Origin of the sequence: Streptomyces sp. NBC_01465 (genome assembly GCF_036227325.1) — a bacterium.
GTDB lineage: Bacteria > Actinomycetota > Actinomycetes > Streptomycetales > Streptomycetaceae > Streptomyces.
This window is the reverse complement of record NZ_CP109467.1, coordinates 5,033,592-5,087,975: the sequence shown is the minus strand read 5'-3', so window position 1 is coordinate 5,087,975 and position 54,384 is coordinate 5,033,592. Positions and strand designations below refer to the sequence as shown.

The 54,384-nt window shown below is 68.7% G+C and carries 55 protein-coding genes, 1 tRNA gene and 2 pseudogenes (2 of these 58 running past the window's edge); 28 read left to right on the top strand and 30 right to left on the bottom strand.

Going from position 1 to position 54,384, the window contains the following annotated elements; translation table 11 throughout:
• The first annotated feature begins 63 nt into the window (after positions 1-63).
• From OG707_RS24140 to OG707_RS24130, 3 genes and pseudogenes are all read left to right on the top strand, one after another.
• Complete coding sequence (locus tag OG707_RS24140; RefSeq protein ID WP_329121656.1) at positions 64-570, top strand: hypothetical protein; 507 nt, start codon at positions 64-66, stop codon at positions 568-570.
• Positions 567-865: pseudogene (locus OG707_RS24135) on the top strand (GNAT family N-acetyltransferase); the annotation flags it as partial. The gene OG707_RS24140 and the pseudogene OG707_RS24135, both read left to right, overlap by 4 nt.
• Before the next feature lie 29 nt (positions 866-894).
• Entirely contained in the window at positions 895-1,053 is a 159-nt protein-coding gene (locus OG707_RS24130) for a hypothetical protein (protein WP_329121654.1), read from the top strand.
• 218 nt (positions 1,054-1,271) lie between these two features.
• On the opposite strand, the gene OG707_RS24125 is transcribed toward OG707_RS24130, so the two are convergent.
• The 3 genes from OG707_RS24125 to OG707_RS24115 are packed head-to-tail and all read right to left on the bottom strand — an operon-like array spanning position 1,272 to position 5,036.
• The gene (locus tag OG707_RS24125; protein WP_329121653.1) at positions 1,272-2,339 is read right to left on the bottom strand and encodes a hypothetical protein; all 1,068 of its coding nucleotides are present in this window, start codon (positions 2,337-2,339) and stop codon (positions 1,272-1,274) included.
• Between the two features lie 34 nt (positions 2,340-2,373).
• Positions 2,374-4,626 carry a DUF6571 family protein gene (locus OG707_RS24120; protein WP_329121652.1) on the bottom strand — a complete coding sequence of 751 codons (2,253 nt, stop codon included), beginning with the start codon at positions 4,624-4,626 and terminating at the stop codon, positions 2,374-2,376.
• Between the two features lie 44 nt (positions 4,627-4,670).
• Entirely contained in the window at positions 4,671-5,036 is a 366-nt protein-coding gene (locus OG707_RS24115) for a hypothetical protein (RefSeq protein ID WP_329121651.1), read from the bottom strand.
• A 311-nt stretch (positions 5,037-5,347) separates the two neighbouring features.
• Between OG707_RS24115 and OG707_RS24110 the strand changes: the two genes are divergently transcribed.
• Positions 5,348-5,887, top strand: coding sequence for a GNAT family N-acetyltransferase (locus OG707_RS24110; RefSeq protein WP_329121649.1), 540 nt, complete (start codon positions 5,348-5,350; stop codon positions 5,885-5,887).
• 33 nt (positions 5,888-5,920) lie between these two features.
• Here the strand turns inward: OG707_RS24110 and OG707_RS24105 are convergent, their stop codons facing one another.
• The 9 genes from OG707_RS24105 to OG707_RS24065 form a co-directional block, all read right to left on the bottom strand.
• The gene (locus tag OG707_RS24105) at positions 5,921-6,586 is read right to left on the bottom strand and encodes a hypothetical protein (protein WP_329121647.1); all 666 of its coding nucleotides are present in this window, start codon (positions 6,584-6,586) and stop codon (positions 5,921-5,923) included.
• Positions 6,587-7,215: 629 nt separating this feature from the next.
• Positions 7,216-8,655, bottom strand: coding sequence for a putative T7SS-secreted protein (locus tag OG707_RS24100; RefSeq protein ID WP_329121645.1), 1,440 nt, complete (start codon positions 8,653-8,655; stop codon positions 7,216-7,218).
• Positions 8,656-8,683: 28 nt separating this feature from the next.
• Complete coding sequence (locus OG707_RS24095) at positions 8,684-9,415, bottom strand: hypothetical protein (protein ID WP_329121643.1); 732 nt, start codon at positions 9,413-9,415, stop codon at positions 8,684-8,686.
• A complete protein-coding gene (locus OG707_RS24090) occupies positions 9,412-9,708 on the bottom strand; it encodes a hypothetical protein (RefSeq protein WP_329121641.1) in 297 nt (98 codons plus the stop codon). Before OG707_RS24090 ends, OG707_RS24095 begins: the two co-directional genes overlap by 4 nt.
• 775 nt (positions 9,709-10,483) lie before the next feature.
• Positions 10,484-10,963, bottom strand: coding sequence for a hypothetical protein (locus OG707_RS24085; RefSeq protein WP_329121639.1), 480 nt, complete (start codon positions 10,961-10,963; stop codon positions 10,484-10,486).
• 196 nt (positions 10,964-11,159) lie between these two features.
• Positions 11,160-12,518 carry a type VII secretion-associated serine protease mycosin gene (mycP, locus tag OG707_RS24080; RefSeq protein ID WP_329121637.1) on the bottom strand — a complete coding sequence of 453 codons (1,359 nt, stop codon included), beginning with the start codon at positions 12,516-12,518 and terminating at the stop codon, positions 11,160-11,162.
• An 89-nt stretch (positions 12,519-12,607) separates the two neighbouring features.
• Positions 12,608-14,035: a WXG100 family type VII secretion target gene (locus OG707_RS24075; RefSeq protein WP_329121635.1), complete on the bottom strand. Its 1,428-nt coding sequence runs from the start codon at positions 14,033-14,035 to the stop codon at positions 12,608-12,610.
• Between the two features lie 7 nt (positions 14,036-14,042).
• A complete protein-coding gene (locus OG707_RS24070; RefSeq protein WP_329121633.1) occupies positions 14,043-14,378 on the bottom strand; it encodes a hypothetical protein in 336 nt (111 codons plus the stop codon).
• A 580-nt stretch (positions 14,379-14,958) separates the two neighbouring features.
• A complete protein-coding gene (locus tag OG707_RS24065) occupies positions 14,959-16,263 on the bottom strand; it encodes an HNH endonuclease signature motif containing protein (protein WP_329121630.1) in 1,305 nt (434 codons plus the stop codon).
• Between the two features lie 569 nt (positions 16,264-16,832).
• Between OG707_RS24065 and dmpI (OG707_RS24060) the strand changes: the two genes are divergently transcribed.
• A complete protein-coding gene (gene dmpI / locus OG707_RS24060) occupies positions 16,833-17,027 on the top strand; it encodes a 4-oxalocrotonate tautomerase DmpI (RefSeq protein ID WP_329121604.1) in 195 nt (64 codons plus the stop codon).
• 83 nt (positions 17,028-17,110) lie between these two features.
• On the opposite strand, the gene OG707_RS24055 is transcribed toward dmpI (OG707_RS24060), so the two are convergent.
• Together OG707_RS24055 and OG707_RS24050 are read right to left on the bottom strand one after the other, a co-directional pair.
• Positions 17,111-17,764 carry a Uma2 family endonuclease gene (locus tag OG707_RS24055; protein ID WP_329121629.1) on the bottom strand — a complete coding sequence of 218 codons (654 nt, stop codon included), beginning with the start codon at positions 17,762-17,764 and terminating at the stop codon, positions 17,111-17,113.
• 124 nt (positions 17,765-17,888) lie between these two features.
• The gene (locus OG707_RS24050; protein ID WP_329121626.1) at positions 17,889-18,332 is read right to left on the bottom strand and encodes an ATP-binding protein; all 444 of its coding nucleotides are present in this window, start codon (positions 18,330-18,332) and stop codon (positions 17,889-17,891) included.
• Between the two features lie 261 nt (positions 18,333-18,593).
• On the opposite strand from OG707_RS24050, the gene OG707_RS24045 reads away from it, so the two are divergent.
• Both OG707_RS24045 and OG707_RS24040 read left to right on the top strand, forming a co-directional pair.
• Entirely contained in the window at positions 18,594-19,448 is an 855-nt protein-coding gene (locus tag OG707_RS24045; protein ID WP_329121625.1) for a helix-turn-helix domain-containing protein, read from the top strand.
• A gap of 3 nt (positions 19,449-19,451) precedes the next feature.
• A complete protein-coding gene (locus OG707_RS24040) occupies positions 19,452-19,661 on the top strand; it encodes a DUF397 domain-containing protein (RefSeq protein ID WP_443071379.1) in 210 nt (69 codons plus the stop codon).
• A 178-nt stretch (positions 19,662-19,839) separates the two neighbouring features.
• On the opposite strand, the pseudogene OG707_RS24035 reads toward OG707_RS24040, so the two are convergent.
• Both OG707_RS24035 and OG707_RS24030 read right to left on the bottom strand, forming a co-directional pair.
• Positions 19,840-20,744: pseudogene (locus tag OG707_RS24035) on the bottom strand (aminoglycoside phosphotransferase family protein).
• Between the two features lie 25 nt (positions 20,745-20,769).
• On the bottom strand, positions 20,770-21,663 hold the full coding sequence (locus OG707_RS24030) for an expansin EXLX1 family cellulose-binding protein (RefSeq protein WP_443071378.1): 894 nt from the start codon (positions 21,661-21,663) through the stop codon (positions 20,770-20,772).
• A gap of 295 nt (positions 21,664-21,958) precedes the next feature.
• On the opposite strand from OG707_RS24030, the gene OG707_RS24025 reads away from it, so the two are divergent.
• From OG707_RS24025 to OG707_RS24010, 4 genes are read left to right on the top strand one after another with little or no spacing between them, the layout of a single operon-like run.
• Positions 21,959-22,333, top strand: a complete 375-nt coding sequence (locus OG707_RS24025; RefSeq protein ID WP_329121621.1) for a WXG100 family type VII secretion target — start codon at positions 21,959-21,961, stop codon at positions 22,331-22,333.
• A gap of 55 nt (positions 22,334-22,388) precedes the next feature.
• The gene (locus tag OG707_RS24020) at positions 22,389-23,612 is read left to right on the top strand and encodes a putative T7SS-secreted protein (RefSeq protein WP_329121619.1); all 1,224 of its coding nucleotides are present in this window, start codon (positions 22,389-22,391) and stop codon (positions 23,610-23,612) included.
• Between the two features lie 22 nt (positions 23,613-23,634).
• Positions 23,635-24,255: a hypothetical protein gene (locus OG707_RS24015; RefSeq protein WP_329121616.1), complete on the top strand. Its 621-nt coding sequence runs from the start codon at positions 23,635-23,637 to the stop codon at positions 24,253-24,255.
• Positions 24,252-24,878 carry a hypothetical protein gene (locus OG707_RS24010; RefSeq protein ID WP_329121614.1) on the top strand — a complete coding sequence of 209 codons (627 nt, stop codon included), beginning with the start codon at positions 24,252-24,254 and terminating at the stop codon, positions 24,876-24,878. The genes OG707_RS24015 and OG707_RS24010 overlap by 4 nt, the downstream gene beginning before the upstream one ends.
• Before the next feature lie 19 nt (positions 24,879-24,897).
• Here the strand turns inward: OG707_RS24010 and OG707_RS24005 are convergent, their stop codons facing one another.
• Entirely contained in the window at positions 24,898-25,446 is a 549-nt protein-coding gene (locus OG707_RS24005; protein WP_329121612.1) for an ArsR/SmtB family transcription factor, read from the bottom strand.
• A gap of 57 nt (positions 25,447-25,503) precedes the next feature.
• On the opposite strand from OG707_RS24005, the gene OG707_RS24000 reads away from it, so the two are divergent.
• Positions 25,504-26,409, top strand: coding sequence for a S41 family peptidase (locus OG707_RS24000; RefSeq protein ID WP_329121610.1), 906 nt, complete (start codon positions 25,504-25,506; stop codon positions 26,407-26,409).
• A gap of 24 nt (positions 26,410-26,433) precedes the next feature.
• On the opposite strand, the gene OG707_RS23995 is transcribed toward OG707_RS24000, so the two are convergent.
• Positions 26,434-27,984 (bottom strand): HAL/PAL/TAL family ammonia-lyase, encoded by a 1,551-nt coding sequence (locus OG707_RS23995; protein WP_329121608.1) that lies wholly within the window; start codon positions 27,982-27,984, stop codon positions 26,434-26,436.
• Positions 27,985-28,120: 136 nt separating this feature from the next.
• Between OG707_RS23995 and OG707_RS23990 the strand changes: the two genes are divergently transcribed.
• The 3 genes from OG707_RS23990 to OG707_RS23980 all read left to right on the top strand — a co-directional run bounded on the left by OG707_RS23990 (position 28,121) and on the right by OG707_RS23980 (position 29,984).
• On the top strand, positions 28,121-29,011 hold the full coding sequence (locus OG707_RS23990; RefSeq protein WP_329121606.1) for a LysR family transcriptional regulator: 891 nt from the start codon (positions 28,121-28,123) through the stop codon (positions 29,009-29,011).
• 115 nt (positions 29,012-29,126) lie between these two features.
• Positions 29,127-29,321 carry a 4-oxalocrotonate tautomerase DmpI gene (dmpI, locus tag OG707_RS23985; protein ID WP_329121604.1) on the top strand — a complete coding sequence of 65 codons (195 nt, stop codon included), beginning with the start codon at positions 29,127-29,129 and terminating at the stop codon, positions 29,319-29,321.
• 24 nt (positions 29,322-29,345) lie between these two features.
• Complete coding sequence (locus OG707_RS23980) at positions 29,346-29,984, top strand: hypothetical protein (RefSeq protein WP_329121603.1); 639 nt, start codon at positions 29,346-29,348, stop codon at positions 29,982-29,984.
• Here OG707_RS23980 and OG707_RS23975 read toward each other — a convergent pair.
• On the bottom strand, positions 29,978-30,817 hold the full coding sequence (locus OG707_RS23975; protein WP_329121602.1) for a hypothetical protein: 840 nt from the start codon (positions 30,815-30,817) through the stop codon (positions 29,978-29,980). The genes OG707_RS23980 and OG707_RS23975 overlap by 7 nt on opposite strands.
• A 44-nt stretch (positions 30,818-30,861) precedes the next feature.
• Positions 30,862-31,746 carry an NAD(P)-dependent oxidoreductase gene (locus OG707_RS23970; RefSeq protein WP_329121601.1) on the bottom strand — a complete coding sequence of 295 codons (885 nt, stop codon included), beginning with the start codon at positions 31,744-31,746 and terminating at the stop codon, positions 30,862-30,864.
• Positions 31,747-31,843: 97 nt separating this feature from the next.
• On the opposite strand from OG707_RS23970, the gene OG707_RS23965 reads away from it, so the two are divergent.
• Positions 31,844-32,194 carry a winged helix-turn-helix transcriptional regulator gene (locus OG707_RS23965; RefSeq protein WP_329121599.1) on the top strand — a complete coding sequence of 117 codons (351 nt, stop codon included), beginning with the start codon at positions 31,844-31,846 and terminating at the stop codon, positions 32,192-32,194.
• Here OG707_RS23965 and OG707_RS23960 read toward each other — a convergent pair.
• From OG707_RS23960 to OG707_RS23945, 4 genes are all read right to left on the bottom strand, one after another.
• Complete coding sequence (locus OG707_RS23960) at positions 32,166-33,056, bottom strand: cellulose-binding protein (RefSeq protein ID WP_329121597.1); 891 nt, start codon at positions 33,054-33,056, stop codon at positions 32,166-32,168. The genes OG707_RS23965 and OG707_RS23960 overlap by 29 nt on opposite strands.
• Before the next feature lie 103 nt (positions 33,057-33,159).
• Positions 33,160-34,227: an LCP family protein gene (locus OG707_RS23955; protein ID WP_329121595.1), complete on the bottom strand. Its 1,068-nt coding sequence runs from the start codon at positions 34,225-34,227 to the stop codon at positions 33,160-33,162.
• A gap of 87 nt (positions 34,228-34,314) precedes the next feature.
• Positions 34,315-36,777: an SUKH-4 family immunity protein gene (locus OG707_RS23950; RefSeq protein WP_329121594.1), complete on the bottom strand. Its 2,463-nt coding sequence runs from the start codon at positions 36,775-36,777 to the stop codon at positions 34,315-34,317.
• A 7-nt stretch (positions 36,778-36,784) separates the two neighbouring features.
• Entirely contained in the window at positions 36,785-37,765 is a 981-nt protein-coding gene (locus OG707_RS23945) for an SMI1/KNR4 family protein (protein ID WP_329121592.1), read from the bottom strand.
• A gap of 237 nt (positions 37,766-38,002) precedes the next feature.
• On the opposite strand from OG707_RS23945, the gene OG707_RS23940 reads away from it, so the two are divergent.
• Together OG707_RS23940 and OG707_RS23935 are read left to right on the top strand one after the other, a co-directional pair.
• Positions 38,003-38,524, top strand: coding sequence for a YwqJ-related putative deaminase (locus OG707_RS23940; RefSeq protein WP_329121591.1), 522 nt, complete (start codon positions 38,003-38,005; stop codon positions 38,522-38,524).
• Between the two features lie 10 nt (positions 38,525-38,534).
• The gene (locus OG707_RS23935) at positions 38,535-39,038 is read left to right on the top strand and encodes an SUKH-3 domain-containing protein (protein ID WP_329121589.1); all 504 of its coding nucleotides are present in this window, start codon (positions 38,535-38,537) and stop codon (positions 39,036-39,038) included.
• Here the strand turns inward: OG707_RS23935 and OG707_RS23930 are convergent, their stop codons facing one another.
• A complete protein-coding gene (locus OG707_RS23930; RefSeq protein WP_329121587.1) occupies positions 39,039-40,346 on the bottom strand; it encodes a sensor histidine kinase in 1,308 nt (435 codons plus the stop codon).
• A 148-nt stretch (positions 40,347-40,494) separates the two neighbouring features.
• Here OG707_RS23930 and OG707_RS23925 point away from each other — a divergent pair.
• From OG707_RS23925 to OG707_RS23900, 6 genes are all read left to right on the top strand, one after another.
• Positions 40,495-40,566 (top strand) — tRNA-Gln (locus tag OG707_RS23925).
• Between the two features lie 147 nt (positions 40,567-40,713).
• Positions 40,714-42,162: a bifunctional UDP-N-acetylglucosamine diphosphorylase/glucosamine-1-phosphate N-acetyltransferase GlmU gene (glmU, locus tag OG707_RS23920; RefSeq protein ID WP_329121585.1), complete on the top strand. Its 1,449-nt coding sequence runs from the start codon at positions 40,714-40,716 to the stop codon at positions 42,160-42,162.
• A 93-nt stretch (positions 42,163-42,255) separates the two neighbouring features.
• Positions 42,256-43,233, top strand: a complete 978-nt coding sequence (locus OG707_RS23915; protein WP_329121583.1) for a ribose-phosphate diphosphokinase — start codon at positions 42,256-42,258, stop codon at positions 43,231-43,233.
• A gap of 194 nt (positions 43,234-43,427) precedes the next feature.
• Positions 43,428-44,012, top strand: coding sequence for a 50S ribosomal protein L25/general stress protein Ctc (locus tag OG707_RS23910; protein ID WP_329121580.1), 585 nt, complete (start codon positions 43,428-43,430; stop codon positions 44,010-44,012).
• A 93-nt stretch (positions 44,013-44,105) separates the two neighbouring features.
• Complete coding sequence (gene pth, locus OG707_RS23905; protein WP_329121578.1) at positions 44,106-44,696, top strand: aminoacyl-tRNA hydrolase; 591 nt, start codon at positions 44,106-44,108, stop codon at positions 44,694-44,696.
• A 60-nt stretch (positions 44,697-44,756) separates the two neighbouring features.
• Entirely contained in the window at positions 44,757-45,203 is a 447-nt protein-coding gene (locus tag OG707_RS23900) for a hypothetical protein (RefSeq protein WP_329127941.1), read from the top strand.
• Between the two features lie 43 nt (positions 45,204-45,246).
• Here OG707_RS23900 and ppc read toward each other — a convergent pair whose 3' ends face one another.
• On the bottom strand, positions 45,247-47,976 hold the full coding sequence (gene ppc, locus OG707_RS23895; RefSeq protein ID WP_329121576.1) for a phosphoenolpyruvate carboxylase: 2,730 nt from the start codon (positions 47,974-47,976) through the stop codon (positions 45,247-45,249).
• A 204-nt stretch (positions 47,977-48,180) separates the two neighbouring features.
• On the opposite strand from ppc, the gene OG707_RS23890 reads away from it, so the two are divergent.
• Positions 48,181-49,155, top strand: a complete 975-nt coding sequence (locus OG707_RS23890) for an acyl-CoA desaturase (protein WP_329121574.1) — start codon at positions 48,181-48,183, stop codon at positions 49,153-49,155.
• A complete protein-coding gene (locus tag OG707_RS23885) occupies positions 49,152-49,841 on the top strand; it encodes a TetR/AcrR family transcriptional regulator (RefSeq protein ID WP_329121572.1) in 690 nt (229 codons plus the stop codon). The genes OG707_RS23890 and OG707_RS23885 overlap by 4 nt, the downstream gene beginning before the upstream one ends.
• Here the strand turns inward: OG707_RS23885 and OG707_RS23880 are convergent.
• A complete protein-coding gene (locus OG707_RS23880) occupies positions 49,838-50,137 on the bottom strand; it encodes a putative quinol monooxygenase (RefSeq protein ID WP_329121570.1) in 300 nt (99 codons plus the stop codon). The two genes, OG707_RS23885 and OG707_RS23880, sit on opposite strands and share 4 nt — an antisense overlap.
• Before the next feature lie 29 nt (positions 50,138-50,166).
• Positions 50,167-51,216 carry an aldo/keto reductase gene (locus tag OG707_RS23875; protein WP_329121568.1) on the bottom strand — a complete coding sequence of 350 codons (1,050 nt, stop codon included), beginning with the start codon at positions 51,214-51,216 and terminating at the stop codon, positions 50,167-50,169.
• 170 nt (positions 51,217-51,386) lie between these two features.
• Here OG707_RS23875 and OG707_RS23870 point away from each other — a divergent pair, with 170 nt between their 5' ends.
• Complete coding sequence (locus tag OG707_RS23870; protein WP_329121566.1) at positions 51,387-52,244, top strand: helix-turn-helix transcriptional regulator; 858 nt, start codon at positions 51,387-51,389, stop codon at positions 52,242-52,244.
• Here OG707_RS23870 and OG707_RS23865 read toward each other — a convergent pair whose 3' ends face one another.
• Positions 52,245-53,537: an MFS transporter gene (locus OG707_RS23865; RefSeq protein WP_329121564.1), complete on the bottom strand. Its 1,293-nt coding sequence runs from the start codon at positions 53,535-53,537 to the stop codon at positions 52,245-52,247.
• A 54-nt stretch (positions 53,538-53,591) separates the two neighbouring features.
• Between OG707_RS23865 and OG707_RS23860 the strand changes: the two genes are divergently transcribed.
• Positions 53,592-54,384 carry the 5' portion of an AraC family transcriptional regulator gene (locus OG707_RS23860; RefSeq protein ID WP_329121562.1) on the top strand. The gene runs 5 nt beyond the window's last position, so 793 of the gene's 798 nt are visible here — the first part of the coding sequence; the start codon lies at positions 53,592-53,594; its stop codon lies off the right edge, out of view.
• A protein-coding gene (locus tag OG707_RS23855; RefSeq protein WP_329121559.1) for a VOC family protein crosses the window boundary here: on the bottom strand, positions 54,323-54,384 show its 3' end. 313 nt of this gene lie beyond the right edge of the window; the window shows 62 of its 375 coding nt (coding positions 314-375); its start codon lies off the right edge, out of view; the stop codon is at positions 54,323-54,325. The genes OG707_RS23860 and OG707_RS23855 overlap by 67 nt on opposite strands.

Genomic DNA, 54,384 nt, shown 5'->3' with positions numbered 1-54,384 from the left:
CCCGTTCCGCCCAGTCATCGGATGATCGCGGCCGCACGCACCCGCTCCTCCTAGGCTGACCTCATGGGACTCCTCGACAAGCTGACCGGAACGAAGCGCCCCGCGGCCGGCGTCGCCCCGCGCTCCGCGACGGAGGTCCGCACGGCACTCCTCGGCCTGAACCGCCCCGACGTCCCGTACGTCATCCGGGACGGCCGCCCGGAGGGCGCGGACCTGGTGGCCGAATGGCGCATGCGGGAGCCGGCCTGGCAGATGTTCTTCTCCCGAACCCAGGTGAGCCGGGTGTTCCAGGTCCGTATGCGCCTGGCCCCGGAGAAGAACGAAGTCCGCTCCATCGACCAGGAGTACGAGGTCACCTGGGTCAACGGAATCGCCCAGCTCTCCATCTCGGCCGAGGTCAAACGCGGCCAGGTACGGACGGTCTCCACACGCTGGACGCCCGGCGGAGGCGAAGACGGCGGCCTCGCGCAGACATTCAACTTCGACAGCTCGGAACTGAAGAACCCGCTGCAGGAGACAGTCCTCGGTGAAGGCTGGACGTGGCGCGGAACAATCGGAGGCAAGCTGTGAAGGATCTCGGCTCGGCCGCCTGGCCACCCGCCCCCATCAGGACCGAACGTCTCGTACTCCGCGAGCCCGAGCCCCGGGACCGTGTGGCGTTCATTGAGCTGCTCTCCTCCCCGGAGGTGCACACCTACCTCGGCGGCCCCCGCCCGCGTGACGAGGTCGAGCGCGAGATGACGGACCGCCCGAGCACTGGCCCGGAAGCTTCGTCGTAGATCTCGACGGGACGATGATCGGCCAGATCCTGCTCAGAAGGGCAACAGGCCACAGTCGCCCAACTGCCGCAGGAAAAGCCGATCTCTGCTCGAACTCCTGGTCTTCGACCGGGAGATGAAGCCGAAAGTCCTGGAACGCACGGGCCTCCATCACCTCCTGGAGAACGAGTGCTGGGTGTTCGGCGAGGAGTACGCCCTTCATGCGAGCGACCGGAGCCTGACCGAGGTGCTCAAACAACACTGCGCCCTCCTCGGACGCTGCGTCCCCGACTGAGGGCCCGTAGTGCGGGAGGGCGGGCGTACGGGCCGGGTTGATCTGATGCTGTCCCGGGACGGCAGTCGGCATCGTCCCGACCGGGACGCCCAGCATCCCCGCGCAGACCGACACCGAGCCTACGGAGACGGCCGCCGGCGGAAGCCCGCGATAGTCGGCCACTCACCGCGGCCGTCAGGACAGCTCGACTCGGATCGAGCAGGGCCTTTCGCAAGGCCTTACTTCGAAGTGCCCCCAAGCGCCGTTGGAACACCGCAATGGTGCCGCTTCGCAGACTGCGCGGCAAAGTGCTGCAGGTCCTCCCGCTCGGCTTGGGTGAGGGGCTTCTTGTCGAAGCTCCGTTCACTCTTCGCCGTCGGAATTGCCTTATAGAGAGCACGCCCCAGCGCACCGCCGCACTTCGCCGTTGTCCACACGTAAGACCTGTACGACCCTGAATCCTTCAGAGAGAAATCGTTCGGATCCTCGCTATCCTCCTTCGGAACGAAGGGGCCGTACTGCGCAACGAACTTCAGTTTCCCTCCCAGTACGCAGCTCTCTACCGGCGACACTGCGGCAGGAACCTCCAGAACAAACGGAGCAGAATGCATTCCTGCACACACACCGGTCGCCTCACCCGCCGACACAACTTCAGAGTCATCATCGGCGCCGAGAACCGCATTTGAATCGCCAAACTCCGCATCGCAGCCAGTGCGTTCCGCTGCGCGGCGCGCGGCGCCCACCGCAACGCGCGCAAGCTTCTGAGGCGCAGAAACGACGCCGGGCTCATCGACGTCGACGGTGACAAGGATTCCCCCGCCCTGTCGGCTCGTCCAATTCTTGCAACCGACCAGCACCGACGATGCCAGGTTGTCTCTTCCGTTATCCAACAAGAGCCCATTCCACTCAGGCTTCAGAGCGGTAGGAATGATATTTGGATCATCCCAGCCGGTGTAGGCATTGTGCGCGTTGCGAGCCCCAGCCGATGTCTCGATGGAGATCTCAACTCCGTCCGCCCTGCATTGAGTAGACAGTCCTTCCGGCTCGACAACGTCACTAGATCCATAGAATCCAGAACTAGACGATTCGAACTCCACACCCACCAGCTCGATCCGCCGCCTGCCGATCAGGTCCAACATTGGGTCAACGGGAAGCATTCCATTGCATATCTTCCCCAACACGGCAGGTGGATACTGCGCCCGGAACCCGATCCAGCCACCCCACAGAACTGCGAGCGCGACACAAGATGCAACCGCACGCTTGAACCATCTCGTTTTGAGCACACTCTTGTCGAACTTCAGCGTCACTGCGACACCCTTTGAACGATCACCTTGACTCATCTCACTTGCCCGCGGGGTTGGCACCCAGATCTCTGGCGTAGTCGTTCAGATCACTCAATGCATTGGAATGACCACGGTCCAGTCCCCCGGAAACCGCTGTACCAATTTGCTCGGCATTCATTCCAGCATCGGCTCTCGAGTTCGCAAGGCGCGCCGCATCGCCGGTCACAGCCATGAAGGAATCCTTGTGCTGCTGAATGTTACCGCCGGCACTGTAGACAGCTTCTCCGTAGCGGTCCCGTTCAGTGCCAGCGACCATCGAGTCGATCACCTGCCCTGTGACACTTTCGGCCACGAGACCGGCAACAGTCCCACCCAACGGAGAGGTGATCGTGGCAGTCCCCGCACCGATGCCGATGCCGACACCAGCCTTTGCCCACTCGCCTGCGGATGCCAGACGCTCATTGAACACCGCGTCGCTCGCAACCCTCTCGTGGATAACTGCGTCCTGCCGCGCGCTCCCAATGATTCCCTCTACCTCTGCCGAAGTCGTACTGATCTTCTGCACCTTCTCGCCCGGCGAAAGGTCGTACGCATCTGGGTGCTGGAGGTGGTAATCGATAAGTGAGCTCGTGTACTGAGTCTGGCCGTAGTTGATGGCCGCATAACCGTCTGGGTCCTGCCCAACCGTGTACAGGAATCGCGTGGCGTCTCTTTCCGCATTCTCACCGATGGCGGCTCGCGCACTGTCACCCATCGGGTAGAGGTCATCGATCTTCTCTTCTTTATTGGCCAACGCATAGTTGATATCAGGCATGTACTCCGCCGACATCCGGCCAAGACTGTCCTTCATACCGTCGTGCGCAAGCTTCGGATCCTCAGAGACCGAGTGAATAATCTGTGACGTCAGATCCGCCTGCTCTTGGCTGTGCTTGGGCAGGGGGTTCGGGATCTCAGCATCGTAGGAATGCCCAGTCGTGGCGGACTCGATAGCATGCCCGAGATTGTTGTAGCCGGTGGGGTTCTTCGCGTCCCCCGTGTATCCGGCGCCCTCAGGCCAATGCCGGTCCTTCATCAGGTAGTCGAGGTGATCCACCTTCTCGCCGTCGAAGGTGGTGCTGGACGTCAGGAAGTCCGTCGATGCTTCTGGGTTGTGGCCCAGGGCGTCCATGAATCCGGCCATCGGGTCCAAGACGCCCATGTTGGTCGACCCGAGCGACCGGGTGCCACTACCAGACCAGTAGGCGTCTGGATTCTGGCCAACGTTGGCGCCGTTCTTCTCGGCGGTGATCAGCGCGTTGCCGTACTCCTGCAGAAATCCCTTGTCCCACTTGCCGTTGCTCATCAGGCTGCTGGCGACCTGATATCCGTTGAAACTCGACGAGTTGGAGTCCGTGGGGTTGGCGTTGAACTCCTTCGACCCCAACGCGAGCAGGTCCTTCTGGAACTTGGTGATACCCGCGTCGGGGTGTCCGTCGTCGGAACGGGTCGCAGTGCCGATGGTGGTGCCGAGGTCCCGCTGGAAGGTCTTCAGCTCGGACAGCTCGGTCTTGGAGAGCGTCGTCCCAGGAGGAGGGTTGAGGAGCTGGTTGTACTTCTCGAGGGTGCCTTCCGCTCCGACGCGGACAGCGAAGTCGTGTGAAAACTCGGGGTCGTTCTTGTTGGCCGCGAGCAGCTTGCGGAGCTGAGCGAACTCGGCGTCCGTCAGCCGCCCGTCCTTCTTCATGAGCGCAGAGGCCTGGTCGACCTCGACGTCATCCAGCGTGGTGTAACTCTTGGTGTTGAAGCCGTGGTTGTCCGCGCCATTGGCATCCTTGTTCAGCCCGGCGGCGCATGCCTCATCGGCGGCGGTGGCCTGCAGAAGGATGTTCTTGAGGCGACTGACCATGCTGTCCAGCCCGGCCTGGCGCTCCTCGGCAAGGCCGGGAGTGCCAGACGCGGTGGGGCTGTCCTGGCGCGGGTCGACATCCTCAACTCCCTTGTCGGAGAGCTGGTACTTCGTACGCCGCGCTTCATCGACGAGGTCGTGGAGCAGCTTCTGGTACTTGTCGAACTCGGTGTGGGCATCGGCGAGCAGCTGCGCGATCCTGCGAGCCTCACCGGCTGCGGCCTGGTACTCCTGCTTCGCCTTGCCCATGGTCGCGAAGGCGGCGGTGGCGGCCTCCCCCTCCCAGTCACCCTTGAGGATATTGATCACCTCGTTGATGAACTGGTCCTCCAGGCCTTGGTACTTGGCGGGCAGCGCCTTCCACGACTCAGCGGCGGCAGCGAGCTTGGACAGGTCGGCATCATTGAGATAGCTGTACGAGACCATGCGTAAATCAACCCTTGAGGAGTCGGCGGCAGATGCGCTGCGGGTCAGCCGAAGTCGCTGACGGTCTGGCGGTAGTACTCGCCCTGCTCCTGCTGCTCGCGGTCCGTGTAGTTCCCGCGGGTCTCATGAAGCTTCTCGCTGATGGACTGCAACATGGTCTTGAGGTTGATGACCTGATCGCCCCAGCGCACATCCATGGTGACCAGCCCTCCAGCAGTCACCCAGCCGCCGTCACCCATTGAGCCACCACCGTGCCGGTTGAGACCCGTGCTCGCCGCGAGGGTGTCGCTGTCGGCGGCGTTGTCGACGCTGTCGGTACTGCCGCGCAACTCAACCAAGTTGTTACTGGCCCGATTCAGCGTGACCGTATCGACTTTGGTGGTACCACTGCCGCCCTCTGCTTCGCGCATGGCGATGCCTCTCCCCGTTGAATGCACCGGCAGGTCCCACCGGCCACCATTGACGCGACCGCATCAATGGGCGCCTGTTCTACCACAACTTTCTGTGATGGCATAGGTCGTTCGAGTTACCGAACGAGAATTGCCGCACCCCTGCGCGAACCACTCCAATTCGCCATCACGGGAGAAACGACGCCCCTTTCGGGCAGCTTTCATCTTCATCAACCGTGATTCACCGGGTCGGAATCCCAAAGTCCTGAAGGGCGTCAGCCTTCGGTCCGCACGTCTTGATCGCACCTGAGCCCGCTGATTGGCTGGCTGTCATGACTGAGCTCAGCCCCGTCGCCTGGCCGCCCGCCCCCATCAGAACCGACAGGCTCGTGCTCCGCGAGGCTGAGGCCCGGGACCGTGCGGCATTCATCGAGCTGCTCGCCTCGCCAGAGGTGCACACCTTCCTCGGCGGCCCCCGCCCGCGTGACGAGATCGAGCGCAAGACGCCCGAGATACCCGAGCGGTGGCCAGGGAGTTTCGTCGTTGATCTCGACGGGTCGATGATCGGCCAGATCCTGCTCAGGAGAGCTCCGGAGCACAGTCGCCCGGCCGCCGCAGGAAAGGCGGACCTCGGCTACCTCTTCCTGCCACAGGCATGGGGATCCGGGTACGCCACCGAGGCATGCGCGGCAGCACTCGACTGGCTGGACAGCGCCCTTCCCAGCGAACCGGTCGTACTCACCACCCAGACCGCCAACACCGCCTCGATGCGCCTCGCCGCCAAACTGGGCTTCACCGAGGTGGAACGCTTCCAGGCTTGGGAGGCCGAACAGTGGCTCGGCCTGCGCCGCCCGGTCACGCGGTCCGATTGAGCCCGGACCCGGCGGACATGGGCAACCGTCCTGTCAGCGTCGGTACGGGTTGCCGCCGGGCGGCGGCTGGTTCGGCCGTGGGGCCGCATAGGGGCCGGCCTGTTGCTCGTACGGTTGGTCAGTCGCGGACGTCTGCCGCTGTTCAGGCGCCGACCGAACGGCATGCTGCTGCCCACCCTTCAGCACAAGCCATACCGGCAGCCCCTTGCCACCGTCGGTCGGCACGACTCCGTACTCCCCCGCGATCTCCAACGCCCGTGCAGCTCCCGGCTGCCGGAAGAAGCTGCGGTCGATCTCCAGGCGGCCGTCATCGTGACGCCACAGCGTCCCGCCGGTCCGCCATTCGAAGCCGCCCGCGACCTTCTTCCTTCCGTCGAACAGAGCCCGCAGCTCGTCCTCCAAACGCAGTAGATCCTTCGAACCGGACCTCCGCATCCGCTTCCGATCCAGCCACATCCGCCGCCGCCAGCGGAAACGACGTCCGGTGAACAACATGAGAGACGGCCCGTCGGCCTCAGCGGACACGAAACAGAGCGCCCACCATGCCGCGAACACCACGAGGGACGGGATCAAGAGGATCAGCCACACCGGCGGAAACCAGATCCATTGCAGCACATAGCGGACGCGCAACCACGCGGTCGACTTCGCGGGACCGGGCAGCGGGAGAGGCTGGGCGAGTGAAGGAGCGGGTGTTGTCATCCGGGCAGTCCTGCCTTGTTCCGCATCCGAAGGGGCTGATGGCGTCGCCGATCCGGCCTGCGGTCTCGCGCGCCTTCGAGGCTCATCGGCTCTGTCCTGCCTGTTTCTTCCTTACGCGAGCCGCTCCGGGCATCTCAGCCGCAACCACGTAGGCAAATCCTTCTCCGCACCAGGTGCAAGCACCCAGCCGAACTCGCTCCCCGCAATGTCCAGAGCCCTCCCCGCTCCGATGAGACGGAAGAAGCTGTCATCTGCATCCAGACGGTGCACTCCCCCGGAGCACGGCAGCGGCGCGGGAGCCCCGGGCCGTGGCGGCACGCAGTTGAGGCTCCGGTCCGTCAGCAACTGGCGCCACTCACGCTCCTGTTCGCGCGGATCAGCGATCCGGTCGAGCCGCAGCCGCTCCCGGTCCACCCAGAGCCTCCGCCGCCAACGCGCCTTCGATCCCGGCGTCGCACTCGAACTGGCGATGTCGACCTCAAGGAGCGTCAACAGAATGATCGGAATACGTACCAACAGCCAGACGGGCGGCCCCCATACCCACTGCACGCAGTAACGCGCCCAGAAGCGGAGAGACGACTTGGGCCGCCGAGGACTCCAGGCCCGAGAATGCGTCGTCGCCAAAGAGGTCATCCGAACTCCCCAAGGCCGCGTTGGACAAGTCCCTTGTACTTCTCGTACTTGCCGTGCACCTCGTCGGACACTGCAGTCTCGGCGGACTCCACGAACTTGTATCCGCGATAGGCAGCTTCCGGGGCGCGCGAGACCCAAGACGTGGGATCAATGAATGTCTTGCCGTTCTCTCCCAGCTTCACTGCATCCTTCAGAGCTGGAATCCTACCCAGGGGCGTGTTGTCGATGATCTTCGGCATCGCGTGCTCATCCAGCCACTTCACGGGACTGGTCAGCGGCCTCTCGTACCGCGCGGCATCGCCGAAGACGCGATGCGAAGCCATGGCGAATCGGTCCGCGAAGGACTCGGATGTAATGCGGTACACAGCTTTCCCCTCCCCGAACACACCCAGAATCTTCTTCGGCTCCAGGAAGACCTCGGCCTTCTTCGCCATCCCGGCGATCTCCCCGACGCGATCAACCGCCTTGAATGCGTCCGCAGAGATGTCAACACCCTTGATCGCGCCGGCTGCCACCTTGCCGACCTTGAGAAGGTCACCAAATGGCACGAATCCCGCAACATCGAGGGCGATATCCGTCATCGAGGCATTCTTGGCGCCTGCTGCGTAACCAGCCACGTGGAAGGCCAGTGCTCCGGTATTCAACACTCGGCCCGCGATCTCGAAGACGGCGGCGCCGATGACGGTTTCGGAGAAGACAATGGCCAGAACGTCGCAAGCCGCCGCAGCCATGCCCAGCCAGTCGCCGATCTTGTAGAGGTCGTCCGCATGCTCCTTGGCCCACTTGGCGACGGACTCTCCCAGTTCCTTCAACTTGTCGCCGAGCGAACCGACCGCATCCATGAACCGATCGAAGAGCCCTGGCTCATCGGGGGCTCCCTCTGCCGCCCGACGGATCGCCTCGGCTACGAGGCGTGCCGCATCCGCGTGGTGCTGGAGCAGCTCCTGCGCCTTCTCCAGGATGTGGTTGAGCGCCTCCTGCGCGTCATTGATTCGCTTCGACGCGTAGTCGATACGGTCCTGCGCATTCTGCAAAGCCTCGGCCGTGTCGAAGGTCTGGCCCACGAGGTTCAGGTCCGGATTGCTCTTGGCCTGCTCCAGTACGCGGCGGGCTTCCTCGGCTTCGGCCTCGTAGCGGGCGGCGACCGCCTGGAAGTCGGTCAGCGCAGAATTCCACTTGTGGAGTGCCGCTGCCGCGTCCAGCAGTGAACTGTGGCCCTCTTCAAGGTACTTGGGCAGCTCGCCGAGCTTCTTCGAGAATCCAGCGGCCGCCTCACCCTCCCAGATCCCACCGCCCGTGCCGAGACCGGTGAGGGTGCCGTGGGTGGAGTTGAGCTGGTTGCCAACCCGGCTCAGGGTGGCTGCGAGCCGCTCGACCGACTCCGGGGTTCCTGGTGCCGGGTCGAAGCCGAGCGCGTCGTACACCTGCGTGGTCATCCGTACGTCCTCCGTGGCTCTGGCGCGCTCAGTCGAAATCGGAGACGGCGGACCGGGTGGCCGGAACCGCAGCGGCGGTCTCCTCGGCCGGCTCGGGGTTGCCGAAGGTGATGGTGTCGGCGATGTCGGCCAGGACCGCCTGATAGAGGTGCAGGTCCTGGACGTCCGAGGTGCTCAGGCAGACAAGCAGCAGCCGGTTCTCGGCGGGAAAGGGAATCCAGACCTCGATGCGTACGAGGAAGCGCTCTTGCTCCCCGTCCTCCCGCTCCCACACGGCGCGCTGCCCGGCAACGTGCACAACGGCCGGGCCCACGGGGAGCGACACGAGCTGCGACTCACCACCGTCACTACCGTGAGCCAGCGTCTCCGCGATACCGGCGGCGGTGACTTCAGGATCCGGATTGTCGAGTTCTCGTACGCTCACCAGCAACGTGCAGCGGCTGATCCGCGCGGGAGCATCCTCGTCAGCACTCCCCGCGATGGGAAAGACGCCCATGGCCTGGTAGATCGCACCGCTGGCGGCGAGTTGCTCCGAGTTGGCGGCCTGCATGGCCGCGAACATGCGGCGAAGCGGCTCCCAGTCCTCGCGGTCGCCCCAGTAGTCGCGCGAGAACTCGCGCAGCTGCTCGTCGAGGGTCTCCTCGTCGACGCCCACGCCGAGCGGGACCTCGTGGAACTCTGACTGAGCCTGAAAACTGACGGTGGCGGGCTCGACTTCCGCGTCGGACTCCACCGCGAACTCGCTTTCGGGTGTGGTCACTTACTTCCGCCCTTGAAGTTCGCGGCCACCTGCTCCTCAAGCGCCGAGTAGATCTTGTGCGTCTCGGCCAGCCCGTCGGTGATACCGCCGGTCGCGTCGGCGATCTTCCCGATGCCGTATCCCCAGGAGTCCTGGAAATCATCACAGGCCTTGTCGAGCTCGCCGAATCCGGACCCCTTGGGGCCGAAGTCCTTGAGGAGCTTCATGGCGGAGCGCATGTCGTCGGCGCACTCACTCAACTCGCGGGTCAGCCTGCTGAGAGCTTCCAGCTCCACCTTGTAGAAGCCGGTCATCGCGTCACTCCTCCCCCGTCTCTCTGTTCACACGCGGCCCACGACACTATCGGTTCCATCTGTGAAGCGGTGAGGCCGCCTCCCGTTGATAAACCCCGCACCTCTACCCTGATTCAGCACCTTGCGCCGGCAAAACGGGGCCCCTCCGGTTGATCTCATGGGTCTCTTCGACAAACTGAGCGGAACCAAGCGCCCGCCGACGGTGTCGCCCCGCGCTTCGCGACCAGGGCCCAGCGGGGCCAGGTGCGCGCGGCCTCCAGGCTCTGGACGCCCGGCGAAAGCGAAGACGGCGGTCCCGGACTGACGGAGACGTTCAACTTCCTCACCCTCACCTCACCGACGAGGACCGACCCCACGCTCCAAGCCGACCAGTACGGGCCACAACCCAGCCGGTACGCCAGACGCTTCGTGCCCGCCCCCGCTCACCGATCGGTAGCCTTCGGATGTGCCATGCCCGCGTAGGTGATCCAGCAGGTATCGCGGGCGGTGTCCGCGAGGTACCAGACCCGGCCACTGCCAGTCACCTCGATCTGCCATTGCTCACAGATCTGACCTCGATAACTCCCGTGCGCCAGCGACCCTTTGAGGCGGTGCTGCCTGGGGGTCTCTGTCTCTGGACAAGGGTCGGTACGCATGACCACCCATGCCCTGTAGGTGTTCCCTTCGGCCTGCTGGGCGAGGCCCTCCCACCCCTTCGCGGCGGCCGCATCGGCATACCGGACCTCCCATTGCCCCTCCGGTGCCGGAGGGGCGACCCGGTCGCCGCGCCCCGCGCTCATCGAGCTCTTCCCGGCATCGGCACCGGCCCGTAATCCTCGTCATGCTCACGGGTCAGGGCAGCCAGAAGTTCCGGATCGGAGTGGACCTCCGCCGTGTGCTGCCAGGCGACAAGCAGTTGTGCAACAGACGCGCTGTTGGCGATCGACTCAGCGGCCCGCATGGTGTCGACCAGTTCAACGGCAAAGGCGTGGACGTCCGGAGCGGGGAGAAAATGAACCCATGGAAACGCGTCCGGCAATATGTCGAGCAGCAGCTCCATACTTCCGGGTTCGCGGCGGGCCATCGCGGCGAGCATGTGAGTGGCGGCAGATACTACGGCCTGGTCCTGCTCTGCACGCGCGGCGGTAGTGAGGACAAGATCCTCGCCGTCCCTGCGGTGAAGAAGTAGCCGCGACGACTCCTTCAGCCTGGCCAGGGTCTGCTTGTTCTTGTTGACCAGTTCGGAGAAGTTCACCGATGCGGGTTCAGCGCTCATGACTTTGAAACTACTTCGAAACCCAGGCGCGCACCATCACCCATCCGAATGAACTCAGCCCTCGGAGGAGCGGCAGGCAGAGGAGCAAGAGCGGCGCCAAAGGCCCACTGGGACGCCGTACGTACCCGGTTCTCCGCGTGCCCCTCAATCACCGCGGGCCCAACGGTTCTCCACTTGCGGTGGGCCCGCGTTCCGCCTACTGCTGGTAGGGGTTTCCACCGCCGGGCGGGGGCTGGTTCGGCGGGCCGGCGGGGGGTGCGGGCTGCTGCTGGTGCGGGTTCTGGTTGTAGATCGGGGTGCCGTACGCCTGCGGGAGCTGATTCGGCTGCGGGGCGTACGTCCCGTATCCCGGCGGGGGGTTGGCGGGTCCGCCGCGTCGCTTTTTGCGGGCGACGAGGAGGACGATGCCGCCTGCCACCAGGAGGACCACGAGGGCACCTACTACGACACCGATGATCGTGGAACTGCTGCCGCTGTCGTCCGACTTACCTGAGGAAGAGGGGGCCGGGCTACTGTCCGTCTTACCCGTTCCCGTACCGGTCCCGCTACTGGCGGAGTCGGAGGTGGGCATGGTGAGGGGGCCGTTCTTGGGGCCCGCCGGAATGTCCTGCTTGAGCGCGGCGAGGGGCTGGATGTAGCCGTAGCCGTACTTCTGGTCAGGGAGCTTGCTTCCCTTGGCGTCGTCGGGGAGCCCGGCCGTCTTGGTGAGACGGTTGACGATCTGGCCTGCGGTGAGGTCGGGGAACTTCTCGCGGAGGAGGGCGCAGGCTGCGGAGACGTAGGCGGTAGAGGCCGAGGTACCTTCTCCAATGTTGTACTGGGAGTTGGCGGTCGCGCCCCCAGTCGAGACGATACCGACACCGGGGGCGGTCAACAGCGTCTTCGGCCCGTAGTTGGACTTTGCCCAGATCTCACCGGATGACTTCACCGCGCCCACCGCTACCGCGCCTGGATAGCTAGCCGGGTAGAGAGGACGGTCGCCCCCTGTGCCGTCGTTCCCAGTTCCGGCGACGACCACGACGTTCTTCTTGAAGGCGTAGGCAACAGCCTCTTCCCCCGCCTGAGACGAGGGGGATGTGATCTGAGAGATATTGATGATCGATGCGCCATGGTCCACTGCATACCGAATCGACTTGGCGAAGGGTTCGTCCCCTTCGCCCGTGTCCCGGATTGAGAGGATCTTCGCGTCCGGCGCCAAGCCCTTCACCCCGTCGGCACCATTGGCGCCGTGCCCGTGACCGGCAATGATGCCTGCCATCGATGTCCCGTGTTCGTCTCCGGCCGGCGAAGGATCATCATCGCCGTCGACGAAGTCATGCCCCTTGAGGACGTTCCCCCTGAGATCAGGGTGCGACGCATCCACACCAGTGTCGATCACTGCAACGGTGATGCCCTTACCCGTTGCGATCTGCCAGACCTTGCTGACGCCGAACGCTTCCAGCGGCCACTGGTCTTTTCTGGTCTGGTCTGCCGAAGCGGTAGTCGCCGAAGAGAAGAGCAGCACCCCCGCTGCCGCCGCACTGCCCATCATGCGCAGCGTCTGCTTGAGCGCCATGCCCTGTTCCCTTTCATCCCGCTTGACGGGGCTCGCGACATAAATCCGCGAGCCCCCACTCCATTGCCGCCTTTGTCAGCGCGGTGAACCTACTCGATTACCCGAGGGGCGACGTTCGGGTCCGAAGACACCCAGGTCTCCTCGTCCTCGACGAGGTAATCCGGCCTGTCTCGGCCGTCCTTCTTCTTGTCACGCTTCTTACCTGCCGCGCCACCTGCGCCGCCCATGCCCGCGGACTTGCGGCCTTCTGCAGTGCCACCACGGCTGCCGTGGAGTCCAGATCCCGCCTTGCCGCCAGAGCCGGCCGCGCCTTCGGCTTCACCAATCACGCCGCCCTTCGTACGGGCGAGAGCACCTCGGCCTCCAACACCCGAACCGCCCTTATTGCCCGCTCCGGCTCCCAGCCCGGCGGCGCCCATTCCCGGACGTCCAGCGCCGGTCGCGGAACCGGTGCCTCCGATCGAACCGCGACGCCCGAGGCCTGCACCCGGGTTTGCTCCAGTTCCCGGGAAGCCCGCTCCCGCACCGGTGAGACCGTTTGCGCCACCAGGCCCCGTGCCACTCGCTCCCCCCAGGCCACCTCCGCCGGTCCCCAACGTGGTTCCAGGACCAGTTCCACGCGGGTTGGTCGTGGTGATGCTGTCCACACCCGTGCCGATGCCGGAAGGTGCGGTCGACTTGGACGAGGACCCTGTGCCCGGTCCGCCGATGCGGTTCGGGTTACTGGGAGTTGGTGCGATCACGGATCGTGCCGACCCGCTCGTCGAACCGCCCTTGGACGATGTGCGGCCGACTAGCTTGGGACCGGATTCCGTCGGAATCACCACGATCGGAACCGGCGGATTACCTCCGGGGGAACCCGGATAGTCCTCCCGATGCTCAACAGTGCTCTTCCACGACCCCATCGCCTTGGTCTGCGAAGCGTAAGCAGCCCCCAACTGCTCCATCTTCACGGCCATCCGGAGCTGCTGCTCCTTACCGGCCGACAGATCGCCCGAGTTGCTGTCCAGCGCCTGCTGCGTGGACGCCCCGGCGGCCAGGTCCTTCTTGAGGCCTGCGTCCGATCGACTGCCGCCGTCCTGAATGGCGTTGACGATGCTGTTGCCCGTGCTCGGCTTCTTCATCGCCTCGACCTCGGGCTTGATGGTCTCCAGCACGGTGGCCGCGCTGTGCATCGCCGTCGAGGTGTACTGCGCGTACTGTGCACCGTCCTGAAGCTTCTTCGCGATGGCGTCCGCCTGCTCCTTGAACCGGTCGGCAGAGTCGCCCTCCCAGTGTTCGAGCACCGCGCTCACAGCAGCCATGAAGTCGTGCCGCGCGCCCCCGCCACCGCCTTCACCAACAAGCTTGTTGTTGACGCTGGTCCACCCTCGGGCAACCTCGTGCACCGCGCCGGGGTTCGCGCCGCTGACCATGGCCTTCATCTGGTCCATGTCCATGTTGGCGAAGTCCGACTCGTGCTGCGCGTTGTAGCACATCGTCGCCGGCTGGTACTCGTACGTGTAGTCGTCACTCATGGCCGAATCACGCCCCACCCGTCATCGACTTCTTCACGTCTGCTTCCTGGTCCTGGTAAGCACCATGCGTCTTCTTCGTCTTTGTGCCGAAATCATCTGTCAGGCCGTGAATGTGCTCCACGATCTCCTCAAGATGCGTCTTCATCTCGGTGTGCGCGGCGTGAAGCTTCCCCGCCTCGATGAACGTGGCACCGCCGGCGTCCGATCCCAGCGCCCCCGGCGGCAGATACGTCTTGTACTTCGAGTCCGACTTGGCGTCGCCCAGGTCCGTGATGATCCCGTTGAGCTTCCGGACGACCTCGTCCAGCGCGCTCAGATCGACTCTGTACTCTCCGCTCGCCATCGCGAGTCAGCCCCTCTCCCCGTTCACCGACGCAACGCCGCAGCCACACAGTCACTTAACGTAGCTATCCCGGCTTATCTCTTGAACAACTCTATCGGCCGCCTCCGACAAGGCCCAGAGGCTCCCGCGTATCCCCTGTCACAGCCCAGTCACAGCGCCCCTGCGCCCTGCATCGAAACGAAACGGTCGCTAAGGGTCAGTGTCGGACTTGGGGCGCGCGCCCCATCTCCCTTCCATCCCAGGTCAGCGGCCAAGACGGCACTCACGTAGGAGATTCGAACGGGTCTGGCATCAGCTCTGCTACCCGTTCGGAGGTAAGGAGGAGTGTCTTACCTCCCGGCGAGGGAATCTCCTCGGATTCTGCCGGTGGTGATGGCACCGGGATTCGTGGCCGGGTGCGGGTGAGTGGAGGGCCGCCTCCACGGTCCGGTGGGGGCGGGGGCGATACGCGTGGGCGAGTGCGGCTTACCGACCGAAATTAGCGTGGCTGGGGTGCGTGGCCGGTTGGACTACCTCCGCACGCGCGCGGTCGACTGCGGAACCGTCGCAACGTCCTTTCCCCGACTGATGTCAGTGCGGGTCAATCGGTCCATCTGTCGGGGGTGTTGGTGTAGGTGTGCCCGGTGGGTGCCGTCCAGTGCGTCTGCCCGCTGGTGTCGTCGCGGACGACCTTCCAGCCTCCTCGGTGTTTGAGTCCGTGGTGGCGGCGGCAGAGCGGGATCAGGTTCTCGGGCACTGACTGGCCGCCCGCTTGTGGGTTGTGGTGATCGAATTCCACGACATGGTCGAGGTCCGCGCGGTGGGCGGGCATCCGGCAAGTCGGAAACGCGCAGTGCCGGTCGCGGGCCTCCACGTGGCGAGTGGTTTCGGCGGTGGGCTTGTAGGTGGTCGGGTCGGTTTTCACGACCATCCCGGTGGTGGGGTGGGTGATCAGCCGCCGCCACACCGTGCCTTCCGCGAACGCCACGTCGCGGGCCTGTCCTGCGGTGATGGGTCCGTAACCCTTCAACTCGGCGGGCTCCTCGCTCGCCCCGATCAGCACGTCCAGCGGGACGGTGATCTGAACGACCGCCGCTGAACGACCGCCCACCGACTGCGTGTTGGTGGTGCCGGTGATCAGGTCGAACAAAGCGTCCGCCCGCTTCTGGGACAACGTGCGGCCGTCGTCGGCGAAGGTGGCGGCGTGGGCGTCGACGGCCTGTTCCATGAGTGCGGCTTGTTCTGCCGGGACGATCGCTCCGAACATCGCCATCCCGTCCGGCTGCGGATAGTTGACCGTGGTCCGCTCCAGACGCCGCTGCTCGTGGCGGGCGGCCGCACCCTCGGGATCGAGGCGGGCGATCGTGCGGTTCAGCATCCGCCGGGTCTCGTGCGCCGCCTGGGTGGGGAGCTTGGCCACCACCGCGTCCTCGACCTTCGCGGTCATCTCATCGTCCAGGACCGCGCACGCATCCACCACCGTCTTGGCCTGGCGCCAGGAGATTTCCCCCTGCGCCAGCAGCTCCAGGGTCTGGGGCAGGCGGTCCATCAGCGCGCGGGCCACTTCCAGGCGGTCGCCCGCACCTGCCCCGCTCAGCTTCAGGGCGCAGGCGACCTGTTCGGCCGCGTAGTCCCAGTCATGCAGCAGGGTGGTCTCGAAGTCCGCACCCACCGGCAACTCGGCACTGGTCTGCGCCTCGATCCCCGCCAGCAACGGCACCTGACAGGCAGCCACCCAGGACGCGCAGCGCTCCAGTACCGCCAACGCATCGATCCGCCCGGCCGCGGACAGCTTCTCCGCGTCCAGGACCGGCAGCAGGTCCATCACATGCGCCGACGGGTCCTGCGTGCGCAGAAAGGCCGCCCACTCGTCCGGTGTCCCCGGTGCTTCCCTCTGTTCTTCCATCCCCCACACCCCCGTGCGTCGGTCACCAACCACCGTCCCCTATACGGTGGTTGATACCCCTATTCTCCCTCACTCTCCGTGATAATGCCAGGTCAATCCCGTGTTTATTTCACAGTCATCAGAACCAGGACGTTGCGACGAAGCCGCAGCCGACCACGCGCGAAGGGACAGTTCGCCAGCCCACCACGCACCCCAACCACGCTAATTTCCATCGGTAAGCCGCACCCGCCCACGCGTATCGCCCCCGCCCCCACCGGACCGTGGAGGCGGCCCTCCACCCACCCGCACCCGGCCACGAAACCCGGTGCCATCACCACCGGCAGAATCCGCAAGGGTCGGCCGCCTCCGCGTCAGGCAATGAGGCAGTACTCGCCTCAGACGGTATTGCCACCGAGGTTGGCAGCGCCCTCCCTCAACTGCCCCCACCCCGACCAGCGACGATCTCGCTTCCTGATCGCTGCGTGCGCACTCTGCCTGTTGGTCGCGGGGCGCGGATCGGATGGACTGAGGTCACGCCGGTGAGCGGCCCGGAACCACCGGAAAGCCGCCGGAGACAAGGGAGTTCAGCCATGCCGATCGTCACCATCCAGCAAGGTCCCCGCGACATCGAGCTCAAGCGCGAACTCGTCCAGCGCGTCACCGACGCCTTCGTCGACTCGCTCAAGATCCCCGCCGAGGCCGTCCAGGTCTGGATCCACGAAGTACCCACCGACAGCTGGGCCATCGGCGGCACCCTCACCGCCGACAAGAACACCAAGAAGTAGACGCGTACGTACGGAACGAGGAGGCAGCCCCGTCGCCAGGTTGCACCGCAGCCCCTTGCGGCGGGCCGCCACCGCCTCCGAGATCAGCCGGCGGCAGTGTCCTCCGCGGACCTCGGCTCCGGATCCCGCTTGTGGCGTGATGCGGTGAGGGCCTCTGTTACGTCGAGGGTGACCTTCGCGCCGATCGACTCGGGCAGGGTGACCAACTGCCCGGGGGCGTGGATGCGGTGCTGGTCGTACTCGTTGGCAATGGGGTCGGTCAGGACGTGCAGGCGGTTGTGCTTGCGGTCGACGATCACGTAGACGGGGACCTTGGCGATGGCGTACGCCGCGACCTTGTTGCGGAGGTCGTTCTGGTAGTTGCTCGAGGTGACCTCGAGGGTCATGCGGAACACGGCCGGGTCGTAGCAGTTGTTCTCGATCAGGTGGTCGTCGATGTCGGCGTCGACAACGGAAAGGTCAGGGACTGCGTAGTCCTCCGGGCCGTCGGGCAGCCAGAGGCCGATGGCCTGGTGCACCTCGGTCGGACCGTCATCGAGACCGGCGGCCACAAAAGGGCGAACGAGCTTGTTCAGGCCCCTGGAATGGGCGACGTCCGCTGGCGGGGTCACAGTGAGAACGCCTCCGATGATCTCGACCCGGTAGCCGGGGTTGTGCTCCAGGAGCTTGTTGGCCTCTTCGAGCAGCGTCAGCGGCGCATCGTCGGGCGTGAAGTACTCGACCGGTGCTGCGGACATCTCGGGCCTCCCATGGGCTGGTGTCGAGAACAGCATCGTAGGCACGGAGCGGATGCCATGTCCCGTACGCGACCGTTCACCCGAAAGGTGCCGGTCAGGTGCCGACAGCCGGCGCGCTTCGGCGTCACGCGAAGACAAGCTCGCACCAGATCGTCTTGCCACGCCGCTCACCCGCCCCTTCGCCCATCGGGCACGCCCCCCACCGGTCCGCGACCAGGTCGAGGATGAGCAGTCCCCGGCCGTCCTCCGCGTCGGCCGACGGGTCTGCGGGTTCCGGCAGGTCAGGGCTCGCGTCCCAGACGCTGATACGGAGCACGGGGTGCAGCCACTGGAGGCGCACGTACGCCGGCCCCTTCGTGTGCCGTACGGAATTGGTGGCCAGCTCCGACGCCAACAGCTCGGCCCTGTCCGCCAGTTCGGACAGACTGTGGGCCGCGAGGATCGCCCGGAGCGCGATGCGGGCGACGCCTGGGCCTCTGAGGTCGCGGGGGAAGTGGAGTTCGTACTGCCACTGCCCCGCGAAGGGGATCGGTGCGGGGTCGATGTGGGGGATTGCTTCGGACCTCATCAGGCACCTCCTGGGTGCGCGCGAGACGTAACAACAGGGCATGGGTCGCGTGATGTTGTCTGCGGTGGCGATGCCGGCCCCCCGCCGTTCCGGAGGGGAGCCGGTGCACTTCCGACAGCGACGTCACGAGTGGCCCGCATCACAAAGTACGAGAAGATCTCATAACTGTGCTACCTGGCGACACGTAAGTGTTAACTTCTCGATTGTGGTGGACCGCGGGACGCCGAATAGGCACACTGTGCGCGAGCGAGGAGACGGCACATGGCACCGCGACAGACCCCGACCATCCTTCAACGCCGGTTCGGCACCGAACTCCGTCGGCTCCGTGAGGCTGCCGGGATGACAGCACCCACGGCTGCGGACCTGCTCGGCACGGACCGTACGGTCATCTCCAATGTCGAGGCGGGCCGGTTCGGCATCAGCGAAGAACGGTTGCGGCGCCTCGCCAGCATCTACGAGTGCGACGAACCTGCCCTCATCGACGAGCTCGCGAGATTGACCGGAGGGCGCAAGTCGGGCTGGTGGGAGGAGTATCGGGGCAAGATTCCCCCCGGGTTCCTCGACGTCTCCGCCCTGGAGAACTATGCGGTACGGCTCCGCACCGTGCAGATCGCGCACCTCCCCGGCCTGTTTCACACTGAGGAACACGCGCGGGCCATCTTCGAGCTGTTCGTACCACCCTTGCCGCGCCTGGAAGTTGAGCTGCGCGTAGCCCACCGGCTGGCCCGTCGGACGGTGATCACCGGCGACCGGCCCATTCCGTACGTGGGTGTCATCCACGAGGCCGCCCTTCGGATGCAGATCGGAGGACGTGGTGTCGCCCGCGCCCAGCTTCTGAATCTCCTCGAAGCGTCCGAGCGCCCGAATGTCACGCTCCTGGTCACCCCGTTCACGGTGGGCGGCTTCCCGCTCATCGGCGACTCGTCCGTCCTCTACGCGGAAGCGCCCCATCCGAGCCTGGACACCGTGCACATGGACTCTCCGAACGACGCCGGGTTCATCGACTCCCCCACGCAGCTCGCCAACTTCCGTACGCGGCTGGACATGGTCGAGAAGGTGGCGTTGACTCCCAGCAAGTCCAGGGAGTTCATTCGCTCCATCGTCAAGGAGCTGTAAGAGGTGCCGTACGTGTCCGGCCTGCAGTGGTTGAAGTCATCGTTCTCCGACTCCGGCGGCAACAACTGCGTCGAGCTCGCCGCGCCAGCCCCCCACACCATCGCCCTCCGCGAGAGCGACGACCCTGCCACCGTCATGACCACGGACCGCACCGCCCTCCGCGCCCTCCTCCGTGCCGCGCAAACCGGTGCGCCCGCAGTGCGTCGCAGCTGAGGATGCGGAGTTCGGCGGCCGGTACGGGGCCCGCAGACTCCTCAATCGGCGACATCGGCAGTGGAGGCAGTGCGGGGTCCTGTGCGTACGGAGTCCAGTTCCACGACGAGCCCTGCACCCGGGTGAGGGTCGCGGAATTCACCGTGAGCGACAAGCAAGGCGGCCGGGAGTTCCGTGGCTACAACGAACTCCCTCTCAGGACACGGTCGAGTGCCGCCCGGCCTGCCGGTCCCCAGTAAGGCTTGCCACCGGGAAGACCCCTGTCTCCGTTCTGCCCCATGAGCATCAGGAAGAGGCTCTTCATGGCGGCCAGCCCGCGGGCGCGCCGGATCGTTGCCTCGTCTGCGTGCGCGTACATGTCGAAGAACCGTGAGGCCGTGCCCTCGGGCAGCAGCACCCATGCGGCGGCGAGGTCCCACGCCGGATCACCGGCGAACATGTCACCGAAGTCGACGATGCCGCAGAGCGTTCCGTCCGAGACGACGACGTTCGCGGGATGGAGGTCGCCGTGGACCCATACCGGCGGGCCCTCCCACCCAGGCGCCTCAACGGCATCGTCCCAGACGGCTCGGACGTCGGCCGCGGTGTCGTCGGGGACAACGGCCTGGAAGAAGTGATCAAAGCCCTCCGTGCAGCTCCTGGGGTGGCCACCGCGGTCCGTAGCCATCGGCGCCTCGGCGGGCGCCTCCACATGCAGGGCCCTGAGGAAGCCCGCCAGAGTGTCGGCCGCGTGCGCGCCGCGACTGATCGAGCCGTGGTCAAGCGGCTCTCCGGGAACCCACGTCATCACGGTCCAGTGCTTGGGGAAGCGCTCGGACGGTTCGCCGAACCGCACCGGGGTCGGGACCGGGAGCGGCAGGCGCGGAGCCAATACGGGTAGCCACCGACGCTCCTTGAACTGGAGCTCCCCGGTGGGGTCCATGCGCTGCATGCGGACCGCCAACTCGTCCCCGATGCGCCACATTTGGTTGCCCCAGCCGCCCGCCACCTCGCGAACGGCCAGCCCCCTGCAAGGTCTGGATGCTGCTCCTGCAGCAGGGCACGGACCAGGTCTGCAGTGCTCTCGGTGTCGGTGTCCCTCATGCGAAGTCACGGTACCGAGGCGGGATCAGTGCCGGGCGAACTGGACCCGGGTCTCTTGCGCAACGTTCGGGCGCAACGCGATCCCGCTCACCGTCAGCCGTTCTCCGTAGATGTCCGTGATTCTGATCGAGCCGCCGCACCCGCTGCCGTCCGCGGAAATGAAGTAGTTGTAGTCGGTACGCGGAAGCTGCCGCCAGCCGTTGGCGGTACGGACCTCCAGTCGCGCGACCGGATTCCGGTGGTCGATCGCCTGGATGCCGCACCAATAGCGGCTGGAACCGGTCTTGTATCTGAGGGACATCGTGTCGGACGTGCTCGGGCTCAGCAGCTGCCAGGTGATCGGGATGCGGCCGACCTTGAGATCGGCGAGTTTGGCGAACGCCTGTTGGCTGAGGTCGAGTTGGCCGGGTGCGCAGGGCGCCGGGCATTCGTTGGTTATCCGTACCGTGATGGAGGCGCCGTTCGCCGCGCGGACCAGTACGTACGCGCCGCACGCCTTGGACGCCTCGTAGTCGGTTGTGTTCATCGCCGCGATCATGAGGCCGTCGCTCGGGCCGAACAGGCAGGCGCCGTCACCGTCGCCGGCCTCGTAGGCGGTGGCGACTCCCTCGTAGACGGTCCTGGGCCGGATCCGCCCGCTGAGCGATGCCGTGCCGGACGCCGCGTTGGACTCCGTTCTCGCGGGGCGCGGGGTGGCCGACGGTCGTACTGCCTTGGTGGTCGCAGCAGCCGTCGGCGTGGGTTTGCCCGTCGCTGTCGGGGTCCCTGTGCCTGGCGCGGTCGTGGCGCTCGCCCGGGTGGTGACGGGTGTGGCGGCGGCATGCCCTGCATCGGCCGTGCTGCCGGACGGCAACGCCATGACCAGGTAGGCGAGTACTCCTGCGGCGGCCACCGCCAGCATGGCGCCGACCATGCGCATGAGCCTGCGTCTGTGCCTGCGCTGCCGCGCGGCCTGCCTCGCTGTCCGCATTCCCGGATACCTGTCCGTTCAGAAGATTGAGCCGATGGTGCACTCGTCAGTGGCCGCACGGGGCGAAAAGGTTGCCGTCGTCTCCTCGCCTGATTCTTGACGCATCCCAGACGCTCCCTTTCCTTGCCGCACGGGAAAGGTGATGCCTACGGTGATTTTGTGCCGCACGGGGGTGAAGCACGGCAGGAACCCTCTCCGGCCCGGACACCGACGTCTCCTGCCGCTCCTGCACCCGGAGACAAACGTGCCCGATTCACTGCCCGGCACCTTCCGCGTCGATGCGGAACAACTCGGCAGTCTCGCAGGGCAGTTGGACGAATGCGCCGCCGACATGAAGTCCGCCGGCTACAGCATGGAGCAGGCCTCCGTCCACGACGTGGGTCACGCCGGGCTCGAGGAACGCTGCGGCGACTTCCGGGATGCGTGGAAGTACGGCATCGGGCAGCTCTCCAAGCTCACCGACGCCATCCGTGACGGCCTCAAGAAGACCGCGGACAACTACTCCGCCACCGACCGCGCCATCTCCGAGCTCTTCGCCGTCAAGGGCAGCTCGGGCGGCACCGCGGCACCCGCCGGCGCCCCCGCGCAGAACCGCAGCATGGCCGACGACTTCGGCTGAGTCCCTCCGTGCCGCCACCCCGTCCGCCGCCGAACTCGCCACCTCGGAGCATGACTTGGCCACACCGAACACGACCACCGTCGAGGGCTACCCCGCCCTCGGGTTCGACCCCGCGCCCGGCTCCCCGGCCGCCGTCGCCGCGCTCGCTCAGGACGTCAGCGGTACGTACTCCAAGTTGAAGTCCGCCGATGGTGTCCTCACCGGCATCATCAACGGGACCGGCGGATGGACCGGCATCGCCGCCGACGCCTTCACCGCCAAGGTCAAGGAGCTCCCCAAGATCCTCGGCGAGGCGACCGACAGCTTCCAGCGCGCCACCAGCGCCCTCACCGACTGGCAGGACCAGCTCACCCGCCTCAAACGCGACGCCCAGGGCCTCGAAGAGGAGGCCCAGCGGGCGCGCGAGCGGGAACGTACCGCCGAGTCCAACCCCGACCTCGACCTCGCCGGCCGGCAGTACGGCACCCAGCAGGAAGCCGACCAGGCCCAGCAGCGCCTCGACAACGCGATCGCGCAGGTCAACTCCGCCCGCGACAGCCTCGACGCCATCATCACCGACGCGAAAGACCTCCTCGCCCGGCACGACGACATCGCCGCAACCGTCTCCGACCTCATCAAGAAGGCCTGCGACCAGGCCCCCGACGAACCCGGCTTCTGGGACAGGCTGCTCGACGGGCTCGAATCCGTGGTCGAGGCTCATGCCCAGTTCGCCAATGACGTCTTCGACTGGGTCAAGGACCATGCCAACGCCATCTCGGCCATCGGCGATGTCTTCTCCACCATCAGCACGGTGACCGGCGCGGTCGGACTGGCCCTGGACGCAACCGGGATCGGCGCTCCGGTGGGAGCCGCCCTCGGAATCACCTCGGCCATCACGGCAGGCGCCGGACTCGGGCTTCACCTGGTCGCGAGGGCCGGTGGGGCCGACGTGAGCAACCGGACCCTCGTGGAGGACGGCCTCGGGCTCGTCTCCTTCGGGATCGGGAAGGTGGCGGCCAAGGCCGAAGACGCGGTCGAGGTCTCGGTCGGGCTCACGAAAGTGCTCAAGGCCGAGTCGCAGGGGGCGGGTTGGACTTCCGTAGGAATGACGGGAGTCGACTACCTCAAGGACCACACGGCCCTCGGTTACTTCATCCCCGACAGCAAGACCGAGGCGGCGGTGGAGGGCGGCGCGTTGCTGGTGCCGGGTGTGGGTCCCGCGGTCGCCCTCGGCATGGCCTTCGACAAAGCCTGGAAGAAGGGGTCCGAGAAGGACGCCGCTGCCGCCGGGCAGAACTGAGCAGAGTAAGGGAATCAGTCCAGTGAACGCCGTCCTGCTCGTCCTGGTCGCCGCCGCGGCCCTCCTGCTCACCGCGTACATCGCGGTCGTCGGAGTGCGCGACCTGATAGGCACGCGTGCTCAGCACCGACGGCGCGGGCGCGCTGCCGCCACCGCTTTCGACGGCAGCCCCGAGGTACGTGTGCGCTGGGACGGCGCGGGCACCTCCATCGAGCAGCTGGTCTGGTACGGACGGCAACAGGGCTACGACCTCTACCGTCTGAGCGGTTCCGGTGGCGGAGCGCGCACGCTGGTGATGCGGAGGCTGCCGTACGGTACGCCGCCTCGCGCCCCGCAGAGGTACGGGCAGCCGGACCCGACGGAGCTGGCGGCCATCGCGCGCGACGTACGGCGGACGGTCAACCCTGAGGCCATCTGGCGGCTGACCGGACTGCTCACCGTGCTGACGGGCGTCGCCGCGTACACCGCGTACGACCAGCACCAGTCGGGCAGCAGCTTCGGCGTGGCGGCGGTGAGCGCCCTGGTACTGGCACCGCTCGCGGGAGGCGTGAGCATCGCAGGGCGCGTCGCCCTGCGCAGGAGGAGCCGGAGGTTCCTGCCGTACGACAACTCCGCCCGGCCCCAGACAGGAAGTCAGCGATGAGAGTCGTCTTCGAAGTGCCCCCGTTCTTCCAAGAGATCACCCCCGGACTCGATCCGGACGCCGCCCACACCGCGGCGATCACGCGCCTCGGCGCAAGGGCGGCCGCCCTCTCCGAGCAGGAGCTCGACGAGACGGTCACCACCTACCGGCTCGCGTCGCAGACACTCGCGGACACCGGGGTCTTCTACGCCGCGACCTGCCTGGGCACCATCAACGGCGACGGCTCGATGGGAACTCTGACGCTGGCCCGGCAGCCGCTCACGTACCGGGATGCCCGTATCGCAGCCGAGGGCATCGCAGAAATCATGACCTCGCGCCGTCCGGGCGGCACTTCGACCGTCGAGATGCTCGGTCTGCCCTGCGGAGAAGCCGTCCTGGTCTTCGACCGGACCGCCGCCCTGCGCATCCCGGCCGAGCTCACCGAGTACGGTGCCGACATCCCCATCGACGTGGCACAACTGCAGGCGTTCGTCCCCGTCCCTCAGCAAACCGTCCCGGGTGCACAGGAATTGGTCGTCGTCACCTTCGGTACGCCCAGTACAGACCACTGGGCGGACTACTGCGAGATCATGGCCGCTCTCCTCCGCACCCTGCGCTTCACACCGGGTGACTCGCTGTCGTGACCGCGGGCGCGCGCTGCACCTACCCCGGCCCAGAGCTGACACCGTCAGCCGCCTGACTTTGCTGGTACAGCGTCACCAGCACCCCGTGCACCGGCTGGTCCTCCGCACCCTCCTCCACCTCGTCGATCAGTCGCTCCAGAACCTCGCCGAGTTGTCGCGCCTTGGCGGGGGTGAGGCGCAAGTGGCGCAGCGTCAGGAGGATTTCGGCCGGTGAGTGGCTCAGCTCCTGGGCGACCGCGGCGAGCATCGCGGCCGTGCCGGCCGGCTGGGGTTCGGCGACGGTCATGCGGCGGGCCGTGCGCTGGTAGTACTGCTCGGTGCCGCCGCGGACCTGACGGGTCTCGGCGACGTGGACCAGCCCGGCCTCGCGCAGCACCTTGAGGTGGTGGGCCACGTTGCCCTTCCTCGTGTCGAGTTGCGTCGCGAGCTGGCTGATCGTGGCGGGGCGTTGGCCCAGGGTGAAGAGCAGCCGCTGGCGCAACGGGTGGGCGAGCGCCGCGAACTGTTCGGGTGCGCCGATCTCCTGGACGTCCTGAGGAGGCGGCGGATAGGAGGGCTGATCACGCATAGTCAAAGTGTCCAACTCTCTTGACGCTTTCGCAAGGGCGATGCTCTACTCCCTGCCATGACGACTCTGACGCAGTTTCAGCCTGCTCCTGTTATCGACGAGACGGTCCGGCTCCTGACCGACCACTACGTCTTCCCCGAGGCGGCCGAGCAGTTGGCGACCCTGCTGCGGGAACGCCTTGCCCAGGGCGCCTACGACGTCGACGGCGCCGAGGAGTTCGGCCGGCTGGTCACCGCGGATCTCCAGTCCGTCAACGGCGACCGGCACCTGCGGCTGATCCACCACGCCGACCAAGTCCCTACGGAGAAGGGCGCGGCCACCATGGCCGCCGTACGCCGGGACTTCGACACCTCGCTGGGCGGCGTGCCCCGGCTGGAGCTGCTGGACGGCGAGGTGGCCGTGCTGGAGCTGGGCCCGATGCTGTTTCCGCTGGAGTGGGCGTCCGAACCGCTGACCGCCGCGCTCAACCTGGTGTCCCGCGCCCGCGCGCTGATCATCGACCTTCGCACCAACGTGGGCGGCGACCCGGACACGGTCCCCTACCTCTGCACCTACCTGCTGGACGAGCGCACCCACCTCAACACCATGTACTGGCGCGACGGCGACCGCCTCGAGCAGTCGTGGACCCTGCCGCACGTCCCCGGAGCGCGCTTCGGCGGCAGCAAGCCGCTGTACATACTCACCAGCAGCAACACCTTCTCCGGCGCGGAGGATCTCGCGTACACCCTGCAGCAGCTCGGCCGCGCCGTCGTCGTCGGCGAGAGCACCCGCGGCGGGGCGCACCCCCGGGAGGGCTGGACGGTCCACCCGCACCTGGAGGTCGCCATCCCGCTCGGTCGCGCGATCAATCCCGTCTCCGGCACCAACTGGGAGGGCACCGGCGTGCAGCCGGACATCGCCTGCGAGGCCGCCGGCTCCCTCGACCGCGCCCATGCACTTGCCCTTGAGCGGCTCGCGGAGTGATGTGCAGGTCGGGCGCGGCAGCTCTCAGCGGTGCAGCGGGCCCACCACGTCCTCGACGACCCTGATCGCCTCTCCGCTGCGTACGAGATCCGCGATGTGCTCCATGTCCGCGTGGAAGGCCCGGTCCTCCACGACCGTCGGTACGGCCTCCCGGATCCTCGCGCGCAGCGCCCGAGCCGCCGGCGACGGTGTGCGCGGGGCGAGCAGGTCCAGGGCCTGTACCGCGCACATCAGCTCGATCGCCACTACGTAACCGAGCTTGCGCGCCGCCCGGTGCGCCTTCAGCGCCGCCAGATACGCGTTGCCGACCGCATCCTCCTGGCCCGCCGACGTGGGGACGGAGTCCGCCGACGCGGGCATCGCCAGCGAGCGCAGCTCCATGGTCAGTCCGGCGGCCGTGTACTGCGCGATCATGTAGCCGCTGTCGAGTCCCGGGCGCGGGGCCAGGAAGGCGGGCAGCTCGCTGTGGTTGCTGTTGACCATGCGGTCGGTGCGGCGCTCGGAGACCTTGGCGAGCACGGTCATCGCGTTCACCATGGAGTCGGCCTGGATGCCGACGTACGTGCTGTCGCAGTTCGCCCCCATCAGCGCGACCCCGTCCTCGCCCTCGGGGTGGATGACCGGGTTGTCGCCCACCGAGTGCAGCTCCTCGACGACGACCTCCCTGGCCTGTGCGAGCGCCCGCTTCGCGCCGCCGTGCATCTGCGGTACGGCGCGCAGGGCCAGGCTGTCCTGGAGGCGGTGGTCGATGAACTCGGCGCTGAGCGCGCTCGATTCGGTCAGCCGGCGCAGGTTCTCGGCGACCGCCGCCTGCTCGGGGTGGCGCTTGCGCTCCTGCAGCCGGGCGTCGTAGGCCCGTACGGTGCCCTTGAGCGCCTGCACCGACAGGCTCGCGGCGATGTCGGCGGTGGTCGCCGCGACGCCCGCGTCGTGCGTGGCAAGGACGGCGATCGCGGTGACCGAGTGGGTCCCGTTGGTGAGCGAGAGCCCTTCCTTGCAGCCGAGGCGGGCGGGCTGTTCGCCGATACGGGCAAGAGCTTCGGCCCCCGGCAGCAGCTCGCCGCCGTACCAGGCCCGGCCCTCCCCCAGCAGCACCAGGGCCATGTGCGCCTCGGGGGCCAGGTATCCGACCGAGCCCTCCCCGGGGACGTACGGCGTGACCCCGGCGTTGAGCATCCGCCGGATCAGCTCCAGGGTCTCGAAGCGGATGCCGGAATAGCCTTCGCCGAGACCGACCAGCTCCATCAGCGCGATGGCCCGGACGATCTCGGCCGGCAGCGGTTCGCCGACCGAAACGGCGTGCGAGCGCACGATGTTGCGCTGCAGCTGCTCGGCGTCCGCCGGGGCGATGACCTCGGTGACGTTGTCGCCGAATCCGGTCGTGACCCCGTAGACGAGGCGGTTCTCGGCCAGGAAACGCTCCACCAGGGCGCGGGACTTGCGCACCCGGTCGACGTACGGAGCATCGAACTCGACCCGCGCACCGTGCCGGGCGACGGCGACGAACTGCTCCACGGTGACCGGCTCCGCGCCCAGGGTGACGACAGTGATCTCGTGGATCTCGTGGGCGGCCATGGAGGTCCTCTCGGGCGGATCGGTCAGCACGCGTTGCTATACATCCATTCACTGGCCACTCGAATGAATCATTTTATTTAGAGCCTGGCAAGGGCGGCACGACGCCCCTCCCGCCCGGCCGATTAGAGTCCGCCCCATGGAGCTGCGCCAGCTGAACTACTTCGTGACGGTCGCCGAAGAACTCCACTTCGGACGGGCCGCCGAGAAGCTGCACATCGTCCAGTCCGCGGTCAGCCAGCAAGTCCGCCGCCTGGAGCGGGAGTTGGGCGCCGAGCTCTTCGACCGCTCACCCCGCCACGTACGGCTCACCGCAGCCGGGCTGCGGCTCCTCCCCGAGGCGCGCGCCGTCCTCGCCGCGGCCGACCGGGCCCGCGCGGCCGTCGCCGCCCGCCCGCCCCTGCGGCTCGGCACCAGCACCGGCCTCGGCGCCCACCTGGACCGCGTACTCGCCGCCTTCGCCGAAATGGCGCCCGACACGCCGGTCGAGCTGGTCTCCGCCCCCACCCGGGACCGCCTCGCACAGGTCGCCGAGGGCCGCCTGGACGCCACGTTCGTACGCTCCCCGGGACCGAGCCCCGGCCTGCGCTTCGTCCCTCTCTGGGACGACCCCCTGATCGCGGTGGTCCCCGCATCCCACCCTCTCGCGGCACGCCCCGACATAGCCCTGGCCGACCTCGCCGCGCTCCCCCTGATGCTCACGGAGCGCCGGAACAACCCCGCACTGGTGGACCTCGTCGTCAACGCCTGCCAGAGCGCGGGCTTCGAACCGGTCCCGGGCCCGACCGGCGGCTCCCTCCAGAACACCCACGCGATGATCGGCTCTCGCGCGACCCCCATGTGGACGGTCGCGTACGCCTCGCACGCCGACCAACTCCCCAGCACGCGCGTGGCGTTCGTCCCCTTCCGCGCCCCGGGCCTGATCCTGTCGACGGGCCTGACGGTACGCACGGACATCCCGCCCGCCACGCTCGATCTCCTCCTCGCGGCCTGCGAATCCGCCGTGACCAGCGACGATCACTCATCCTGATCGCTGCGTGCGCACTCTGCCTGTTGGTCGCGGGGCGCGGATCGGATGGACTGAGGTCACGCCGGTGAGCGGCCCGGAACCACCGGAAAGCCGCCGGAGACAAGGGAGTTCAGTCATGCCGATCGTCACCATCCAGCAGGGTCCCCGCGACATCGAGCTCAAGCGCGAACTGGTCCAGCGCGTCACCGACGCCTTCGTCGACTCGCTCAAGATCCCCGCCGAGGCCGTCCAGGTCTGGATCCACGAAGTACCCACCGACAGCTGGGCCATCGGCGGCACCCTCACCGCCGACAAGAACACCAAGAAGTAGACGCGGCGCCGGGAGGACCCGATCATGGGTCGGGTGATCACGGGAACAGCAGCGCTCTGGGACGAATTCGACCGGACGAGAAGCGCCTTGGGCTTTCTGACGCCGGCCGAGCTGCTGGCGCTCTCCGGTGGCGGCAGCGGCACCGTCGTACTCGACCCGTTCTCGGTGATCATCTCCCGGAGAGTCACGCTCGGCCCGGGCAACCTCTTCTATCCGGGCGCCGTCGTCGAGTGCGATGCCGACAGCCGCTGCGTCATCGGCGGCAGCAACGTCTTCCACGGCGGGACGCGCATCGCCGCGAGCGCGGGCGGCAGCATCACGGTCGGCGACGCCTCCGGGATCGGGGAAGGCGGCGCCCAGGTCAAGGCCCTGTCCGCCGACGCCCACATCCGGATCGGCGACGGGGTCCGGCTCGCCAATGGTGCCGAGGTCCTCGGGCGGAGCCTGCTCGGCTCCGGCTGTCAGATCCTGGGGCCCGTCTCGGCCCGTTCAGTGACCCTCGCCGAAGGCGGAACCCACGCCGAACCCGACCCGGACCTGCGCGGCGCCGTCCTCAAGGGCTTCGGGCGCGCCCGGGGGATCCGGCTCGGGGTCGGCGAAGTCATCAACGGGGCAGGGGATTTCAGCGCCTCGCCCGTCGAGCGACAGCGCGTCTATCACTGACCCAGGAAGCCGTGCAGGGACGCCTTCAGATTGGCTACGAACGCGTCGCGCGCATCGGCGTCCAGCAGGTCCAGCGACAGATACGGGTTCAGGTCCTCCAGCTCCACCAGCAGCAGCTCGCCCGACGGCGCCCGGCACGCGTCCACCCGCTGGATGCCGTGGTCGATCGCGTTCCAGTCGACGAAGCGCTGCGCGAACGCCAGGTCCTCGGGCGTCGCTTCGTAGCGCTCCAGGCGCCAGCGTGCGGCAGGGTCCGGGGCGTACAGCGCGTACTGGAAGGTGTGGTCGACGAAGTAGAAGGAGACCTCGTAGCGGAAGTCGATGCGCGGCTGGATCAGGACGCTCCCGGCGAAGGCGCGCGTCCGCAGTTCGGCCGCCGGGACGAACTCCAGGCCTATCGAGTCCGCCCCCAGCTTCGGCTTCACGACGTACTCGGGCGACTCCGGGAGGCGGTCCGCGTCCCGTGCGTCGTCGACCGTCGGGATCACCGGATATCCCGCCGCCGACAGGTCCACCAGGTACTGCTTGCCCGCCGCGTCCCCCTTCCCCGTCAGCTGCGTGTAGACCCGGACGCCGTCCTTCAGGGCGCGGGCGCGGAAGGCGTCGTACGCGGACTGGTAGTGCAGTACGGGGCCACTGTTGCGCACCACCACCGCATCGAAGCCGCCCATCAGCGCGGCCGCGTCCAGGGGGTGGCACAGCGCCAGGTCGAAGTCCTCGCGCAGGCGGGACGTGAGGTGGATGTCCTCGTCGCAGTAGCGCCGGCCCCGGGCCTCGTAGGCGAGATCGGTGACGTACAGGATGCGGGCGCGGGGGCCGGCGGACGGGGACATGCGGGTGCTCCTGGTGGCTCGGGGGCCTCCAACGTACGGGGTGGCTATCGGCGCAGCAGGTCCACCACCCCCGTCGTGTCCTCGTCCCCGTGGCCGGCCGCCAGGCGGCGTTCCATCAACTCCATGTACGGGGTGAGGAGTTCGGGGCTCACACCCTGTTCGTCCGCCGTACGCAGCAGCGTCGCGTTCCCCGCCACCTGCATCGCAAGGTTCGACACGACCTCCTTCGCGTACTCCCCGGACTGCAGCTGGTCCGCCGCCTTGTGGACCGAGAACGTCATCGCCCCCAGCCACTCCGCCAGCAGCGGCGCGAACTCCTTCGGCGCGATGTCCTCCTCGCGGATCAGCGCGAAGGCGTGCGCGACGCCCGCGAACATGCCCGTCATCGCGCTCAGCAGCGCCACGTCGTGCAGCGCCGCGAAGCCGGGGTCCTCGCCCACGAACTTCGTGCCCGCCGGTACGGCGAGCGTGCGGGCGTGGGCCGCGAAAAGCTCGCCCGCGCCGCTGTAGAAGACATAGGCGCCCGACTCCGGGACCCCGATCATCGGCGGGACCGCCATGATCCCGCCGTCCAGGAAGCGCGCGCCCCGTGCCGCCGCCCACTCCGCCCGCGCACGGGCCTGCGCGGGGGTGCTCGTCGTGAGGTTCACCAGGTCCTTGCCCGCGAGGTCCACGCCCGCCAGCGTCTCGTCGATCGACGTGTCGTCCAGGAGGCAGAGGACCACCAGCCGGTTGGCCGCCACCGCTTCGGCGGCGGTCGCGGCGGGCTTCGCTCCTGCGGCGACGAGGGGTTCCGTACGGGACCGCGTACGGTTCCAGACGGTGAGGTCGTGGCCCGCCGCCAGCCACGCCTGCGCCAGTGCCGTGCCCATCGCGCCCAGGCCGAGCAGCGTCAGCGGGGCGGTCGTCTCAAGTGCGTTGTCAGTCATGACCTTTAGGCTGGTCGCAGACCGAATGGTGATCAAGTACGCACTTCGGTGTGGGTGGTTACCTCTGGGAAAGCGAGCAGGCGGGGGCGGAGAGGACATGACGACCGTACGGAGGCCGGGGTCCCATCACTGCGGGATCGACGCGGCCATGGATGTCATCGGCGGCAAGTGGAAGGTGCTCATCCTGTGGGCCCTGTCCGAGCGGCCCCACCGATTCGGCGAGCTCCGCCGAGCGCTCGGCGGAGTGACCGAGAAGGTGCTCGCCGCCCAGCTCCGCGAGCTGGAGGAGGACGGCATCGTGCACCGCGAGGTGTACGAGGAGGTGCCGCCCCGCGTCGAGTACTCGCTCACCCCGCGCGGGGTCTCCCTCAATGAGGCCCTGGCCCCGCTCGGCGCCTGGGGACGGCAGAACGTGCAGGTCAGCCCTCCGCCGGAGCCCGTCCGGTGAGCGCCGCCAGGCTGCTGCGTACGTGCGTCATATGGGCCTGGAGCTCCTCGCGGGCCTCCTCGTGCTCCCGTACGATCCGGTCCGTCTCGCGGGCCACGCGCTCCTCGCGAATACGGCCCTCGGCGACGAGCCCGGCCCCGCGCGCCTCCGCGTCCTCCTGGCCGTGGCGGGCCGTCTCCTCCGCCTCGGCCAGCGCCCGCTTGGCCTCGGCGAGGCGGGCCTCCGCGTAGGCCGTGAGCTCCGCGTGCCGGGCGTCGGACTCCCGCTCCCGGTCGGCCAGTTCGCGCTCCACCGCCTCCCAGCGCTCCGCCTGCTCCTTCTCCTGCGCGGCGAGGAGCGCCGAGGTGCGGATCCGCATGTCCTTCAGTACGGCAAGCGCCTCACCGCGCCACTCCTTCACGTCCCGGCGCGACCCGATCCGCAGATCGTCGGCCGTGCACTGGGCGTCGTGAAGGAGCTGCGCCGCCCGGACGTCGCCCTCGGTCCGTACCGCCTCCGCGTCCGCACGGGCCGCGTCCTGCACCCGGCGCGCCACCTGCTCGGCCGCCGCCTGCACGGCCTGCGCTGCCTCCTGCGCCGAGGTGCGTACGTCGTCGGCCTCCTCCGCGACCAGCGCCATCAGCCGCTGCGCCCGCTCGCCGAGCGTCGCGTACGTCTGCGGGGCGAGCGAGGCCACCCGCTCGCGCATCGCCGACGCCTCGCCCTCCATCTCCTTCGCCAGGACGGTCAGCCGCGCCGCACGCTCCCAGGCCTCGTCGCGGTCGAGGGAGAGACCGGCCACATAGCGGTCGACCTGCTCCGACCGGTAGCCGCGGCCCCGTACGACGGCGAAACCGTGCGGTGACACCGATGCAGTACTCATCCTTCAAGCCCCTTACCCACACACGACAGACACCCACCAGACGCGCATATCTTGGTGGATCAACGCGAAGCGCCCATAACGCGACACTCCGCCCAAGGATGCGTCAAGAAGCGGAGAAGGTGGGAATCGCGGTGTCGTCGCGGAGCGCGGTGAACAGCTGCTGGGCCTCTTCGTCGTTCCACAGGACCACGTCCCCGACCCCCGAGATCTCCGTACCGGTGCTGGAGACCGGGACCGTCGTCGTGGCCCCCTGCCCGTCCGCGATGTCCTTCATCTGCAGCCCCATCCGGCCGAGGTCGAACAGGCCGGTGCCCTTGTCGACCGTCAGCGCGTCGAGCGAGGCGCTCAGGAAGGGGATGAGATTCCACGGGAGCAGGAGCACCGAGGGAGTGAGCGCCTGGTGGGCGATCGCGCTCACCAGCTGCTGCTGGCGCTTGACCCGGCCCAGGTCGCCCTCTGGGTCGCTGTAGCGGGCGCGAGCGTAGGCCAGGGCCTGCTTGCCGTTCATCTCCTGGCAGCCCGCATCGAAGTCCGCACCGGACTTCTCGTCGTGCAGACCGCCCGCCGGAACACAGATCTGGACGCCGCCGAGGGCGTTCACCACATCCACGAAGCCGCCGAAGTTGACCTCCGCGTAGTGGTCCAGGCGCAGCCCGGTGGCCTCCTCCACGGTCTGGGTCAGGAGCTTCGCGCCGCCCAGCGCATATGCCGCGTTGATCTTGTTCTTGCCGTGGCCGGGGATCGAGACGTAGGAGTCGCGCGGGATCGAGACGAGGTAGGGCCCGTTCGATCCGTAGTGCAGGATCATGATCGTGTCGGTGTTCAGACCCTCGTCGTTGCCGACGTGCAGTTCCTTGCGCTCCTCGGCCGTCAGCGAGGAGCGGCTGTCGGAGCCGATCAGCAGCCAGTCCGTGCCCTGACCTGCGGTGGGCCGTCCGGAGTAGTCGGAGAAGGCATCCGTCGTCTGCAGCCGGCCGTCGGCCCAGATCCACAGCCCGAGCACATAGCCGGAAGCGAGCAGCACCAGAGCGAGCAGAAGGATCGCGATCCGCTTGGGCCAGCTCAGCCGGCGGCCCTTCTTGGGCCCGCGCCGCTTCCGCCCCTTCCGGCCCTTCGCGCGATACAGCGCCGAAGAGCTCTGCTGCTGCGGGAAAGGCTCCGGCACACTCATGGGACGAAACTCCCACAACGGGCAGAGTCCGGCGAGCCGGAGCCTTCTGTCAGAACGTCAGCACGTCAGCGCATCAGAGCCAGTACGTCAGAGCAGCCCGTCCCACATCTGCTCCAGCAGCACCGACCACCAGCTCTCCGGCGACGCCAGCGCCGCCGGGTCCAGCATCGCCAGCTGCGCCTGGAAATCGACCGTCCAACGGCCCGCCTGCTCCGGGTTCAGACTGAACCGCAGCCGCCACATCCGGCCCAGCAGCGCCATCGACCGTACGAACTCCGGCAGACCCGAGTTCACGAACTGCGGCGGAACCGGCTGACCACCGGGACCCGCCTCCACCGGCACCGCCACGATGTTCGCGGTCCCGTACTGGACACAGATCGCCCGCCCGAAGTCCGACCCCATGACGAGATACGACCCCGCGTCCGAAGCCGGCGCCACCTGACGCTGCTGCGCCAGCTCCGCCAGCGTCGGCACCGGCTGCCCCGGCACCGCCTGCGCCCAGAAGAACGGCCCGAAGTCGACCGGCAGCCCGGCCCACACCAGGGTCATCGCCACCACCTCGGGCACTCCCTGGCGCGACACCGCCCGCTGGTCGAAGCGGAAGATCCCCTGCGGCCCGAACGCCTGCGCAAGCTCCTGCGCGACGCCCTCCGGAGGAATCGGCGGGGCAGGCTGGACCGGCGGCAGCGGCGCCCGCACCGGAGCGGGCCGCGCCGGGCCGTCCGCGACCTGGTGCAACTCGCCCTGGTGCGTGAGGAGATGAGCCATCCCCTGCTGCCGGCTCGCATGGTCCTTGCCGTACGGGGCGACGCTCGTGATCCGCACCTGCGGCCACGTCTCACGGATCATGCGCGCGCAGTAGCCACCCGGCAGCTCGCACGACTCCAGCTCCGTGTGCAGCTCCAGGACCTGCTGCGGCGGCACGTTCATCGCCCGCAGCTCGTGCAGCATCTGCCACTCGGGGTGCGGAGTGCCGGGCGCCGAGCGGCGGATGAGCTGCTGCTCGGAACCGTCCTGCGCGCGGTAGCGCAGCACCGCCTGGTAGCCGGGCCCCACGGTCGGCTGACCGGTGGGCTGCTGCGGATAGCCGTACGCGGGCGGCGGCTGTACGGCACCGGGCGCAGGCGGCGGCCCACCCAACGGCACCGCACCCGGACCGGGCGGCGGCATCGGCGGCCCGACCGGACCGGAACCCGGAGCGGGCGGAGGCATGGGCGGACCCACCGGACCGGAACCCGGAGCGGGCGGAGGCATGGGCGGACCCACCTGGCCCGATCCCGGAGCGGGCGGCGGCATCGGCGGACCCACCTGGCCCGGACCCGCCAGCATCGTCGCCGCATGGTGCACGCCACCGGGCCCGGCCGGAGGCGCGGGCGGCTGGGGCGCACCCAGAGCGCTCGGATCGGCCAGCATCGTGGCCGCATGGTGTACGTCGCCGGGCCCGGCCGGAGGCGCGGGCGGCGGAGCCGCGGGCGCACCCGGGGCACCGGGCGGACCGGGCGGGGCCGGGGGCTTGAGCCCACCGGGACCACCGGGCTGCGGCACCATCTGCGTCGGTACGTAACCGCCCGCAGGAGCCCCCGGCGGCGGCACCGGAGCACCACCGGCCGAAGCCCCACCCGGACGCGCACCCGGGGTCCCGGGGGCGCCGGGCGGCGGCGGAGGCGCGCCGATGCCACCGCGCGGACCCCGCGGCGGAGCCGCCTTGCTGGTGGCCGCATCGGCGATGTCGGCGGACCCCGAAGCAGGACCCGAAGCAGGAGCCTCGGGCGCGGTCGACGGAAGCGGCGTGGCCGCGGGGTCGAGCGCGGTCGGCGGCAGCTGGCTGCCACCCCGCAGCAACGACGTGGCCGCATCCGGCTTCACGCTCGGCTCAGGAGTGTCGTCGTCGTCCGACCCGGCGAGCGGCGGCGCGAACACCGTCGCGGGCAGCGGCACGGACACGGATTCCGCGTCCGACGCCGAGTTCGTGTCGGTCCCCGCCCACGGAGTCGCCCCCTCGGGCACCCCCGCCTTCGGCCAGGACGACGGCGAGTCACTCACATCGGCCGAAGGCATCGCCGCGGACGAGTCACCGGACGACGGCCACCCGAGCGCACCGGCAGAAGAATCAGCATCAGCACCGGCATCGGAACCCGAACTCACAGCATCCCGAGCCCCATTGGCCCCGGAAAGCCCCGCCTTCCCGTCCGCCACCTCCTGCAACCACTCCGGCGGCGACAACAAGAACGACGTCTGGTTCAGGTCCACCCGCTGCGGCGCCCCCGAAACAGCAGCCGGAGGCGCGTCCCGCACCCCGTACTCCTCCTCGTACCGGCGAATGACCTCACCCACCGGCAGCCCCGGCCACAGCGTCGCCTCACCACTGTCCCGCGCGATCACCAGCCGCTGCCCGCCACCACCGCCCGAAGGCCCGTCCGCCCGGTCCTCGGCCCACAGCACGAAGCCCAGCTCGAACTCCCGTACCCGCACCTCACGGTGCTGATACGCGGGGACATCCCCGTTGACCCACTCTTCCGCCCGCTCCTGCGCCTGCGCGAAGGTCACCATCGGAAGCTCACTCCCCTACAGGGACGGCGCGCGCGAAGCCGCCGTCCACCATCAGATTCGCCACCGTCTCCAGCTCCGGCGGATTGCCCGCCAACCGCGCCAGGAACGCGTCGAAGTCCTCACCGCACGGCATCAGCAGCCGCTCCACGCGCTCGGCCGGCGACCACGCGGGATCCACGTCCCGCACATCGTCGTACGCACAGAACCAGACCGAACCGGCCCCGGAACCCCTCACCTTCACGGCCACCAGACCGCCCTGCACGAACGCGACACCCAGAAAGTCCTTCGTCAGGTGATCGCGCAGACACTTGTTGACGTACACCAGATCGTTGACCGCGGCCTCGTCCCGCACGGAGAAGAACGGCTGGTCCACCAGCAGCCCCAACTCCGCGTCCAGAGCGGCGCCCACCGGCGCACACCCGCCCGCGGCCTTCAGGAACGACCTGTACGCCCCCGGCAGCCGGTACCCCAGATCCTCCTCCGCGCCGAGGATCTGCTGCTCCGTCACCGCCACCGCGCCCTTCGGCACCGCGAAGTGCACCGGCCGCGTCTCCTGCAGCGGACGCGTCCCGCGCTTCGCCTGGTCCACGGCAGCCGTCGCGATCCCGCCGTGATGACGCAACAGCGCCTTCACCTCCACGGGAACGAGCTCCAGCCTCCGCGAACCCGGCACGTGATGCCACGTCCAGCCGTGCGGCGTCGCCACCGCCGGAATCGTGCCCCACAGCTCATGCCCGTCGGCGGCCATCGCGGCATTGGCGGACACATAGTCCGTCAGCCGGAGCTCATCGACGCCAAAACCCTCAGGAGGGTCGGCAATCTCGGCGGCGGCGCGCGCGAACGGCGCGAAAACCGGGAAGCCGTCGCTGTCCACCCGCACACCCCGAGGGTGGCGCGCGGCCCGGACCGGGTCCGGGAAATTCACGACCTGCCCGGCATAAGCCGCGTTCGGTGGCGCGGCTTGCTGCCCGAGCCGACCTGTCGTCATGGCGGTTGCCCCCTGCTGCGTCCGGCGTGTTGACCACAGCCTATGCGGTACGGCAAGAGGGAGAACCGCCCCTCCGCTTCCGTAACGAACCGTCACACCGGAGTGACCCAGCGCCGAAACAACCCTCCGCGCAACACGCGATCCACGGCCCCAGCTTCCGCATCCCCAGCCTCATTTGGCAGGCTGGCCCCCTGCGAACTCGGGGGCTCGCAGCAAAGTGGGAGGGAAGGTACGACCATGCACACCGCACCACCGTCACCGTCAGCCACATCAGGGGACCCGCGCCTCAACTGGGGCAGCGCGGCAACCCCGCCTCCCACCCTGCGCCACCGCCGCGACGGAATCCTGCCCACCGTCGCCGCCGCCCTGTCCGTACGCGGCGCCGACACCCTGACCGCGACCGCGGGCAAGGGCGACCAGCCGCCCGCGCTCCACCACCTCGTCCAGGACTTCCTCGACACCCTCACCAGCGGCCAGCGCGAACGCTTCACCGGGCGCTGCCCCGAAGCGATCCTGCTCTCCCGCCACCTCGCCGCGGCCGAGTCCTCCCGTACGAAACGGGCCGCCCGCAAACCGCTCACCTCAGGCGAGGCCCGGCGTACCCTCAAGCACGCCAAGATCACCGCCCGCCGCATCCGCGAGGACGGCGACCCGCTGCACGGCAGCTACGCACCGCCCTGCCGCACCTGTACGGCCATGCTCGCCCACTTCGGCGTCCGCGCGGTCGACCCCGCCACCGACGCCGCCGAGAAGGGCTGAGCACCACCCGATGCACGACGCCACCGCTCCACCCCCCTCCGTCACCCGCTTCCCGGCCTCCGTCGAGAGCGCCCTGCGCGAAGCCGGCTGGCAGCCGGGCCGCTGGGACATCCGCCAGGCCGAACAGTGGGCCGACGCCCTGCGCGAGTACGCCTCCCCCGCCGGCCACCGCCACCAGGTGTTCCCCGCGGCCGTCGAAGCCTGGGCGGAGTTCGGCGGGCTCGGCATCACGGCGCCGGGACCCGGCCGCCAGACGGCCCCCGCCGAGATCCGCTTCGACCCGCTCTGCGGACTCCACCTCGCCCGTACGCTCGCGGACCTCGGCCGCGCACTGGGCACCGAGATGTCCCCGCTCGGCGAGGAGGGCGAGGCCCAGGCGGTCCTCGCCATCGACACCGAAGGCCGGATCTACAGCGTCGACCACACCGGCGACTGGTACCTGGGCCCCGACATCGACCGGGCCCTGACCACCCTGATCACAGGAGTCCAGCCCATCCGCCTGACCTCGGACTGATCAGGCGGCCCGCTCGGGCAGTACGGCAGAGACCCGGAACCCCCCGGAATCCGTCACCCCCGAAACGAACACCCCGCCCAGCGCCATCACACGCTCCCGCATGCCCACGAGCCCATTACCCCCGCTCGGCAGCCCGGCATCGGCGACCCCCGCGTCGGAAGGCCCGTTCTCGACCTGCATGGCGACCTCGCCGCCCCGGTACGCCAGCCGCACCCAGGTCTTCGCCCCGGCCGCATGCTTGTGCACATTGGTCAGCGCTTCCTGCACGACCCGGTACGCGGTCTGCTCGACCAGCGCGTGATAGCCGCGCACCTCGCCCTCGATCTGGAACTCCACCGTCATCCCCGCGGCCCGCGACTGCCCCACGAGCGTCTCCAGCTCATCGAGACACGGCCCGTCCTCCCCAGCGGCCGCAGCCGCAGCAGCGGCCGCGTCCCGTACGGAAGCCAGCGGCACCGCCACCGGCGCCTTCGCGGCCTCCCCGGCCCGCAGCACCCCGAGCATCTCCCGCAGCTCGGTCAGCGCCTGCCGCCCCATGTCCCCCACGAGCGCGGCATTCTTCGAAGCCTTCGCCGCATCCTTCTGGGCCACGGCCTGGATCGCCGCCGCATGCACCACCATCAGACTCACCCGGTGCGCGACGACGTCATGCATCTCCCGAGCGATCCTCGTGCGCTCCTCGGTACGGGCCCACTCGGCCCGCTCCTCGGCACGGTCGGCGAGCAGTACGAGCTCCCGCTCCAGGCTGTCGGCGCGCTCGCGCAACGACTCCATGAGCCGCCGCCGGGCGCCTATGTAGAGCCCGTACAGCACAGGGGGCGCGGTCAGCCCGATCGACATGAACACCGAGACGAGCACCACGAACACGGCGCCGGGATCATCGGCGTCCGATCCCACCCCGTGCCGCAGCCGCACGGACGTCACGATGAACGTCCCCACCAACGACATCGTTGCCAGCACACCGGTCAGCCGGCGGGGCACCTCCGATGCGGCGAGCGTGTACAGCCCGACGAGCCCCATCAGATAACCCATCTGGGCAGGCGTGATCGCGATCGCCACCAGCACTACGGCGATCGGCCACCGCCGCCGCAGCACGAGCGAGGCACCGGCGATCAGCCCGAACACCACCCCGACGGGCACAGGCACCCCGGCCTGCCCCGCAAAAGTCACGCCCTCCAGCGCACACTCGAAGGCCGAGACAACACCCAGCCCCACATCCAGGACGGCACTCCGCCGCCGCTCCCACCACCACCAACCGCGGGAGGTCAACCCCGCGGCGTCATGGTGCTGCGCCCCCGTAACGGTCATGCCGTCCAGCCTACGGGCGGCCGCGTCAAGGCTCCCAGCGTTTTCCGAGGCCGCCGACCTTTACCGTCGCATGGAGGGCGCTCCGTGCGGCATAGTGTTGGGTGCCGATCAGGCGACCCGGCCAAATGTCCGGTTCAGTCGCCTTTGGTCCCCCGTGGTGTAATTGGCAGCACTGAGGCTTTTGGTGCCTTAAGTTCGGGTTCAAGTCCTGACGGGGGAGCTGCTCGGTCCGGGTCCCGGCTGTCACAGCCGGGACCCGCCCCCATTTCCGGCTCAAATCCCCCCGGTATCCTTCGGGTGTCACCCTTCCCCAAGCTCTCGGCTCCGCTCGAGCAGGGGAGACCCCATTCGCCGAAGGGCACCCACCGTGAGCGCCAACAGCCCGGCCGCCGTCGTCGTCCTCGCAGCGGGTGAGGGCACCCGTATGAAGTCGGCCACCCCCAAGGTTCTGCACGCGATCAGCGGGCGCTCGCTCGTCGGACACGTCGTCGCCGCCTCCCGGGAGCTCGACCCCACCCATCTCGTCGTGGTCGTCGGCCACGCCCGCGAGCAGGTGCAGGCGCATCTCGCGGAGATCGACGCCGATGTACGCACCGCCTTCCAGGCCCAGCAGAACGGCACCGGGCACGCCGTCCGGATGGCGCTCGAAGAGCTCGGGGGGCGTGTCGACGGGACCGTGGTCGTCGTCTGCGGGGACACCCCGCTGCTCACCGGCGAGACGCTGACCGCGCTCGCCGCCACCCACGCCGCCGACGCCAACGCCGTCACCGTGCTGAGCGCCGAGGTGCCCGACTCCACCGGGTACGGGCGGATCGTGCGCGACCCGGACACCGGCGCCGTCACCGCGATCGTCGAGCACAAGGACGCCTCCGAGACGCAGCGGGCCATCCGGGAGATCAACTCCGGGGTCTTCGCCTTCGACGGGCAACTCCTCGCGGACGCGCTGGGCAAGGTGCGCACCGACAACAGCCAGGGCGAGGAGTACCTCACCGACGTCCTGTCGATCCTGCGCGAGGCCGGCCACCGCGTCGGGGCGTCGATCGCCGCCGACCACCGCGAGATCCTCGGCATCAACAACCGCGTCCAACTCGCCGAGGCGCGCGCCCTGTTGAACGCCCGTCTCCTGGAGCGGGCCATGCTGAGCGGGGTGACCGTGATCGATCCGGCCACCACCTTCATCGACGTGTCCGTGACCTTCGGGCAGGACGCCCTCGTGCACCCCGGTACGCAGCTCATCGGTGCGACGCACATCGGCGAGGGCGCCGAGGTCGGGCCCAACACCCGGCTCACCGACACCACCGTCCACGCGGGCGCCCGGGTGGACAACTCCGTGGCGACCGGCGCCGAGATCGGCGAGGGCGCGAACGTCGGTCCGTTCGCGTATCTGCGTCCGGGGACGAAGCTGGGGCTGAAGTCGAAGCTCGGGGCGTTCGTCGAGGCGAAGAACTCGTCCATCGGCGAGGGGACGAAGGTTCCGCACCTCTCCTACGTGGGCGATGCGACGATCGGCGACTTCACGAACATCGGGGCCGCCTCCGTCTTCGTGAACTACGACGGCCAGAGCAAGCACCACACCACGATCGGGTCGCACTGCAGGACCGGGTCGGACAACATGTTTGTGGCACCTGTCACAGTCGGGGACGGTGCTTACACCGCCGCCGGGTCCGTGATCACGAAGGACGTTCCGGCCGGCGCACTGGCCGTCGCCCGTGGCCAGCAGCGGAATATCGAGGGCTGGGTGGCCCGGAAGCGGCCGGGCAGCGCTGCTGCTCAGGCGGCTCAGGCCGCCCCCGAGGAGACCTCCGGCGAAAGCTGACCGGAAACGGGTGCGTCGATGTCGGCGTACCGTGATAAATGCACACGGCTGGCTCGCCCAGCAGCAATCCAACACGTCTGAGGAGACTGTGCTGTGACCGGGATCAAGACGACCGGCGAGAAGAAGATGATGCTCTTCTCCGGCCGCGCCCACCCCGAGCTGGCCGAGGAGGTTGCACACAATCTGGGTGTCGACCTCGTGCCGACGAAGGCCTTCGACTTCGCGAACGGTGAGATCTACGTCCGTTTCCAGGAGTCGGCCCGTGGCGCGGACTGCTTCCTGATGCAGAGCCACACGGCTCCGATCAACAAGTGGATCATGGAACAGCTCATCATGGTCGATGCGCTGAAGCGGGCCTCGGCCCGTTCGATCACGGTGGTCGTGCCGTTCTACGGCTACGCCCGCCAGGACAAGAAGCACCGCGGCCGCGAGCCGATCTCGGCCCGTCTGATCTCCGACCTGCTGAAGACCGCGGGTGCGGACCGCATCCTCACGGTCGACCTGCACACCGACCAGATCCAGGGCTTCTTCGACGGCCCGGTCGACCACCTCTTCGCGCTGCCGATCCTCGCGGACTACGTGGGCGCCAAGGTCGACCGCGACAAGCTGACCGTCGTCTCCCCCGACGCCGGCCGCGTGCGCGTCGCCGACCGCTGGTGCGACCGCCTCGGTGCGCCGCTCGCGATCGTGCACAAGCGCCGTGACAAGGACGTCGCCAACCAGGTCACCGTCCACGAGGTCGTCGGTGACGTGAAGGGCCGCGTCTGCGTCCTCGTCGACGACATGATCGACACGGGTGGCACGATCTGCGCCGCCGCGGACGCGCTGTTCGCCAACGGTGCGGAGGACGTCATCGTGACGGCCACGCACGGTGTGCTCTCCGGTCCCGCCGCGGACCGTCTGAAGAACTCCAAGGTCAGCGAGTTCGTCTTCACGAACACGCTGCCCGACCCGGGCGACCTGGAGCTCGACAAGATCACGGTGCTGTCGATGGCGCCGACGATCGCGCGTGCGGTGCGTGAGGTCTTCGAGGACGGTTCGGTCACGAGCCTCTTCGACGAGCAGGCGTAGTTCCCCGCCTCGTAGATCAATTTCTGGTACGGCCTCCCCGCCGGGTAGACTCACTGAGTTGCTCGGCGAGGGAGGCCGTACTGGTTTCAGTACGGGGCTCCGTTATCGACGCGCTCTTCGTAGCAGGCCGCCAGTCGTGGCCGGGTGACCCGTCTTTTTTTCGTCACCCGTCTTCATCTACGAGGAGTGCCACCATGGCCGAGATCAAGCTGACCGCTGAAGTACGCAAGGACTTCGGCAAGGGCGCTGCCCGCCAGACCCGTCGCGCCAACCGCGTCCCCGCGGTCATCTACGGCCACGGCGCCGAGACGGTTCACATCTCCCTTCCGGGCCACGAGCTCATGATGGCGCTCAAGACCAACAACGCCCTGCTGACCCTGGACATCGAGGGCCGCACCGAGCTGGTCATCCCCAAGGCCATTCAGCGTGACGCCATCCGTCGCACCCTGACCCACGTCGACCTGCTCGCGGTCAAGAAGGGCGAGAAGGTCACCGTCGAGGTCACCGTCATCGCCGAGGGCGACCTGGCGCCGGGCGCCAACCTGCTCGAGTACGTCCTGAACACCCTGACCGTCGAGGCCGAGGCCACGCACATCCCCGAGTCGGTCACCGTCTCGATCGCGGGCCTGGACGCCGGTCAGTCCATCCTCGCGAAGGACATCACGCTGCCCGAGGGCACCACCCTCGCCATCGACGAGGACGCGGTTGTCCTCCAGGTCGTCTCGACCCAGGCCGAGGAGCCGGCCGCCGACGCCGACGCCGAGACCACCGAGGCCTGAGCCTCAGTCTCGCGCTGACGCTTTTTTCGCCGTCGACCGCCGCCCTGCTCCAGTGGAGCAGGGCGGCGGTTGGTCTATGAAGGAGACATGGAGATGACGGACCCGACCGCGCCCTGGCTGATCGTGGGGCTCGGCAACCCCGGTCCCGAGTACGCGGCCAACCGCCACAACGTCGGCTTCATGGTCGCCGACCTGCTGGCATCGCGGATCGGCGGCAAGTTCAAGGCGCACAAGGCGCGGGCGCAGGTGGTGGAGGGCCGGATCGGTCCGCCCGGGCCGCTGAACCGGCGTGTGGTGCTGGCGAAGCCGATGTCGTACATGAACCTGTCGGGCGGTCCGGTGACCGGCCTGCGGGACTTCTACAAGGTGGAGACCGCGAACATCGTCGCGATCCACGACGAGCTGGACATCGACTACGGGACGCTGCGGCTGAAGCTGGGCGGCGGGGACAACGGGCACAACGGGCTCAAGTCGATGACGAAGTCGATGGGCCCGGATTATCACCGTCTGCGGTTCGGGATCGGGCGGCCGCCGGGGCGGATGCAGGTCGCGGACTTCGTACTGAAGGACTTCTCCGGCGCGGAGCGCAAGGAGCTGGACTACCTGGTGGACCGGGCCGCGGACGCGGTCGAGGCGCTGGTGGTCGAGGGCCTGGAGCGGGCCCAGAGCGCGTACAACTCCTGACCGGAGTTGATCGGGGTTGACCGGGTGCGGTCCTATGGCCAAGGATCGCGCCGCATGAGCATGAGGCGGAATCTGGCCATCCTGTTGTACGGGTCCGTGGTGGCGCTGGTCCTGGTCGCGGGCGTGTGGTCGTCGTGGGGGACGGCGCAGCACGTGCTGCTCGCGAAGGGCCGGGACCACGGGACGATGACGGTGACCGCGTGCGGGGACGACGTGTGCACGGGCCCGTTCGCGCCGTCGGGCTCGGCGTCGCCGCGTGCGCTGGTACGGATCGACCGGTCGGTGGCGGCGAAGAAGGGCGAGCGTCTGCCGGTGGTGGTGAAGCCGGGGACGGACCAGGTGGTGCGGACGGGGGCGGCGGGGGTGCTGCACGCGTGGCTGCCGCTGGGGGGCGCGATGGTGCTGGCCGCGCTGGTCATTGGGGGCGGGCTGCGGTTCACGCGGACCGCGTGGGGTGTGGGGTTGGCCGGCGCGGCGCTTCTGACTGCGACTTTCGTCGCGCTGTGAGCGGGGGTCCCGAGGGCAGCGCCCCCGAGACCCCCGGCTCGCATCAGCCCGTGTTGCGGAGGCCCGCTGCGACCCCGTTGACCGTCAGCAGCAGCGCCCTGGCCAGCGTCGGGTCCGGCTCCTGACCCGCCTCCGCCGCCGCACGCTGGCGGGCCAGCAGGGAGACCTGGAGGTAGGAGATCGGGTCCAGGTAGGCGTCGCGGATGCCGAACGTCTGCTGGAGCGCCGGGTGGGAGTCGAGGAGCTTCTCGCCGCCCGTGACGCGCAGGACCTCGGCGACCGTCAGCGCGTGCTCGGCCTCGATGTCGGCGAAGACGTGCTTGAGGTTGTCGGGGACGAGCGTGTCGACGTAGTGGCGTGCGATGCGCAGGTCCGTCTTGGCCAGGGTCATCTCCACGTTGGAGATGAAGTTCTGGAAGAAGTGCCAGTGCTCGTGCATTTCGTCCAGGACCGTGTCGAGGCCCGCCTCGCGGAGTGCCTTGAGGCCTGATCCGACGCCGAACCAGCCGGGGACGATCTGGCGGGACTGCGTCCAGCCGAAGACCCAGGGGATGGCGCGGAGTCCGTCGAGGGAGACGCCGGATCCGGGGCGGCGGGAAGGACGGGAGCCCAGGTGAAGGTCGGCGAGCTGGTCGACCGGCGTGGAGGCGAGGAAGTACGTCGGCAGGTCCGGGTCCTCGACCAGCTTGCGGTACGCGGCGTGCGCGGCGTCCGAGACGACCTCCATGGCCGCGTCCCAGCGGGCGAGCGCCTCGTCGGACTGGCGCGGGGCGGTGTGCAGGGCGGAGGCCTGCAGCGTTGCCGCGACGGTCAGTTCGAGGTTTTCGCGGGCCAGGGACGGGATGAGGTACTTGTCGGAGATGACCTCGCCCTGCTCGGTGACCTTGATCTCGCCTTCGAGGGTTCCCCACGGCTGGGCGAGGATCGCGTCGTGCGAGGGGCCGCCGCCTCGGCCGACGGTGCCGCCGCGGCCGTGGAAGAGGCGCAGGCGTACGCCGTAGCGGTGGGCGACGTCGCGCAGGCGGCGCTGCGCGCGGTGGATCTCCCACTGCGACGTCGTGATACCGCCGAACTTCGACGAGTCCGAGTAGCCGAGCATGACTTCCTGGACGTCACCGCGCAGCGACACCAGGCGCCGGTAGGACGGGTCGGCGAGCATCTCGTCGAGGATGACGTCGGCGGCGCGCAGCTCGTCCGTCGTCTCCAGGAGCGGCACGATGCCGATCTTCGCCCAGCCGCCGTGCAGGTCCAACAGGCCTGCCTCGCGCGCCAGTACAGCGGCGGCGAAGACGTCGTCGGCGCCCTGGCACATCGAGATGATGTACGACTCGATGACCTCGGGGCCGAAGCGCTCGAAGGCCCGCTTGATGGTGTGGAAGACGCCGAGCGTCTTCTCGCCGGCGGCGTCGAGCGGTGCCGGACGCGGTGCGAGCGGGCGGCGTGAGCGGAGTTCCTTGGCGAGGAGCTTCTGCCGGTAGTCGCGCGGCATGTCGGCGTACCGCCAGGACTCTTCGCCGAGGCGGTCGAAGAGCTGGCCGAGCGCGTGGTGGTGGGCGTCCGCGTGTTCGCGTACGTCCATCGTCGCGAGCTGGAGCCCGAAGGCGGCCAGGGTGCGGATGGTGCGGTCCATGCGGCCGTCGGCGAAGATCGCGCCGCGGTGTTCGCGCAGGGAGGCCTGGATGAGGGTGAGGTCGGCGAGGAGCTCGGAGGTGCCGAGGTAGTCGCGGCCGTCCTCGTGGGCGGTGCCCTTGGCGAGGCGCTCGCGGGTGTTGACGAGCTTCTGGCGGATGCAGGTGGCCTTGAGCCGGTAGGGCTCTTCGGCGTTGAGGCGCTTGTAGCGGGGGCTGATCTCGGGGAGCCGCTCCAGGTCGCACTGGAGGGAGGTGAGGAGCTCCTCGGTGGCGCCGGCGTAGCGGATGGAGTTGGAGAGCAGTCCGCGCAGGAAGTCGATGAGCTCGATGGCGTCGGTGATGCCGTGCTCGTGCTGGAGGATCAGGACGTCCCAGGTCACCTGGGGGGTCACGTTGGGGTTGCCGTCGCGGTCGCCGCCGATCCAGGTGCCGAAGCTCAACGGCCGGGTGCCGGCGGGGAGTTCGACGCCGACGCGCTCCAGTTCCGCTGCCAGGTCTTCGAGTACGTCGCCGACCGCACCGGCGTGGAGTTCGTCGAGGTAGTAGATGGCGTTGCGTGCTTCGTCGGCCGGTTCCGGACGGACGACGCGGAGCTCGTCGGTCTGCCAGATGAGGTCGATGTTCTCCGCCAGGCGCAGGTCGTGGCGGCGGCGGTCCGCCTCTATGACCGGGGTCTCGAGGAGCTGGGCGATGCGGCGCAGCTTGTTGAGGACGGAGCGGCGGGCGGCCTCGGTGGGGTGCGCGGTGAAGACCGGGCGGACGTTGAGGTGCTTGACCGTTTCGCGCAGGTGCTCGGGGTCGGCGTCCTTGAGGCGGTCGGCGGTACGGGCGAGGAGTCCGCCCTCGGCGGCGCGGACGGCGCGCATCTCGCGGCCGCGGTGGACCTGCTCGGTGACGTTGGCGAGGTGGAAGTAGGTGGAGAAGGCGCGGACCAGCTTGGCTGCTGTCTCCACTTCGGTCTCGCCGAGGAGCTCTGCGGCGGCTTCGCCGTCGGAGCGCGTCAGGGCGCGGACCCGTTCGACGAGCTCGAGGAGCTCGGGGCCTTCCTGCCGTACGAGCGTCTCGCCCAGGAGATCGCCCAGGCGGCGGATGTCGGCGCGCAGCTCGGTGCTGGCGGTGGGGGTCAGGTCGGCACTGCTCACAGGTGCGGCTCCTTGCAGTGTGGGGCACGACTGGCAGGGGATGCGGACCGCGCTGTCCGAATGACACCCAGGATAGGTGTCCATTTCCGTTGTGTTATCCACAGGCCTCTTGCCGCGAGGCTTCGCGCTGCCATACTTACGACGCCGTAGGTTACGGAACCGTAGCCACGGATCAGCCGTACCCCTCACCCCACAGGGAACTCCATGACCATCAGCCCCGAGCTGATCACCGACGCCTCCGAGGAGGCGACCCTCCCCACCGCGACGATGGGCGGGGACAGTAAACGGTCGATCGAACAGATCGCCCTGCTCGCCTTTATCGTGGCGCCTTTCCTGGCAGTGCTGGCGGCGGTGCCGCTGGCGTGGGGCTGGGGCGTGAGCTGGCTGGACATCGGTCTGCTGGTGGCCATGTACTACATCGGCTGCCACGGCATCACGATCGGTTTCCACCGCTATTTCACGCACGGCGCCTTCAAGGCGAAGCGCCCGCTGCGGATCGTGCTCGCGCTGATGGGTTCGGTCGCGGTCGAGGGTCCGCTGGTGCGCTGGGTGGCGGACCACCGCAAGCACCACAAGTTCTCCGACGCCGAGGGCGACCCCCACTCGCCGTGGCGGTACGGGGAGAGCCTGTCCGCGCTGCTGAAGGGCCTGTGGTGGGCTCACATCGCCTGGATGTTCGACGAGGAGCGGACTTCGCAGCAGAAGTACGCACCGGATCTGATCAGGGACCCGGCGATCCGCTGGATCTCACGCAACTTCATCTACTTCACGATGCTGTCCCTCGCCATCCCGCCGATCGTGGGCGGTCTGGTGACGATGTCCTGGTGGGGGGCTTTCACGGCCTTCTTCTGGGGCTCTCTGGTGCGGGTGTCGCTGCTGCACCATGTGACGTGGTCGATCAACTCGATCTGTCACGCGGTGGGCAAGCGGCCGTTCAAGTCGCGTGACCGCTCAGGCAATGTGTGGTGGCTCGCGGTCCTCTCCTGTGGCGAGTCGTGGCACAACCTGCACCATGCGGACCCGACGTCCGCACGGCACGGCGTACTGCGGGGCCAGGTGGATTCCAGCGCACGGCTGATCCGCTGGTTCGAGCAGGCGGGGTGGGCGTACGACGTGCGCTGGCCGTCGGCCGAGCGCATCGAAGCCCGGCGGCAGAGCGAGCTCACAGAAACGGCATGATGGACGACGTGGCGATCGACAGCAGTACCAGCGGCAGCGAGCAGAAAAGGCCCGCTGCGGCGCGGCGCACACGCCGGGTCAGGATGACCGGCAAGGAACGCCGTGAGCAGCTGCTGGACATCGGCCGCATCCTCTTCGCGGAGAAGGGCTTCGAGGGCACGTCGGTGGAGGAGATCGCCGCGAAGGCGGGGGTTTCCAAGCCGGTCGTGTACGAGCACTTCGGCGGCAAGGAGGGGCTGTACGCGGTCGTGGTCGACCGGGAGATGCGCCAGCTCCTCGACATGGTGACGGGCGCGCTGACCGCCGGGCACCCGCGTGAGCTCCTCGAACAGGCGGCTTTCGCGCTGCTCGACTACATCGAGTCGTACACGGACGGTTTCCGGATCCTGGTGCGCGATTCGCCGGTGGCGCAGTCGACGGGGACGTTCGCGTCGCTGATCTCGGACATCGCGACGCAGGTCGAGGACATCCTCGGCATGGAGTTCAAGAACCGCGGCTTCGACTCGAAGCTGGCGCCGATGTACGCGCAGGCGCTGGTGGGGATGGTCGCTCTGACCGGCCAGTGGTGGCTCGATGCGCGCAGGCCGAAGAAGGCGGAGGTCGCCGCGCATCTGGTGAACCTGGCCTGGCACGGTCTGGAGAACCTCGAGGCGAAGCCGCGGCTGATAGGGCATCGCAAGAGCTAACTCGTCACCGGTGCGTCGACGAGTCTGCGGATGGTCATCGGTTCGGCGAGGACCAGGTCGAGAACCTGGGCGACGTGCCGGAAGTGCGGGGTCTCGAAGTGCTCGGCGAGGGCTTCGGGGCCTGTCCACTGTTCGACGACGGCCATCCGGCCCGGCTGGTTGCGGTCGGTGTACGGGCGGTAGGCGAGGCAGCCCGGCTCGTCCAGGGAGGGCTCGATCATGCCTTCCAGGGCGGTGCGGAGGCGGTCCTCCTGGCCGGGGGCGGCCAGGCATTCGGCGATGACGGTGAGGGTCATGGTGCGCTCCTTCTCGTACGGAACAGGTCTTACGGGCGGGCCGGGCCCGTACCGGCGCCCGACGCGGTGATGGCGTCCGCGATCTCCGTCAGGTCGGCGGCGGTCAGCTCCAGTGATCCGGCGCCGGTCCAGCCGTCGACCTGAGCGGCGTTGCGTGCGCCGACGATCGCGCCGGTGATGCCGGGCCAGGCCAGAGTCCAGGCGATCGCCACCTCTGCGACGGTGGCGCCGTGCCGGGCGGCGACGGGGCGCAGGGCTTCGGCGAGGCGGAGGTTGGCGGTCAGGCCCGTGGTGAAGTCCGGGTGGCTGCTGCGCCAGTCGTCGGCGGTCAGGGCCGCTGCCCGCTCGGCGGTGAAGGCGCCGGTGAGCAGCCCGGACTGCATCGGGGAGTAGACGATCACGCCGGTGTCGTGGGCGTGGGCCCAGGCGATCTCGGCGGCGGCGGAGCGGTTGATCGCGGAGAACGGCGGCTGGACGACGTCGACGTGGGCGATCTTCTCGGCGGTGTCGAGCTGGGCGGGGCTGTGGTTGGAGAGGCCGATCGCACGGATCCTTCCCTCGGCCTTCAGGTCGGCCATGAGCTGCCAGTACTCCTCCAGCGGGGTGGCGTCGGCGGAGGCCGCCGCGCTGCCGTCGGTGTAGGAGAAGGGGAGGCCGGTGTCGGGCCAGTGCACCTGGTAGAGGTCGATGTGGTCGGTGTTCAACCGCCGTAGGGAGGCCTCCAGTTCACGGCGTACGCTCGCGGGCTTCATGGTGCGTACGGGTGCGGCGTTCGGGTTCTGCGGGTCCGCGACGAGGCCCACCTTGGTGAAGAGGTAGGGGCGTTCGGCGTCGGACAGGCCGGCGACGGCCTTGGCGACGATCTCCTCGGAGTGGCCGAGGCCGTAGTAGGCGGCGGTGTCGATCCAGTTGACGCCGGAGTCGAGGGCGCGGCGGATCGCGGCGACGGACTCGGTGTCGTCGGTCTCGCCCCAGCTGTAGCTCCAGCCGGATCCTGAGACGGCCCAGGAGCCGAAGCCGACGGAGGTGATGTCGAAGCCGGTGGTGCCGAGGGGGCGGGTGGGGAGGTTGGTGCTCATGGTGGTGTGCTCCTGAGAGGTGCGCGGTGGCGAGGCGCCCTGTGCGTCCCTGCCGTTGGCGGCAACTCTGCTCGCGCGGCGAGCGTCCACCCAGTGGCAGCTCGTGCCTGGGCACGGCGTGACCAGGCTGGGCCGCTCCGGGCGCGGGGAGCCGTGGGGATACTGGGCGCATGGCATTGGACAGACGCGCAGAGCTGGGTGAGTTCCTCAGGTCCCGGCGGGCCCGGCTGCGGCCCGAGGAGCTGGGGCTGCCGCAGTACGGGGGTCAGCGGCGGGTGCCGGGGCTGCGGCGGGAGGAGCTGGCGCTGCTCGCCGGGGTGAGCGTGGATCATTACGTACGCCTGGAGCAGGGGCGGACGCTGCACTTCTCCGAGGCGGTCCTGGACTCGGTGGCCCGTGCGCTGCGGCTGGATGCGGTGGAGCGGGAGCATCTGTACCGGCTGGCGCGCCCCTGGTCGGGGTCGGAGTCCGCGGAGGCTCCTGTGCAGGTGGTGCGGCCCGGTCTGCAGCGGCTGCTGGACTCGGCGGCGGACGTCCCCGCGTACGTCGTCGGCCGCAATACGGATGTGCTGGCGTGGAATCCCCTCGCCGCGGCTCTGATCACGGACTTCGGCGCGCTGGCGCCGGGGCAGCGGAACCTGGCGCGGCTGGTCTTCCTCGACGAGGGGATGCGCCGTCTGTACGTGGACTGGCGGGCCAAGGCGAGCGACACCGCCGCCTATCTCCGGCTGGACGCGGGCCGCCACCCGGACGACCCGCGCACGGCGGAGCTGCTGGCCGAACTCGACGCGTCGGGGCCGGAGTTCGGGGAGGTGTGGGCCGAGCACCTGCTCAAGGACAAGACGCACGGCCGGTACAAGTACGACCACCCGGTGGTCGGCCCGATCGACCTCGGCTTCGAGACGCTGCGGCTGCCGGACGACCCGGACCAGGCGCTGGTCGCGCACACCGTCGAGGAGGGCTCCCCCTCCGAGACGGCGCTGCGACTGCTGGCGGCGTGGGCGCGGGAGAGTCTCCCCGCCGGCTAGTCAGGAGGGGTCGGTCTCCGGGTCGGTGAGGAACAGGCCGAGCGCGAGGGCCGCGACCGGGATCGCGCAGAGGATCGCGAAGACGCCCTGGGGGCCGTACGCCTCGGCCGCGGCGCCCAGTGCGGGGGCGATGAGGCCGCCGACGGAGACGGCGAGGCCGAGGGTGACGCCGGAGGCGGTGCCGGGGCGGGTCGGGAGGTAGTCCTGGCCGAGCTTGATCAGGACGGCGAAGGGGATGTTGAGCGCGATCCCCGCCAGGACCGCGAAGAGCAGCGGGGCGTACGGGCCTGGCGTCAGGCGCAGGCCGATCAGCATGGGGACGGCGAGGGCGCTGCCGAACTGGACGGTGCGGACCATGCCGTGGCGGTCGGCGATGCGGCCGCCGAGGAGGGTTCCCGTGACTCCGCCGACCAGGAAGCAGGCGAGCGCGGTGCCCGCGAGGACCTTGCCGGAGTGCAGGTGGCGGATCCAGTAGAGCTCGATGAAGGTCAGTACGCCGAAGAAGACGACCGAGCGGACGACTTCGACTCCGGTGAGGACCAGGAACGGGTTCCAGCGGTCGGTGCCGGTACGAACAGCCTTTGCGGGCCCGGCAGTTGAGGGCCGGTGCCTGAGCAGGACGAGTGCCATGACGACGGCGGGCGGGATGAAGAGCGCGGTGGCGCCGACGCCCATGGAGACGAGCAGGGGTGTGGCGAGGACGGGGGCGAGGAAGAACCCGACGCTGCCGCCCGCGGCGAAGATGCTCATCGCCCCGGCGGAGTCGCCTGCGGCTTCGCGGGCGGCCTTCCCGGCGGCGGGGTGGAACATGGCGATGCCCAGACCGGAGAGCAGGACGAGCGTCCACACGGCCGCGTACGAGGGCACGAGCCCGGAGGCCCCGAGCCCGATCCCGGCGAGCGCGACTCCGACGCCGGCCATCCAGCGCACGGGCCGCCGGTCCACGATCAGGCCGATGAACGGCTGGGGGACGGAGCTGCCGAGGGCGGCGGCGAGGGTGAGGCCGGAGGCGGCGACGTAGCTGTAGCCGCGGTCGAGGACGAAGTAGGGGACGCAGGCGGGGACGAGACCCTGGTAGAGGTCGTCGACGGCGTGGGCTGCGGCCCACATGCGCATGCGCTGCCAGGAGGAGGGAACGTGCGGGCTGCCGGTGGCGGGGGCCGCAGCCCCGACCGGCGGCTGAGTCCCGGCCCGGGGCTGCGCGGCGGCGGGCGGCGTGCGTACCGCCGCGTCGCGCGGGCCGGCGCCCGGGGTCGCCGCCTGGTCGGGTGCGGGGTGGGGTGGCTTGGTCATGTTCCGAGAATTGCGGATGCCGACCATGGCGGGCTATCAGTAATCTGCCTACTTGTGTCGACAGCCTGCCAACGCCGTGAGAAGCCCGCCCGCGTCCCCCTCGCCCACCAGGAGCGCATCGACTGGCACGACCATGACGACCACCAGCTCATCAGCCCCGGCAGCGGAGTCCTGCACGTCTCGACGGCCCACGGCAGCTGGGTCGTGCCGCCGCACCGGGCCGTCTGGCTGCCCGCGCGGGTGCGCCACGCGCATCAGGCGTACGGGCCGACCGAGCTGCGGGCGCTGACCTTCCCGCGCTCGGCCGATCCGCTGCGGCTCGACCGGCCGACGGTGCTCGCGGTCGGCCCGCTGCTGCGTGAGGTCATCGCCGCGCTGACCCACGAGGGCGAACTGCCGGCCGGCCCCCGGCGCAACCTGGAACGGGTGGCACTGGACCAGTTGCGGCAGGTCGAGGCGCTGCAGGTGCACCTGCCGGCGCTCGCCGACCCCCGGCTGCGGGACGTCGCGCAGCTCCTCGCGGACGATCCGGGCGACGGGCGTACGCTCGCCGGGCTCGGGGCTGCGGTGGGCGCTTCGGAGCGGACGCTGAGCAGGCTGTTCCGGGCCGAGACGGGGATGAGTTTCCCCCAGTGGCGCACCCAGTTCCGGCTGCATCACGCGCTGACCCTGCTGGCGGCGGGCACACCGGTCACGGGGACCGCTGCCGCGTGCGGCTACAGCGGTCCCAGCGCGTTCATCCAGGCGTTCCGGAGCGCTTTCGGTACGACGCCGGGCGAGTACCGTCAGCCGGCGGTCTCGGGCAGTGGCTCCAGGAATTCGAGCCTGTTGCCGACGGGGTCCCAGG

What these genes read in the sequence shown, in the direction of transcription:
- OG707_RS24140 (WP_329121656.1), top strand. Translation starts at nt 64, where the DNA reads ATGGGACTCCTCGACAAGCTGACCGGAACGAAGCGCCCCGCGGCCGGC.
- OG707_RS24130 (WP_329121654.1), top strand. Translation starts at nt 895, where the DNA reads ATGAAGCCGAAAGTCCTGGAACGCACGGGCCTCCATCACCTCCTGGAG.
- OG707_RS24120 (WP_329121652.1), bottom strand. Translation starts at nt 4,626, where the DNA reads ATGGTCTCGTACAGCTATCTCAATGATGCCGACCTGTCCAAGCTCGCT.
- OG707_RS24115 (WP_329121651.1), bottom strand. Translation starts at nt 5,036, where the DNA reads ATGCGCGAAGCAGAGGGCGGCAGTGGTACCACCAAAGTCGATACGGTC.
- OG707_RS24110 (WP_329121649.1), top strand. Translation starts at nt 5,348, where the DNA reads ATGACTGAGCTCAGCCCCGTCGCCTGGCCGCCCGCCCCCATCAGAACC.
- OG707_RS24105 (WP_329121647.1), bottom strand. Translation starts at nt 6,586, where the DNA reads ATGACAACACCCGCTCCTTCACTCGCCCAGCCTCTCCCGCTGCCCGGT.
- OG707_RS24100 (WP_329121645.1), bottom strand. Translation starts at nt 8,655, where the DNA reads ATGACCACGCAGGTGTACGACGCGCTCGGCTTCGACCCGGCACCAGGA.
- OG707_RS24090 (WP_329121641.1), bottom strand. Translation starts at nt 9,708, where the DNA reads ATGACCGGCTTCTACAAGGTGGAGCTGGAAGCTCTCAGCAGGCTGACC.
- OG707_RS24085 (WP_329121639.1), bottom strand. Translation starts at nt 10,963, where the DNA reads ATGAGCGCTGAACCCGCATCGGTGAACTTCTCCGAACTGGTCAACAAG.
- mycP (WP_329121637.1), bottom strand. Translation starts at nt 12,518, where the DNA reads ATGGCGCTCAAGCAGACGCTGCGCATGATGGGCAGTGCGGCGGCAGCG.
- OG707_RS24075 (WP_329121635.1), bottom strand. Translation starts at nt 14,035, where the DNA reads ATGAGTGACGACTACACGTACGAGTACCAGCCGGCGACGATGTGCTAC.
- OG707_RS24070 (WP_329121633.1), bottom strand. Translation starts at nt 14,378, where the DNA reads ATGGCGAGCGGAGAGTACAGAGTCGATCTGAGCGCGCTGGACGAGGTC.
- OG707_RS24065 (WP_329121630.1), bottom strand. Translation starts at nt 16,263, where the DNA reads ATGGAAGAACAGAGGGAAGCACCGGGGACACCGGACGAGTGGGCGGCC.
- dmpI (WP_329121604.1), top strand. Translation starts at nt 16,833, where the DNA reads ATGCCGATCGTCACCATCCAGCAAGGTCCCCGCGACATCGAGCTCAAG.
- OG707_RS24055 (WP_329121629.1), bottom strand. Translation starts at nt 17,764, where the DNA reads ATGTCCGCAGCACCGGTCGAGTACTTCACGCCCGACGATGCGCCGCTG.
- OG707_RS24050 (WP_329121626.1), bottom strand. Translation starts at nt 18,332, where the DNA reads ATGAGGTCCGAAGCAATCCCCCACATCGACCCCGCACCGATCCCCTTC.
- OG707_RS24045 (WP_329121625.1), top strand. Translation starts at nt 18,594, where the DNA reads ATGGCACCGCGACAGACCCCGACCATCCTTCAACGCCGGTTCGGCACC.
- OG707_RS24030 (WP_443071378.1), bottom strand. Translation starts at nt 21,663, where the DNA reads ATGCGCATGGTCGGCGCCATGCTGGCGGTGGCCGCCGCAGGAGTACTC.
- OG707_RS24010 (WP_329121614.1), top strand. Translation starts at nt 24,252, where the DNA reads ATGAGAGTCGTCTTCGAAGTGCCCCCGTTCTTCCAAGAGATCACCCCC.
- OG707_RS24005 (WP_329121612.1), bottom strand. Translation starts at nt 25,446, where the DNA reads ATGCGTGATCAGCCCTCCTATCCGCCGCCTCCTCAGGACGTCCAGGAG.
- OG707_RS24000 (WP_329121610.1), top strand. Translation starts at nt 25,504, where the DNA reads ATGACGACTCTGACGCAGTTTCAGCCTGCTCCTGTTATCGACGAGACG.
- OG707_RS23995 (WP_329121608.1), bottom strand. Translation starts at nt 27,984, where the DNA reads ATGGCCGCCCACGAGATCCACGAGATCACTGTCGTCACCCTGGGCGCG.
- OG707_RS23990 (WP_329121606.1), top strand. Translation starts at nt 28,121, where the DNA reads ATGGAGCTGCGCCAGCTGAACTACTTCGTGACGGTCGCCGAAGAACTC.
- dmpI (WP_329121604.1), top strand. Translation starts at nt 29,127, where the DNA reads ATGCCGATCGTCACCATCCAGCAGGGTCCCCGCGACATCGAGCTCAAG.
- OG707_RS23980 (WP_329121603.1), top strand. Translation starts at nt 29,346, where the DNA reads ATGGGTCGGGTGATCACGGGAACAGCAGCGCTCTGGGACGAATTCGAC.
- OG707_RS23975 (WP_329121602.1), bottom strand. Translation starts at nt 30,817, where the DNA reads ATGTCCCCGTCCGCCGGCCCCCGCGCCCGCATCCTGTACGTCACCGAT.
- OG707_RS23970 (WP_329121601.1), bottom strand. Translation starts at nt 31,746, where the DNA reads ATGACTGACAACGCACTTGAGACGACCGCCCCGCTGACGCTGCTCGGC.
- OG707_RS23965 (WP_329121599.1), top strand. Translation starts at nt 31,844, where the DNA reads ATGACGACCGTACGGAGGCCGGGGTCCCATCACTGCGGGATCGACGCG.
- OG707_RS23960 (WP_329121597.1), bottom strand. Translation starts at nt 33,056, where the DNA reads ATGAGTACTGCATCGGTGTCACCGCACGGTTTCGCCGTCGTACGGGGC.
- OG707_RS23955 (WP_329121595.1), bottom strand. Translation starts at nt 34,227, where the DNA reads ATGAGTGTGCCGGAGCCTTTCCCGCAGCAGCAGAGCTCTTCGGCGCTG.
- OG707_RS23950 (WP_329121594.1), bottom strand. Translation starts at nt 36,777, where the DNA reads ATGGTGACCTTCGCGCAGGCGCAGGAGCGGGCGGAAGAGTGGGTCAAC.
- OG707_RS23945 (WP_329121592.1), bottom strand. Translation starts at nt 37,765, where the DNA reads ATGACGACAGGTCGGCTCGGGCAGCAAGCCGCGCCACCGAACGCGGCT.
- OG707_RS23940 (WP_329121591.1), top strand. Translation starts at nt 38,003, where the DNA reads ATGCACACCGCACCACCGTCACCGTCAGCCACATCAGGGGACCCGCGC.
- OG707_RS23935 (WP_329121589.1), top strand. Translation starts at nt 38,535, where the DNA reads ATGCACGACGCCACCGCTCCACCCCCCTCCGTCACCCGCTTCCCGGCC.
- OG707_RS23930 (WP_329121587.1), bottom strand. Translation starts at nt 40,346, where the DNA reads ATGACCGTTACGGGGGCGCAGCACCATGACGCCGCGGGGTTGACCTCC.
- OG707_RS23910 (WP_329121580.1), top strand. Translation starts at nt 43,428, where the DNA reads ATGGCCGAGATCAAGCTGACCGCTGAAGTACGCAAGGACTTCGGCAAG.
- pth (WP_329121578.1), top strand. Translation starts at nt 44,106, where the DNA reads ATGACGGACCCGACCGCGCCCTGGCTGATCGTGGGGCTCGGCAACCCC.
- OG707_RS23900 (WP_329127941.1), top strand. Translation starts at nt 44,757, where the DNA reads ATGAGGCGGAATCTGGCCATCCTGTTGTACGGGTCCGTGGTGGCGCTG.
- OG707_RS23890 (WP_329121574.1), top strand. Translation starts at nt 48,181, where the DNA reads ATGACCATCAGCCCCGAGCTGATCACCGACGCCTCCGAGGAGGCGACC.
- OG707_RS23885 (WP_329121572.1), top strand. Translation starts at nt 49,152, where the DNA reads ATGATGGACGACGTGGCGATCGACAGCAGTACCAGCGGCAGCGAGCAG.
- OG707_RS23880 (WP_329121570.1), bottom strand. Translation starts at nt 50,137, where the DNA reads ATGACCCTCACCGTCATCGCCGAATGCCTGGCCGCCCCCGGCCAGGAG.
- OG707_RS23875 (WP_329121568.1), bottom strand. Translation starts at nt 51,216, where the DNA reads ATGAGCACCAACCTCCCCACCCGCCCCCTCGGCACCACCGGCTTCGAC.
- OG707_RS23870 (WP_329121566.1), top strand. Translation starts at nt 51,387, where the DNA reads ATGGCATTGGACAGACGCGCAGAGCTGGGTGAGTTCCTCAGGTCCCGG.
- OG707_RS23865 (WP_329121564.1), bottom strand. Translation starts at nt 53,537, where the DNA reads ATGACCAAGCCACCCCACCCCGCACCCGACCAGGCGGCGACCCCGGGC.